Source organism: Microbacterium lacus (assembly GCF_002812805.1).
In the GTDB taxonomy this organism is placed as follows: domain Bacteria; phylum Actinomycetota; class Actinomycetes; order Actinomycetales; family Microbacteriaceae; genus Microbacterium; species Microbacterium lacus_A.
On record NZ_NMUM01000044.1, the window covers coordinates 1 to 56675 of the forward strand.

Sequence of the window (56675 nt, forward strand, 5' to 3'; positions counted from 1 at the left end):
ATCGAACGCGTCGCCGACGGACCCGATCGAGGGTGCGATGCCATCGAGCGCCAGCTTCTCGGTGTAGGCCAGCGAGACGTATTGAGACCCGGCGTCCGAATGTGCCCGCAGCTGCTCGGGCTGGACCGGGTGCCCATCACGCGCTCGTTCCCAGAGGGCCATGCGCAGCGGGATCATCACCAGCTCGACGTGCTTGGTGGTCTGTGCGTGCCAGGCCACGATGCGTTGCGAGTAGACATCGACGATGAAGGCGACGTAGACCCAGCCCGCCCAGGTGCGGCAATAGGTGAAGTCCATCACCCAGGTGTGATCCGGCCGGGGCGCGGTGAAGTCGCGGTTCAGCAGGTCGCCGGCACGGACCCCGTCCTTGGCGGGGATCGTAGTGCGGGTGCCCTTGTCGCGACGGATTCCCGACAGCCCGAGCGAGCGCATGGCCCGGTCGACCGCGCCTCGCGACGCGCCGGGGATCGACGTGCGGCGGATCAGCGCGGTCATCTTCCGCCGCCCGTAGAGGCCCTCGGGAGTCAGCACGCGACGCATCGTCCCGTTGCGTTCGACAATGGTCCATGCCGCGGCGCGGACAGCGTCCTGGACCTGCGCGTCCGTGATCGTCCGCACTGCGACGATGCCTTGCCGGTGGGCTCGGTAGGTGCGCGCGGCGATCTTCACGCCCTGCGCTTGCAGGACCCGGATGATCGACTCGACCGCGTGACCTTCGGCTCTCATCGTGTCAATGAAGCCCAGCATCAACGGTTGCGGGGGTCGAGTTCCCCCGCGAAGAAAGTCGTCGCAGCTCTCAGGATCGCGACATCCTCCCGCAGACGACTGTTCTCGGCCTTGAGCCGCTTGATCTCGGCATGCTCGACGCTGGTGATCCCGTCGCGGGTGCCGTCGTCGATATCGGCTTGCAGCACCCACCGGCGCACCGACTCGTGGCCCACGCCGACCTGGCGGGCAACGGCCGCTGACGCGGCCGTCAACGAGGGATACTCCGAACGATGCTCACGCACCAGCCGGACAGCGCGCTCACGCAGGGCAGGATCGATCTTCTTCGGCATGACATACATCCTTCCAACTCAAAAGGATGCGGCATCAAACCTGGGGCGCTTCAAGCGGGTTCGTCGATTCCCCGTCACGAGCCGCCAGTACGCCACCCACATAGACCCCGGTGAGATTGCGCAGGCCCATCGACAGCACGTAGCTGCGGACGGGGTGCCAGAGCGGCCCCACGTCGGGGCGGCGTGGGTCGACGACCACGAAGTCCGCGAACTTGCCGACCTCGAGGCTGCCGACGCGGTCGGCGACGCCCATGATCTCGGCGGCACCCAGCGTGTGCAGACGCAGCACGAGCTCGGGCATCATCGACAGCGGGTCCTTCGTGCGGGCACGCTGCATCGCGATACCCATGCGCATGTTCTGCCAGGGATCCGAGACATCCGTGCACGCCTGATCGTCCAGCCCCATGCCGACCTTCATGCCCATCGCGAGCATCTCGGGCACGAGCGCGGTACCCGAGGCGAGCCGTCCGTTCGACGCGGGCTGCCACGACATCGACGCCCCGCCCGCCGCGGCCTGCTCGATGATCTCGGGGGTGGTCTGGATGAAATGTCCGAACATCATGTCGGGACCCAGTGCTCCGGCGTCCCGGTACAGCGCGAACTTCGACTGCTGCAGCGGCACGGCCTCGGGGGATTCGAGGAAGTGGGCCTGGTTCGTCACGCCGAAGCGGCGCATCGCCTCGACCTCGAGTTCGGCGGCCTCCTGCCGGGGCGACCACTGCACCTGCCCCATGATCGAGGCGCCGAGCGCGAAGTCCGGGTCCATCCCGCGGGTGTGGGCGACGGATGCCTCGAAGCGCGCGAAGATCTCGTCGTCGGTACCGGCGGTCACATCCATGCCGATCGAGTCCACGAAGCGAAGCCCGGCGTCGAGGCATCCGTCGGCCTGACGCGTGTGGTAATCCGTGCCGCGGAGCGGGGCGTTGCCGACGCGCTTGCCGTCGACCATCGACTCCCACGCCTGCTGCGGGTCGGTGAAGTTGTACGCGGTTGTGACGCCGTTGCCGAGGAAGTCGAGGGCGCCGTGCAGCGTCGACCAGTAGATGTCGTCGGGGGTGGCGTGTGCGGTCAGGCCGAGCATCGAGTCGCACCAGCCGTAGAGGGTGTCGGCGACGCCGAGCCCGCGCAGGCCGCTCGTGAACAGGTGGCTGTGGCTCGAGACGAAACCGGGGGCGACGAACGCGCCGTCGACGTCGAGCACCTCGTCGGCCTTCGAGTCGGTCGGGTCGCCCGCACCGATCGCGGCGATCCGCCCGTCTTCGACGCGCATCCACCCGCGCTCGATGTAGCCCGGATCGTCGGATCCGGCGGGAATCGTGATGAGACGGGCGTTGATGACCAGGAGCGACATGGGGTTCCTTATCGTGACGGGATGTCCCAACTCTTCACCTCAAGGTCGTGGATGGGGTGAAGAGTTGGGACACCGGGCGAGGGGGCGGCAGGGGATCGAGTAGAGGGATGGGGAAGTCAGCGCGGCTCCGCCGCGAGGTGCAGAACCGACTCGGCGAGCGCGCGGATGCCGAGGGCCACATCTGCGGCCGACACCGCCTCGTCGGGGTGGTGGCTGATGCCGTCGGGGTTGCGCAGGAACAACATCCCGACGTCCGTGATCGCGCCGATCGACATGCCGTCGTGCCCGGCGGGGCTGAAGAGGGTTGCGGGATCGCCCGGAAGGTCGGGCAGGGCCCCGCGGATGCCCGCGCGGATGACGTCCTGCAGCAGCGGCGCGCACATGACCGCTGCGGCGTTGTGCACCTCGCGGGAACGCCACCGCAGACCTCGACGGCCCATGATCACGTCGAGTTCGCGCGACAGTGAATCCCACACCCGATCGCGCTCACCGTCGAACTCGCCCCGCAGGTCGAGGCTGAAGTGCGCCTCACCCGGCACGATGTTGACCGCGCCGGGGAATGCCTCGAGCTGCCCGACCGTGCCGATGACGTGATGCTCGCCGCGGCAGATCCGCTCGACTGCCAGGGCTGCCTCGCTCGCGCCGAGCAGCGCGTCGTGGCGCATGTCGTAGGGCGTGCCGCCCGCGTGCCGGGCCTCGCCCTCGACGACGAGCTGAAAGCGCCGCGCGCTCGCGATCGACGACACGACCGCGAGCGATTCGCCCCGCCGGTCGAGCTCGGGACCCTGCTCGATGTGCGCCTCGAGATAGCCGACGAGCTCATCGGGGCGACGCGCGGCCTCGCCGATGCGCCCGGGGTCGAGGCCGAATTCCAGCGCGGCCTGCCGCAGAGTGGTGCCGTCGGCATCCGTCAGCTGCCACCAGTCGTCGTTCCAGGTTCCGGCGACGGCGGATGACCCGAGCAGGGCCTTGCCGAAGCGGGTGCCCTCTTCGTCCGAGAACGCGACGACCTCGATCGCGAACGGCAGCGGTGAGACGCTGCCCTCGCCACTCGGGGACGGGACGCGCAGAAGCCGCACGACCTCGAGCGCCATCAACACCCCGACGATGCCGTCGAAGCGTCCGGCGTCGGGCACGGTGTCGAGGTGCGAGCCGATCATCAGGGCGGGCGCATCACGATCGGATGCGCGGTGCCCTGAGCCTGTCGAAGGGTGGAGTCGGCCGATCTGGTTGCCCGCGGCATCCTGGCGGGTCGACATTCCGACCTCGCGCATCCACTCCGCAGCGAGGCGGTTGACGCGAGCATGTTCGGTCGACAGGTACACACGTTCGATCTCACCGGGTGCGGCGGTGACCCTCGCAAGCTCGTCGCAGCGCGCCATGACGCGGCGGGCCGCGGCGGCGACGCGATCGGGCGTGAGGTCGGGCAGCAGGGTACGCGTCATCACGCCTCGGCGTGTCCGGTGTAGACATCGAGCGCGGCGTCGACCCCGCCGCCCACGGGAACCGTCGCGCCGAACCGCCGCAGCACCTGCTCGAGCGCGGCGAGGGTGGTCAGCACGGCGTCCTTGCGGGCGTTGTAGCCCATCGTGCCGATGCGCCAGACGCGCCCGTGCAGGGGTCCGAACGAGGTGCCGATCTCGATACCGAAGTCGTCGAGCATCGCCTGGCGTGCGGCATCCCCCGCCACCCCGTCGGGGATCTCGACGGCGACGACGTTCGACATCTTGTGCGCCACGTCGCCGAAGACGACCAGGCCGAGCCCGCGCACGCCCGCGAGCATCGCCGCGCCGTTGAGCTCGTGGCGGACCCTCACGGCCTCGCGACCCTCGCCGAGAAGCACGCGTGCGCACTCGCGCGCGCCGTAGAGCATCGAGGTCGCCTCGGTGTGGTGGTTGAGGCGCCGCGGGCCCCAGTAGTCGAGGATCATGCCGAGGTCGAAGTAGTTCGAGCGCACGAAGTCGGGCGCATCCTCGTCGCCGGCCTCGCGAATGCCGGCCTCGATCTTCTTCCGCGAACGGATGATTTCGACAGCGCGCTCCGACAGAGTGATCGGGGCGGAACCCGACGGTCCGCCCAGACATTTCTGCAGCCCTGCGGTCGCCGCATCCAGGCCCCAGGCATCCGCTTCGAACGGGTTGCCGCCGAGCGACGCCGTGGCGTCGGAGTAGAACAGCACGCCGTGCTTGGCGCAGATTGCGCCGATGTCTTCCAGCGGCTGCAGCATCGTGGTCGACGTGTCGCCCTGCACGAGGCCGAGCAGGTGCGGTTTGACCCGCACGATGGCCTCTTCGATCGCGGCGGGTGTGAAGACCTGCCCCCACGGGACCTCGATCGTGTGCACCTCGGCCATCGCGCGCTCGGCGATCTCGGCGAGCAGGTGACCGAAGCGCCCGAACACCGGTACGAGCACCCGATCGCCGGGACGGATGAGCGAGATCATCGCGGCCTCGATGCCGCCGCGTGAGGTGGAATCGACGAGGAACGTCGCGTCGTTCTCGGTCGCCCAGACCTGGCGGTAGAGCGCCTGCGTCTCGGTCATCGTGCTCGTCATGAACGGGTCGTACTGACCGACGAGCTGCGCCGACATCGCCGTGAGCACGCTCGGGTACGCCGAAATCGGGCCGGGCCCCATCAGCAGGCGGGCTGGCGGGTCGATCGGCAACGCGTTCATGCGAGGTCCTGTCTGTTCATGCTGGTGCTGGTGGCGGAGGCGCTCGTGGCGCCGAGTCCGCCGATTGTTGCCGAGAACGCCGGATGTTGACACGAAATACTCGGCGGACTCGGCAATACCCGGCGGTGTCGATGAACTGTCATGACGCCACCGCCCGGGCGAGGCGGCGCGCGAGGCGCACCAGCGCGATGTCGGTGCCGGGGCGCGAGATCAGGGACACACCCACGGGCGCTGCCCCCAGGTTCGACGGCACGGTCAAGAGGGGGATCGAGATGGAGGGCATGCCACCGATCGCGGCCGGCGTCGTCATGCGGAGCGTCGCGGCCCGCACGGCCTCGACCCGCTCGCCGCGGTGCGTGCGCATCGGCGCGGGACCGGGGACGGTCGGCATGATCAGCACGGTGTTGCTCGTCGCGTCGTGCAGTCGAGCCCGCAGTGCCTCGACCGTCGCGCGCGCCTCGGATTCGGTCTCGGCCGTCACCTCAGAGGCCACGCGGAACCGCTCGGCCACGGCAGGGGCGACCGCGCCCGGGTGCTCGCGCAGCCACGCGCCGTTGTTGCGCCACGCCTCCGCGCCCTGAACAGCCCGGAAGGCGCCCAGGTACTCGTCGAGATCGCCGACGGATGTCTCGGCCACCGCGGGCGCTTCGGCCACCTCCCCGAGGACGCCGAGCAGCGCCTCGAACGCGTCCCGTGTCTCGGGTTCGACGGACTCGAGCATCTCGGTCGGCACCGCGAAGCTCCACGGCAGGTCGCTCCCGGACTCGCCGAAGACGCTCTCGGTCGACTCCGATCCGTCGTAGCTCAGGCACCAGTCGACGATCTTCTGCATCGTGGCACCGTCGCGGGTCAGCCATCCGATCGTGTCGAACGTCTGCGCGAGGGGCAGCAGCCCTTGCCGAGGAACGAGTCCGTGGGTCGTGCGCAACCCCCATAGTCCCTGATACGACGCCGGCACCCGGATGGACCCGGCCGTGTCGGTGGCCAGGCCGATCTGTGCCTGGCCGGTTGCCACGGCCGAGGCCGGCCCGCTCGATGAACCGCCCGGCAGCGCCCCGGGCAGAGCTCCGTTCGGCGGCGTGCCATAGTGCGCGTTGTCGCCGGCGACGCTGTACGCGAACTCGTCGGTTCGCGCGATTCCGCGAAGGGATGCGCCGGCCCGCAGCAGATCCGAGACCGCGGCGGCCGTGGTCGGCTCGACCCGCGCAGAGTCGAGGTATGTCGGGTTGCCCGCGCCGATGCGGTAGCCCTTGATGGCGAAAAGGTCCTTGACGGCGACGGTGAGGCCCTCGAGCGGACCCTCCCACGCGCCCTGCCAGAGCGGGTCGCCGACGGTGCGCCAGACCGACCTGTCGAGCGCCTGCGCACGCGGCGTCACATGCGCGGCGGTGATCAACCAGCGGTCGTCGAATCGCTGCCACACCTGCGTCTGCAGCCCCGTGCCCCCGCCGACGTAGCGCGAGATCGAGACCAGCAACGCAACATCGGGCGCCAGTTCGCGGTACTCGATCCGCTCGATCGTGCGGGCCGGCACTCCCCCGCGCACGCCCCGGAACGCACTGATCGTGTCATGGCCCACGAGCAGGCCCGCGGCGTCGCCGCGCATCGTTTCATCACCCGGGGCGAAAGCCGCGTCGAGAGCGTCGAGGTCGTTGGCGATGATCGCCCGCTCGTACGCCTCGAACGCCTCGAGAAGGCCCGCCGGCACTGTGTCTACGCCGACCGCGTGGGCGCGGCCTTCTCCCGCATCCTGGGCCGAGACATCCGTCATGCCGTTTGCCCTTCGCCGGAAACAGGAGATTCGTCCGAGACAGGAGAATCCGGCGAGGTTTGTCCTGTTCTCGCCGGATCTCCTGTTTGCAGCGGTTCGGGAGCGGACGGATGCGGGGGCCGCTGCTCGGAGGCGAGGGGCACAGAGACATGCGGAACGGCCGCGAAGTCGGACTCGCGGATGCGGGCGTGCACGCCGCAGACGATGTCGACGACCTGCGAGATATCGAAGTCGGTCGCGGCGCTGAGGTAGGCGTAGGCGAGATGCTCGTCGAGGCCCCAGCGCGCCCGGATGAGCGCGATCGCGGATCGCACGCAGCGGCGCATCGCCTCGCCGAGGTCGGGGTCAAGGCCCGTGGGCACGAGATATTCGTCTGTCCGGACCAGCGGCCCGGTGAACTCGCCGAACTCGGCGAGTGCCTCTTCGCGCGGCACGATCTCGAAGCGCAGGGTCGCGCGGAGGGATGCCTCGAGCGCCGTCAGTGCAACCTCTCCGTCACCCTGTGCGAAGTGCGGATCGCCGACGTAGGCCAGCGCCCCCGCCACCTGCACCGGCAGATACAGGACGGTGCCCTCGACCAGCAGGTTGATGTCGATGTTGCCGCCGTGCTCACCGGGCGGCACGGAGTGCGGCCTCTGGTCACCCGCGACCGCCACGCCCATCGTGCCGAGGAACGGCGCGAGCGGAAACTCGACGAGCCCGGGCCCGCCCTCGACGACGGGCAGCACCCCCACCATCCGTCCATCCCGCTCTTCGACCGGCGTGAAGACGCTCACGTTGTGTTCGCCGCGCGGCAGCTCGCCGACGAGCGCACCCTTTCCGTGCCGGTTCGAGATCACGCCGTACGGCACCCGCGGCTGCAGCCGTACGACCGTGATCTTGAGCAGATCCCCGGGGCGCGCACCCTCGACCGCAATCGGCCCGGTCACGACGTGGGGCCCGTCGGCCATCGTGTCGCGTGCCATGTCGCGTGCGATCTCGATCGCATCGTCGAGGACGGATGCCTCGGGCACACCCTTGCCGGTGAAGTACGCCAGCGGGTCCTTGCCCTGGTCTTCGAGGATCCCCTCGTGGCTGACCGTGTCGATCGTCACCGTCTGCCCCGGCTGAACGGTCAGCACGGCCGCATCGCGCGCACACGGCAGGCGGCCCCACATCACGGTCGCGGGAGAGGCGGCCAGATAGTGCTCGCCCGGGATCTCGCCCGTGCCGGGCTGCAGGATGGTCGACGCGAGGGCCGTTGCCTCGAGAGCTGGGGTCACGGATGCATCTCCTCAACGCGGGCCATGGCAGCGCCCGAGATCGACGCATCCGCAGCGGGTGCAGGATGCGCAACCGTGCGCACGGTCAGGATCTCACGTCCTGCTCTGGCAGTTACGCCCGCCTCGGGGGTGTAGACGAGTGCGCCGGCGAGGTAAGTGCCCTCGACGACACCGAAAAGCTCACGCCCATCCCACGGCGACATCTTGTTGCGGTACTGCAGCTCGGCCGCTCGCACGGTCTGCGTCGCGTCGAGGTCGACGACGGCGAAGTGCGCCGGCGCTCCGACCGCGATCTGCCCCGCGACGCCGAGACCGGCGATCCGCGCGGGACCCGTCGTCATCAGCGGCAGGATCGTCTCGAGCGGGATGCCTCGCGCACGCGCCGCGGTCCAGATCGCCGAGAATCCGGTCTGCAGACCCGAAATTCCGCCCCAGGCGAGGGCGAAGTCGCCGCCACCCTGCTGCTTGAGTTCGAGCGTTGACGGCGAGTGGTCGCTGACGATCGCATCGATCGTGCCGTCGACGACACCCTGCCACAGGAGGTCCTGGTTGGCCGCGTCGCGGATCGGGGGGCAGCACTTGAACTGGCCCGCGGCATCCGGCACGTCCTCGGCCCGCAGGGTCAGGTAGTGCGGACAGGTTTCGATTGTGAGCCGCACGCCGTCCGCCTTGGCGGCACGGATGTCGTCCAGCGCACCGCCGTCGGACACGTGCACGATATGCGCGCGGGCGCCGGTGCGACGGGCCGTGTTGATCACGAGCCGAATCGCCGCGCGCTCGCTCTCGGGTGGGCGTGAGGCGAGGAATGCCTCGTAGTGGGGCCCGAGAGTCTGCGCGTCGTGCACGTGCGCGGGGTCTTCGGCGTGGACGATCAGCAGCCCATCGAACGCGGCGATCTCGGCGAGCGCGGCCTCGAGCTGTTCGGCGTCCAGGTGCCCGAACTCATCGATGCCGGAGGGCATCAGGAAGCACTTGAACCCGACCACCCCCGCCGCGGCGAGGTCGGCGAGCGATCCGAGGTTCTCGGGAACCGCACCGCCCCAGTACGCGATGTCGACGGCCAGCTTGCCGGACGTGGCGGCGCGCTTCTCGGCGAGCGCTTCGGGGGTCGTCGTCACGGGCACGCTGTTCAGCGGCATATCGACGATCGTGGTGACACCGCCCGCGGCAGCGGCGGCGGTCCCCGTCTCAAACCCTTCCCAGTCGGTGCGGCCCGGTTCGTCGAGGTGAACGTGCGAGTCGACCAGACCGGGCAAGAGGGTGAGGTGGTCGGGCAGAACGGTGACCGGCGTGTCGGAGACGTCGACGGATGCCGCGACCCCAGCATCCGGGTCGTACTCCTCGATCGCGGCGATACGCCCGCCCTCGAGGCGAACCAGAGCGGAACGGAACGCCCCGTCGATGAACACGCGACGCGCGGCGAGCGCGCGCGGGGCGTCGGGAAGAGCGGTCATGGGCCCCAACTTAAAGGCCCGGCGTTTCTCGGATGTTACTCAGAGCAACATCCGAGAAATGCGGTGAGGTTACGGTGGCCGGGTGCTCCTCTCCGAATTCAACGTCGCGGATGCGTCGACCGCGGCGTCCGTCGTCCGTGTGTGGGCCGACATCCCGACGTGGACGAACGCGCTCGTCGCCGAGCGGCCTTACGCATCGGTCACAGAGATCGAGGCCCTCGCCACCGCGCTTGCCGAACGCTGGAGCGTGGACGATCTCGAGGCCGCGCTCGCTCATCACCCACGCATCGGCGAACGACCGACCGCTGCGGGAGCGGAGGGTGACGCTTCGCGCCGCGAACAGGCCGCGATGACGACCGCCGCCGACGACGTGACCGCCCGGATCGCCGCGGGCAATGCGGCGTACGAGGAACGATTCGGGCGCGTGTTCCTCATCAGAGCCGCGGGGCGCACACCCGACGAGATCCTGGCGAACCTCGAGCGGCGGCTCACGAGCGACCCCGAGGCCGAGACGGTCGAGGCGACCCGGCAGCTCGCCGAGATCGCACTGCTGCGCCTGCGGGGCGCACTCACCGACGACAGGATGGGTGCATGACCCCGCACCTGACGACCCACGTTCTCGATTCCACGTCCGGCACTCCCGCGGTGAACGTCGCGGTATCACTCGCGAGGCATCTTGCCGGTGGTGGCACCGAAGCCGTCGCCGAGGGCCTCACCGACGCGGATGGTCGGCTCGGCCTCGGCCCCGAGCGCCTCGAGCCCGGCATGTACGCCATCACCTTCGGCACGGGCGCATGGTTCGCCGACCAGGGCATCCCCGCCTTTTATCCCCTTGTGACCGTCACCTTCACCGTCGAAGATTCGAACCGGCACTACCACGTGCCCCTGCTGCTCAGTCCGTTCGCCTATTCCACATACCGCGGCAGCTGAGCCGCACCGTTTCGGAGGATCACGTGAAGGTCATCGTCATCGGCGCCGGCATCGGCGGCACGAGCGCCGCGATCGCGCTGCAGCGCCTCGGGCATGACGTCGTCGTGTACGACCAGATGCGTGAGAACAAGCCCGTCGGGGCTGCGCTGTCGCTGTGGTCCAACGGCGTCAAGGTGCTCAACTGGTTGGGACTGGCCGACGAGGTCGCGGCCCTCGGCGGTCTGATGGACGACATGGCCTACTACGACGGGAAGACCGGCGAGACGCTCTGCCGCTTCAGTCTCGAACCCGTCACGACGCAGACCGGACAGCGGCCCTACCCGATCGCGCGAGCCGACCTGCAGGCGCTGTTGATGGACCGCGTCGGGATGGATCGCATCCACCTTTCGATGAAGCTCGTCGGCATCGACGACGACGGGTCGCAGGTCACCGCGACCTTCGCGGACGGATCGACCGACACGGCCGACATGCTGATCGGGGCGGATGGCGCACGCTCGATCACCCGCGACTACGTCACCGGGGCGCGGGGACTTCCGACGATCGAGCGCACGTACTCGGGATACACGAACTTCAACGGACTCGTCCCGGCGAACACCGACATCGGGCCTCTCGATCAGTGGACGACGTACGTGGCCGACGGCAAGCGCTGCGCCGTGATGCCGGTCGCGGGCGATCGGTTCTACTTCTTCGTCGATGTGCCGCAGCCTGCCGGCGTGCCGTACGACAAGGCCGAGGGCGCGGCACCGTTGCGCGAGGCCTTCGCGAGCTGGGCCCCCGGAGTGCAGGCCCTGCTCGACTCGATCGACCCCGCGGCCTCCCTCAATCGCGTCGAGATCTGGGACATCGACCCGTTCGATACGTGGGTACACGGTCGGGTCGCGATCCTCGGTGACGCGGCCCACAACACGGCGCCGGACATCGGTCAGGGTGCGTGCTCAGCGCTCGAGGACAGTTTTGCCCTCGGCATCCTGTTCGCGACGAACACCTTGGGTGTCGAAGACACCCTGCAGCGGTACCAGCAGGTGCGCGCCGAACGCGCGGGCGATCTCGTCATCCGGGCCCGCAAGCGCGCGTGGGAGACCCACGCTTTTGATGTCGCGGCGACTCAGGAGTGGTACGACCAGCTCCGCACCGAGGACGGCACGGGGGTTATCCGCGGCATCGTCGGCAACATCGTGGACTCCCCGGTCAACCTCGGCGGGGGCATCCGGGTCTGACGCGGCCGCTCTTCAGGCGTGGAAGACGGCGTGGATGTCGGATCCCGCGACGGCTCGACCTCCCAGGCCGTCGAGCTCGAGCAGCACGGCAGTGCCCGCGACGCTGCCCCCGAGCCGCTCGACCAGCGTCCGTGCCGCGGCGATCGTGCCGCCCGTCGCCAGCACGTCGTCGAGCAGCAGCACTCGTGAGCCGTGGGGCATGTCGTCGTGCGCCTCGATCTCGGCCGTTCCGTATTCGAGTGCGTACGAGACGGATGCCGCGGGCCGGGGCAGCTTGCCCGCCTTACGAATGGGGATCAGGCCGACACCCGCGGTCATCGCCGCTGCCCCAGCGAGCAGAAAGCCCCGCGCCTCGATCCCGGCGACGACGTCGTACGTCCCCGCGAAGGGCTCGATGAGGGCATCGATCGTGACCCGGAGCGCCGCGGCATCCGCGAGCAGCGGCATGATGTCGCGGAACAGGATCCCCGGCTGCGGGTAGTCCGGGATCACCGCGATGAGCGACTCGGCGCGGGCAAGGGCTGCGGGATCGGGCGTCTGCACGGGGTTCACCCTAACGTTTCGGTCACCCCCCTCCTCGATGTCCCAACTATTCACCGCACAGCTCCCCTTGCGGTGAAAAGTTGGGACATCAAGCCAATGAGCGATTGCGCAAGCGCTTGCACTAACGTGGTCGGATGACTTCTCCCGCAAGCTCAACGCAGCCCGAGACCCGCCTGCCCTCCGGCCCCGGTTCGGAGTGGTGGCGATCCGCCGTCATCTATCAGATCTACCCCCGTTCGTTCGCGGATGCCTCGAACGACGGCATCGGCGACCTGCCCGGCATCACGTCCAAGCTCGATGACCTGCAGGAACTCGGCATCGATGCCCTGTGGCTCTCGCCGTTCATGACCTCACCGCAGAAGGATGCCGGGTACGACGTCGCTGACTACTGCGACGTCGACCCCATTTTCGGCACCCTTGCCGACTTCGACGCCATGCTCGAGGGCGCCCATGCCCGCGGCATCCGTGTGATCGTCGATCTGGTCCCGAACCACTCCTCGGACCAGCACGTGTGGTTCCAGGCCGCCCTGGCGGCGGCGCCCGGCAGTCCCGAGCGCGCCCGCTACATGTTCCGCGACGGTGTCGGCGAGAACGGCGAGCTGCCGCCGAACAACTGGGAGTCGGTCTTCGGCGGGCCCGCCTGGACGCGGGTCGTCGAACCCGACGGAACACCAGGCCAGTGGTACCTGCACCTGTTCGACACCTCGCAGCCCGACTTCGACTGGTCAAACGACGAGGTGCGGGAGGGATTCCGCGGCGTGCTGCGCTTCTGGCTCGACCGCGGCGTCGACGGGTTCCGCGTGGACGTCGCTCACGGACTCGTGAAGAAGGACGGTCTGCCCGACTACACGCCCCCCGCAGACGCCGCGTCCATGGGCGGCGAAGAGGCCGACGTCCCGTACTGGGGTCAGCCGGGCGTCCACGAGATCTATCGGGATTGGCATGTGCTGCTCGCGGAATATGAGGGCGATCGTGCCCTTGCCGCAGAGGCCTGGCTCCCGTCGCCGGCCAAGACGGCACTCTGGGTACGTCCGGATGAGATGCACCAGGCGTTCAACTTCGAGTACCTCGAGACGCCGTGGAACGCACCGAAGCTCCGCGCTGTCGTTGCCGAATCGCTCGCGGCATATGGCGCGGTGGATGCACCGAGCACCTGGGTGCTGTCGAACCACGACGTGATTCGCCACGCCTCCCGGCTCGCGCTCACGGGCGATGTTCCGCAGGGAACCGGTATCGGCCCCCTGTCCGAGGTGCAGCCGATCCCCGAGCTGGGCCTGCGACGCGCACGCGCCGCGAGCACGATGATGCTCGCGCTCCCCGGCTCCGCATACCTCTACCAGGGCGAAGAACTCGGCCTTCCCGAGGCCGTCGACCTGCCCGACGATGCCCGGCAGGACCCGACGTGGTTCCGCACCCACGGCGAGCGCTACGGGCGGGACGGATGCCGCGTGCCGATCCCCTGGACCGCGGACGGGCCCTCCTATGGCTTCAACTCCTCCGGGGAATCCTGGCTCCCGCAGCCGACGCAGTGGGCCGAACTCGCCCGCGACGTGCAGCGGAATCAGCCCGACTCGACGCTCTCGCTCTACCGTCGCGCCCTGGCGGAGCGGCGCGCGCACGCGGTGGGCACCGGCGAACTCGAATGGCTTGACGGCTACGGGGACGACGTGCTCGCGTTCCGCAATGGCGACATCACGGTGATTGCGAACGTCGGCGCGACGCCGGTGCAGCTGCCCGCCGGCGCGACCGTTGTGCTGGCGAGCGCACCCCTCGAGGACGGCGCGATCGGTTCGGACACGACCGTCTGGCTCGAGGGCGGCCGCTAGGCACGACCGTGGTCGGCATCGACGAGGTTGCTCGTGCGGCCGGTGTCTCGACCGCGACCGTCTCGCGTGCGCTGAGCGGTCGCGGTCGGGTGTCGGCCGCAACACGGATGCGGGTGGAGCAGGCGGCTGATCGCCTGGGCTACGTCGTCCAGGCGTCGGCATCGAGTTTGGCGTCGGGCCGCACCCGCAGCATCGGCGTGCTGCTGCCCCTCCTCGATCCGTGGTTCTTCAGCACGGTATTGGGCGGTATCGCCGACAGCCTCGCGCAGCGCGGTTACGACATCACGCTGTATGTGCTGAGCCACGACCCGGCAGCGCGTGCCGCGATGTTCGGTACGTTCCTGCGCCGCCGCCGCGTGGATGCCGTGATCGCCGTCTCGATCGACCTCGCCGAAGCGGAATCCGAGGCGCTGGTCGGCGTGGGCGTGCCTGTTGTGCGGATCGGTGGCGCGCACCCGCATATGACGAGCTTGGCGGTCGATGACGAGGCGGTCGGAGCCCTCGCTTCGTCGCACCTCCTCCAGCTCGGGCACCGCATCATTGCGCACATCGGGGCGCTCCCCCAGTTCGACAGCGACTTCCGCGTGCCCTCCCAGCGGCGGCGGGGGTACGAACGGGCGCTGAGGGATGCCGGGGTGGCGCCCGAGAACGAGCTGTTCGAAGCATCCGATTTCACGATCGCGGGGGGCGCGGCGGCGGCTACCCGGCTGCTGACGGAGCGGACGGAGCGACCGACGGCGATCTTCGCGGCGAGCGACGAGATGGCGGTCGGCGCGATGCTGACGGCTCGCGAGCTCGGCATACGCGTACCGGAGGACCTCTCGGTCGTCGGCGTGGACGGGCACGAGCTCGGAGCCTCGTTTCGGTTGACGAGTATCGACCAGTTCCCGCGCGAGCAGGGTGTGCGGGCGGCCGAGACCGTGCTCGACCTGCTCGAGCCCCGTCCGACGACGGATGCTCCGCCGCCCCACACCGTTCTGCCCTTCGAACTCGTGGTGCGCGCATCGACCGCACCGCCGCCGTCCGCCCCGCCGACCCCACCAGATCCGCTCGCCTGGCAGTAGATGCGCGTTCCAGCCAGCCGAGGTCGCACGTACTGCCAGGCGAGCCGATCAAGCCAGGCGGGCGGGGCGGATCCGGGTACGGCATCGACGGCCCGCGTAGGCTCGGGCGCATGACGATCGATCTCGAGGCGCTCTACGTCGACCTGCACGAGCATCCGGAACTCTCGTTTCAGGAGCTTCGCACGGCGGCCATCGCGGCCGGCCACCTCCGCGATCTCGGGCTCGAGGTCACCGAGCGTGTGGGCGGCACGGGTGTTGTCGGCGTCCTCCGCAACGGTGAGGGTCCGACCGTCTGGCTCCGCGCCGACATGGACGGCCTTCCTGTGGAGGAGCAGACCCGGCTGCCGTATGCGAGCACCGCGCGCGGACTCAACCCGCAGGGCACCGAGGTTCCCGTCATGCACGCCTGCGGCCACGACATGCATGTCGCCGCGATGATCGGAGCGATCGAACAGCTCGCGAGCACGACAGGCGAGTGGTCGGGAACGATCGTCGTGCTGATCCAGCCCGCGGAAGAGTTCGGAGCCGGAGCCCAAGCGATGATCGCGGACGGCGTGCTCACGCGCTTCCCGCGCCCCGACATCGTGCTCGGCCAGCACGTCACACCTCTTCCGACCGGCATCGTCGGTGTCCGTCCGGGCACGCAGATGGCCGCGTCGGACGGCCTCACGATCACCCTTTACGGCCGGGGTGGGCACGGCTCACGCCCGCACGCGACCGTCGATCCGATCGTCATGGCCGCAGCCACCGTCATGCGCCTGCAGACCGTGGCATCACGCGAGATCGACCCGCGCGAGATGGCCGTCGTGACGGTCGGATCGATCCACGCGGGCCTGAAGCACAACATCATTCCGGCCGAGGCACGCCTCGAACTCAGCCTGCGCTACGCCGACGACAGCACCCGCGCGAAGGTGCTCGAGAAAGTGGAGCGGATCGTACGCGCTGAGGCCGAGGCATCCGGCGCTCCTGTGCCGCCCACGATCGAGACCGACCACACGCTGCCCCCGACGATCAACGATGCGGACGCGACGGCCCGGCTCTCAGCCGCGTTCGACCGCGAGATCGGCGCAGGGACGGTGCTCGACCCTGGGATGTTCACGGGGAGCGAGGATGTCTCGTGGTTCGCTCGCGAGGCGGGTGTGCCGCTGGTCTTCTGGTTCTGGGGCGGCGTCGACCCTGCCGTTTTCGCGAAGGCCCAGGCCGAGGGCACGATCGACCGCGACATCCCGACCAACCACTCGCCGTTCTTCGCCCCGCTTCTGCAGCCGACGCTCCGCAACGGCGTGCAGACGCTCACGGTCGCGGCGCGCGAGTTTCTGGACTGAGAGGGACGGCTCGGCGCCCGGCGGCTGCTTGACACCCCTTCATCCCGGATCGCCGCATTCGCTTGCACGCAACCCACCGCGGGCGTAGTGTCGCCGCTCGTGGCTAACGACAGTCGCGGCGAGGGTGCGAGCTCTCCAGCCGTCAAGCGCTGGATTCTCGGCGAACCTCTCCATACCGAACAGCTCGACGGGCAGCTGCTTCCGAAGCGACGCGCGTTGCCGATCTTCGCGTCCGACGCCCTGTCGTCCGTGGCCTACGCTCCCCAGGAACTTCTGATGATCCTGCTGACCGGCGGGCTCGCGTTCCTCGCCTTCAGCCCGGCCGTCGCGGCAGCGGTCGTGGTGCTGCTGATCGTGGTCGTCGTCAGCTACCGGCAGCTCATCAAGGCGTACCCGTCGGGCGGCGGCGACTACGAGGTCGCGTCGAAGAACCTGGGCGAACCCGCCGCGGTGGTCGTGGCATCCGCTCTCCTCGTCGACTACGTCTTGACGGTCGCCGTGTCGATCGCGTCCGGTGTCGACAACATCATCTCGGCCATCCCGGAGCTCAACCCGTGGCGGATCGAGTTCGCTGTCGGCTTCGTCGTGCTGATCATGGCCGTGAACCTGCGCGGGGTGCGCGAATCGAGCAAAGCGTTCGCGATCCCGACCTATGTCTTCATCGCTTCGGTTGCGGTCATGATCGTCGTCGGCCTTGCCCGCGTCGCGCTCGGCGACCCTCCCATCGCGTCGAGCGCCGAGTTCGCGGTGCAGGCCGAGGATCTCTCGCAGGCCGCCGTGATTCTGCTGGTGCTGCGCGCGTTTTCGAGCGGATGCTCGGCCCTCACGGGCGTCGAGGCCGTCTCGAACGGCGTTCCCGCCTTCCGGCAGCCGAAGGTGAAGAACGCACAGGCGACCCTCACGCTCATGGGTGGCATCGCCATCCTGCTGTTCGCCGGTCTGACGGCGCTCGCCCTCTTCGCGGGTGTGCACTACGCCGAGAACCCCTGCAACCTGATCGGCTTCGACTGCACGACCCCCCAGCCGAGCCTCATGGCCCAGGTCGCGAGCGCGACATTCGGGATGGGAAGCATCCCGTTCTTCATCATCCAGGCCGCCACGGCGTGCGTTCTGCTGCTCGCCGCCAACACCGCGTTCAACGGCTTCCCGCTGCTCGGAGCCGTGCTCGCCCGCGACGGTTACGCCCCCAAGTCGCTCAACACGCGCGGCGACCGGCTGGTCTTCTCGAACGGGATGATCGCGCTCGGTCTGGCCGCGATTGTCATCCTCGTGATCTACCAGGCGAGCCTCACGAGCCTGATCCAGCTGTACATCATCGGCGTTTTCGTGTCGTTCTCGCTCGGACAGATCGGCATGATCCGGCACTGGCGCCGGGCGATCCGCACGGGCGCGTCGGGTGCTGACCTTCGCGCCGCACGCATCGGTCTCGCGATCAACGGCGCCGGTGCGGCGCTGACCGTCTTCGTGCTGGTGATCGTCACGATCACCAAGTTCACGCACGGCGCGTGGATCGTCTTCCTGCTCATCCCGATCCTCGCGACCCTCATGATCGGCGTGAACCGCTACTACCGCGATGTCGAGCACGAGATCGAGATCGACGACACGACCCACTTCGGCTCACAGGGAGACGTGGCGATCGTGCTGGTCGGGCGCCTGCAGAAGCCGGTCGTCAAAGCGATCGATTACGCGCTTGCTGCCAAGCACGACAAGACCATGGCCGTGCACGTCTCGGTCGATCCCGAATCGACCGACCATCTGCAGGCCGAGTGGCAAGAACACCGGATGCCGGTGCCGCTCGTCATCGTCGACTCGCCGTATCGCACCTTCGCGCATCCCGTCCGCGAGTTCATCCAGGCCTATCGCAAGAAGAACGGGTCCGCGGTCATCACCGTGTATCTGCCGCAGTACATCGTCGGGCACTGGTGGGAGAGCTTCCTGCACAACCGGCGCGCGAGCCGGATCGCGCACGACCTGATGCTCGTGCACGGCGTCACCATCACGCTCGTGCCGTGGCTGCTGGATTCGACCGAGATCGTCTACGGTCGCCGCTCGCGCCCGCTGCCGGGCGGGGACCGATCCGGCCTGCCCCCCGAGACAACCTCGAGCCGGATGCCGCGGCGTAGCCTGGAGGAGTGAAACCCCTGGCCGTGCCCCGTGATGCGACGTCGTTCGACGTGCCTTTTGATATCGCGTCGGTCCGCACCGACTTCCCGATCCTCGGCGAACAGGTGAACGGCTCACCCCTGGTGTACCTGGATTCTGCGGCCACGAGCCAAAAGCCGCGCGCCGTGCTGGATGCCGAGGCATCCTTTCTCTCGCGCAGCAACGCGGCCGTGCATCGCGGCGCACACACGCTCGCGGCCGACGCGACCGATGCGTTTGAGGACGCGCGGGTAGCTGTTGCTGCCTTTGTCGGTGCCGATCCCGACAACCTCGTGTGGACCTCCGGCGCTACGGCGGGCATCAACCTCATCGCATACTCGATCGGGAATGCATCCCTCGGACGCGGCGGCGAGGCGGCGCAACGCTTTGCCCTGGATCCCGGTGACGAGATCGTCGTGACCGAGTCCGAGCATCACGCCAACCTGATTCCCTGGCAGGAGCTTGCCGCGCGCACGGGCGCGGTGCTGCGTCATATTCCCGTTCTGGATGACGGACGGCTCGACCTCGAGGCCGCCGCCGGGATCGTCGGGCCGCGCACACGGATCATCGCGTTCCCGCATGTGTCGAACGTGCTGGGCATCGTGAACCCCGTCGACGAACTCGTCTCACTGGCCCGTTCGGTCGGTGCCCTGACGGTGCTCGACGCCTGCCAGTCCGCCCCGCACCTCGCCCTCGATCTGCCGGGACTCGGCGTCGACCTGGCGGTGTTCTCGGGCCACAAGGTCTTCGCGCCCTATGGCGTCGGCGCGCTGTACGGGCGCTCGGAGGTGCTCGAGGCCCTGCCACCGTTCCTCACCGGCGGTTCGATGATCACGACCGTGACCCTCGAAGCGGCCGAGTACCTCCCGCCGCCGCAGCGCTTCGAGGCGGGGACACAACCCGTGTCCCAGGCGATCGGCCTCGCGGCAGCGGTGCGGTACCTCGGCGCGCTCGGGCACGATGCGATCGCAGTGCGCGAGGCATCCCTCGAACGTCGCCTGGTTGCGGGGCTGCGAGAGGTCGCGGGGGTCCGCATCCTCGGTGACGCCGCTGGGGTCGACCGGGTCGCCCTCGCCTCATTCGACGTCGACGGCGTGCACGCGCACGATGTGGGGCAGTTCCTCGACGCACGCGGTGTCGCCGTGCGCGTCGGACACCATTGCGCCCAGCCACTGCACCGCCGATTCGGGCTAACCGCCACCGTCCGGGCGAGCGCGGCTTTCTACAACACGGAGGACGAGATCGACACCTTCCTGGACGCCCTGTCGGGCGTGCGCCCATTCTTCGGAGCATCGGCATGAGCGGTCTCGAGTCGCTGTACCAAGAGTTGATCCTGGATCACTCGAAGCATCCGCATGGCACGCCGCTCGCACCCGACGAGGGCGCGAGTGCAGCGTCGTACCAACGGAACCCGATCTGCGGGGACGAACTAACGTTGCGGGTGCGCCTCGACGACGCGGGCGCGATCCGCGATGCGACGTGGGAGGGCGCGGGCTGCTCGATCTCGCAGGCTTCGGCCTCGATGCTGTCGGACTTGGTCGAAGGGATGCCCGGGGCCGAAGCATCCGTTCTCGTCGACGGATTCCGCGAGGCCATGCGCTCGCGCGGCAAGCTCGAGCTCGACGTCGAGGAGTACGGCGACGCGGCCGCTCTGTCGGGCGTCTCGAAGTACACCGCGCGTGTCAAGTGCGCGATGCTCGCGTGGGTTGCCCTCGAGGACGCACTGGCCCGGGCATAACGTCGCCTCCTCCCCAGCGCGGGGACGGACCGAGTTGTCCACCGACGCCACCGACCGCGCGGGTCGGGTCGAGACCCGCCGACAGGCTGGGCGTATGCCCACTGGACCCGCTGATACTCCACCGATGCGCGACGACGCTGCTCTCGAAGGCTGGCTGTTCGATCTGCTGATCGGCGCCACACATCCGCAGCTCTGGCTGTTCTTCCTCGACGAGGATGACCGCCCAACCGGCCCCGTCATGCCGTGCGATGAGCTTCCGGATCACCCGGACGAACTCACCGCGACAGACGACCTCGGCACCCTGCCCGTGGTCGAACTCTTCGCCCACCGCTTCGCGGACCTCATGCGCGAGTTCAACTTCGCGCAGGTCATCGTGGTGTGGGAACGGTGCGGTGGCGACCAGATCACCGAACTGGATCGCGCGTGGGCGCGGCTCGGCGACCACCTCGTCCGACAGGGCGTCCGTGTGCGGGCGCGATTCTTGCTCCATGAAGACGGCATGCGGATCTTCACGCCGGACGACCTGCCCGCCGCGGCGTGAGGTTCGGGATACTGACGCCGCGCCGCGGCGTGAGGTTCGGGATACTGACGCCGCGCTACCCCGCGATCATTCCCTCGAGCCGGGCGTAGCTCGTCTCCATCCCGTCGGTCATGCCCGTCGCAAGGACCATGTCACGGGTCTCCTTGTCGGGGTACTCGATCAACACCGTGATGAGCGTGGCGCCGTCCTCTTCCTGCAGCGACAGGTCATTGAGGGTCGACGGGAAGTCGGTGTCGGTCATGTGCTCGGTCGTCACCGAGCGGCGAGGCGCCTCCATCACGAGCGTCTCACCGTCGAAACCGAACGGCTCTCCCGCCACTCCCGCGTCGGGCGCCCACGCGTAGCGGTAGCGTCCGCCGACACGCGCGTCGACCTCGCACACCGTCATCTGCCACCCGTCCGGGCCAAGGAGCCACTTCCTCATCAGCTCAGGCTCATGGTGCGCGCGCCACACCAGGTCGCGCGGACCCTCGATCATGCGCGTGATGCTCACGTGGGTGTCGTCGAGCAGCTCGGTCTGCGTACCCTTGCCCTGCGCGTACGCGCGGAGCCCTTCGAGCACCCGGTCGAGCTGGCTCATCGCCATGGTCGAGCCTTCCACCATGCCCATTGCGACCATCTGTTCGAGCGCCTCGTGAGAGGCGAAGTGCGTCGTATTGATTACCCGCGTTCCCCCCGATGTCTCCTCGAAGGTCAGGACCATGCGCATCGACGGCATATCGGCGTCGATCTCACCGTCCTCACCGACGAAGCTGTCGATCACCTCGAGGCGCTTCGGGGCATCGATCGCGATGAACTCCCACGCGGCTCGGGGTGCGTCACCCTGCGGCCCCGTCATCCGGTACTGCGCGCGCCCGCCGACCTGCAGGTCGAACTCGGTGAACGTCGCGGGCCATCCCGGAGGGCCCCAGAAGAGTTCGAGCTGGCGGGGGTCGGTGAACGCCGTCCAGACGCGTTCGATCGGTGCGGCGAAGTCGGCGACGAGCGTCATCGTCAACGCTTCGGGGTCGGTGGTGACGTCGGTGACGGGCATGTCACGCTCCTTCTGTGGATGGGTCGATGGGTTCGGTCTGGGGTGTTGCGGCGAGCAACAGGTCGAGGCGGTCGATCCGTGCGCGCCAGAGTTCTTCGTAGCGCGCCAACAAGGCGCGGGCCCGGGCGATCATGGTCGGGTCCGCCCGCACCAGGCGCTCGCGTCCCTCGGCGCGCTTGATGATGAGGCCGGCCGCCTCGAGAACGCCGATGTGCTTCTGCACGGCCGCGAACGACATGTCGTAGTCCTGGGCGAGCGTCGAGATCGACTGCTCGTGCTCGATTGTTCGACGCAGGATGTCTCGGCGCGTCGCCGCGGCGAGCGCCTGAAACACGCGGTCGATCTCGTCATCGCTCAGCTCGCTCGCTTCTCCCTGCGCCAATTGTGCAACCATTTGGTTGTACGTTAGCGCCGTAGCCTGTTCCCGTCAACCCCGTTCGCCCGCATTCATCCGCTCCGCTGTCGCAAATCGACCTTCAAAGCGCCGATCAGCGTCGTTCTGTGACAGCGGAGCCGGCCCGAACCCCCGGCTAGACTGGGCCGGTCCGGCATCCCGCGATTTTTGGAGCTCAGCCGCGTGACGACAGCCACCCAGAATGCCCCCGCGACGCCCGTCGTCGACACCGTCGAAAACGCCGCGGCGACGCCCGAGCGCACCCAGCCTTTCGAGGCCCTCGGCCTCAAGCCCGACGAGTACGACCGCATCCGCGAGATCCTCGGCCGGCGGCCCACCAGCTCCGAGCTGGCGATGTACTCGGTCATGTGGTCGGAGCACTGCTCGTACAAGTCGAGCAAGATCTACCTGCGCGAGTTCGGCCGCCAAATGACCGACAAGATGCGCGAAAAGCTCATGGTCGGCATGGGCCAGAACGCCGGCGTCGTCGACGTGGGCGACGGATGGGCCGTGACCTTCAAGGTTGAGTCGCACAACCACCCGAGCTACATCGAGCCCTTCCAGGGCGCGGCAACCGGCGTCGGCGGCATCGTCCGCGACATCATCTCGATGGGCGCTCGCCCCGTCGCCGTCATGGACCAGCTGCGTTTCGGCGCGATCGACCACCCCGATACGGCGCGCGTGGTGCACGGCGTCGTCAGCGGCATCTCGTTCTACGGCAACTGCCTCGGCCTGCCCAACATCGGCGGCGAGACGTTCTTCGACTCGGTCTACCAGGGCAACCCGCTCGTCAACGCGCTCGCGGTCGGCGTCATGCGCCACGAAGACATCAAGCTCGCGAACGCGAGCGGCACCGGCAACAAGGTCGTGTTGTTCGGTGCCCGCACGGGCGGCGACGGCATCGGCGGAGCATCCATCCTCGCCTCCGACACGTTCGCCGACGGTGGCCCGACCAAGCGGCCCGCCGTACAGGTCGGCGACCCGTTCGCCGAGAAGGTGCTGATCGAGTGCTGCCTCGAGCTTTACCGCGACGAGCTGGTCGAGGCGATCCAGGACCTCGGCGCCGCCGGCATCTCGTGCGCCACGAGCGAGCTCGCTGCCAACGGCGGCAGCGGCATGAAGGTCGACCTCGAAGAGGTGCTGCTGCGCGACCCTCGGTTGACCCCCGAAGAGATCCTGATGTCCGAGTCGCAAGAGCGCATGATGGCGATCGTCGCTCCCGAAAAGCTCGAGGCGTTCCTCGCGGTGACGGGCAAGTGGGATGTCGAGACCAGCGTCCTGGGTGAGGTCACCGGCGACGGGCGCCTCGTCATCCACTGGCACGGTCACGAGATCGTCAACGTCGACCCCGCGACCGTCGCGGTCGACGGCCCCGTCTACGAACGCCCCGTCGCCTATCCCGCATGGATCGACGCGCTGCAGGAGGACTCGGCGAGCGCCCTGCCCCGCGCGACCGACGGCGAGACACTCCGGGCCCAGTTCGCCCAGCTGCTGTCGAGCCCGAACCTGGCCGACAAGTCGTGGGTGACGAACCAGTACGACTACTACGTCATGGGCAACACCGCCCTGGCCTTCCCCGACGACGCCGGCATGATCCGCGTCGACGAGGAGTCGGGCCTGGGCTTTGCGATCGCGACCGACTGCGACAGCCGCTTCTGCCAGCTCGACCCCTACGAGGGCGCGCGGCACGCGGTCGCCGAGGCGTACCGCAACGTCGCCGTCGCGGGCGCTGTCCCGACCGCTGTGACGGACTGCCTGAACTTCGGCAGCCCCGAGAACCCCGAGGTGATGTGGCAGTTCCAGCGCTCCGTCCAGGGCATCGCGGATGCGTGCCGTGAACTCGAGATCCCCGTTACGGGCGGAAACGTCAGCTTCTACAACCAGACCGGTGACCAGCCGATCTATCCGACCCCCGTCGTCGGAGTTCTGGGCGTCATCGACGACGTCGCGCGTCGCGTGCCGAGCGGCTGGCAGGATCAGGGCGAGAACATCTACCTTCTCGGCATCACGTCCACGGAGCTCAGCGGCTCCGAGTGGGCGGGCGTCGTCCACGATCACCTCGGCGGCCGACCCCCGCGCGTCAACCTCGGCGACGAGAAGACCCTTGCCGAGCTCCTGCGTGCGGCATCCCAGCAGGGTCTCATCTCGAGCGCCCACGATCTGTCGGGCGGTGGCCTGGCACAGGCTCTCGCCGAAAGCGTGATCCGCTTCGGCGTCGGCGCGCGCGTCTGGCTGCGCGAGATCATCGAGCGCGACGGTGTGGATGCCTCGGCGGCCCTCTTCTCGGAGTCCACCGGTCGTGTTCTGGTGAGCGTCCCCCGCGAGGACGACGTCAAGTTCCAGGGCCTGTGCGAGGGACGCGGTTACCCGGTGCTGCGCATCGGCGTGACGGACATCGCTCCGGCCCGCGGCGCCGAGCTCGAGATCCAGGATGTCTTCACAATGGGTATCGACGAGCTGAACCGGCTCTGGCGGGGCACGTTGCCCGCGGCCTTCGGCGCGACGATCGGCGAGTTCGAAGCCCCGACCACTCCCCCGATGGCCTAGGAGCGACATGTCAAACGACGAACTCGAAAGCTACGGCGAAAAGCGTCAGAAGCGTGTCCGGGTCGTGGCATGGGTCGTGATCATCGCTCTGCTCGTCACCGGCGGCGGCGCGACGGTTCTGGCGCTCATCTTCGGCTGAGGCCCGCGTGGGTCATTGTCTGCTCGGATGGGTCGTCCCGAGCAGTAATCTTGCGCGCTCGAGCGCGGCGGCGAGCGTGGAGCGCACCGATTCCGCGATAAGCGGCTCGGCGAGTCGCATCATCCCCGCGGGATGGCCCTCGATGGCGGCACGGACGCGGCATCCCCCCTCCACCGCGGTGAATGCGAATTCGACAGACGTCGGCATCGGGCCCTCGATGCTGTCCGTCGCCATCCGCAGTGGTGGGTCGAATCGGCTGACCCGCCACTCGAAGTCCATGCGACGCGAGAGCACACTCATCCGCGTTCGAATGGTGCTCCCCACTCCAACCGGTGGTGGGGATGTCAGTTCCTCCGAGACAACAGTCGTGTCCCATTCCGGGCGATGGCGGCCATCGGAGAAATAGGCGAACACATCCTCGGGCGAGCGGTTGATCGTGACGGCTTCGGTGATGGCGAACATGGCACTCCCAACAGACATGGTGCGCTCCAGACTCGCATGATCCGAAGGTATGGGGCCCCTTCTCGCCGCAACCCTGCCCGCACGCATATCCAGGAGCGCGGTTAGCATGGCGGGATGGACCCCTTCTTCGCGTTCGCCGCGGAGTTCTGGTGGCTGGGGCCCACCGTGATCGCGGGCGGTGCGGCGTCGTTCGCCGGGATTCGCTATGGCCGCCGCCAGCGCGCGCGGGCGCTCGAGTACGCCGGCGCGAAGCACGAACTGGCGGTTGCGCGGGTGCGCCTGTTCACCGCTCGGGCCCAGGCGAAGAGCGCGCAGGCGACGCTGCTGGTCGCGAAAAGCGCGCGCCAGAGCGGGCGCGGGTCGGTCGGCGAAATCGAGGCCGCGCGGCATGCGGTGGGAGAGGCTCAGCGCGAGCTGCGATCGGCGCAGACGGGACTGCGTGGGCGCCGCGTGCAGGTCAAGGCCGCAAAGGCACTGATGCGCCGGATGCCTCGCGGCGACGAAAACCTGCCGCTATCGCGGCTCGTGGCCGAACACGATGCGGTGCTGTCGAGCTGGATGGCGTACGAAACCGACCCGGCCAAAGCGATCGCTTTCCCCACGATGAGCGATGCGCGGGTGCCGGCGACGGCGGCGCTGCTGACCGCGATGGACGCCGCGCGCTGGCTCCGGCCGCGCCCGGGCAAACCCACGCTGACGCCCGAAGAGTTTGCGCGCTACCGCACCGCGGTGACCGAACTCGAGGCAGCGCTCCACACCGCCGAGGCGGCCGCATGGCGTGCGGCGGGGGCATCCGGTCGTCCGCCGGGGGCCGCATCCGATGGCGCACACGCACCGAGCGTCGGCTCGAATGTTCCGCCGCAATTGCGCGGCGCCTGGGATGACCTCGTCGAGAACGCGCGCGCGGCGGCCGTCACAGCAGCGGCGGCAGCGACCGAGTCCGCGCGCGACGCCATCTGGCGCGCTGCCAAACGGAATCCGCGAGCGGAGGATGTCCCGCCCACCCCGGACTCCTCACCCCCGCCCGCATCCGCACAGCCCGCACCGCCCGAGTCATCCGCGCCACCCGAGTCGTCCGTCCCCGGATCAACGCCGAACGACGACCCGCCCGCGGCCGATAAGCGGAAACCGATCTGGCCGATCCCGCGGCGCTCATCGGACTGAGGGGAATGGAGAACCCCTAATCTCACGCTGAAGCTGTAAGTGGATCCCCTGACGAGAGAAAGCAGTGCCGTGACCCTCGACTTCGATGCCCTCACAGAGGACGATCTGCGCAACGCCGGAAGCGTGAAGTGGACGAACTTTCCCGGCACGATCGGAGCGTGGGTCGCCGAGATGGATTTCGGCCTCGCGCCGCCCATCAAGGAAGCCCTGAAGACCGCACTCGACCGCGGTGTCACGGGATACCTCCCGATGCAACTTTCCGACGACCTCGCTCGCGCCACCTCGGATTGGTATGCCGACCGGTACGGATGGCAGGTTCCCCCGGAGCGCGTGCATCACGTGCCCGATGTCATCGCGGCGTTCGAGCTGACGATCAAGCACTTCACGATGCCGGACTCGGCGATCATCGTCCCCACCCCGGCCTACATGCCGTTCTTGATGGTTCCGCCGCTGCTCGGGCGTCGGGTGATCGAGGTCCCGAGCATCGAGATCGACGGTCGTTGGGTCATCGATCACGACGGGGTGCGCGCCGCCTTCGAAGACGGGGGCGAGTTGTTCGTGCTCTGCAACCCGCACAACCCGTTGGGCACCGTCTCGACGCGCGACGAGCTGATCCAAGTGGCGGAAACGGTAGCCGCCGCGGGTGGACGGGTCTTCTCGGATGAGATCCACGCTCCGATCGTCTACGGCTCGGCCCAGCACATCCCCTACGCCTCCGTTTCCGAAACGGCCGCTTCGCACACCATCACGGCGGCATCGGCCTCCAAGGCCTGGAACCTCGCCGGGCTGAAGTGCGCGCAGGTCATCCTGTCGAATGATCAGGATGCCGCGCTGTGGGAGACGTTCGGCATGTGGGCAGGCCACGGCACGGCCACGCTCGGCGTCCTCGCGAACACCGCGGCCTACTCGGCCGGGGGCCCCTGGCTTGAGAACGTCGTCGACTATCTTGATGGCAACCGTCAGCTTCTCGAGCACCTCGTCACCGAACACCTCCCCGGGGTGCGGCTGATCAAACCCGAAGGAAGCTACATCGCGATGCTGGACTTCCGTCAGACCGGACTCGTGGGTGACCTCGGAGAGTGGTTCCGAGAAGAAGCGGGCGTTGCGATGACGGACGGCGCGGCCTGCGGTGTGGCCGGCATCGGGTACACGAGATTCGTCTTCGCGATGCCCCGGCCCATCATGCGCGAGGCGATCATGCGGATCTCGCGGGCGTTGGAGCGTCGGGCCGCGAGCGCTGAGGCGGCGGCCGACGCGGCCTGAAGCCGCTCGGATGCTGTCGCGCGCGTAGCATGACGGGGTGGAACCTTGGCAGTTCTTCGGCTCCTACTGGTGGCTGATCTTCCCCCTGATGGGCGTGGCAGGGGGCGTCGGTCGAGCCTGGCAGAAGGCGCTTGAGCGTCGCCACAAACGGCGGCTCGAGATCATGCGGGCCAAGAGCGAATTGCGTGCGGCACAGGTCGCCGCGCGAGCGCAACCTGCGGTGACGGATGCTTCGGGGTCGCGCGCGAGCGACACCCCGGTTGCTCGTATGCAGCGTCTCTTCGACGCGCACGACGCGGTCACGTCCCGCTGGCTCGAGTATGAACTCGACGTGGCAAAGCTGATCGCTTTTCCCGCGATGAGCGATGGACGTCAGCCGCTGACGGCGGCGTTCCTCCGCGCCAAGCGGAAAGCGGACGGACTGCGACCGGACTCTCCCAAAGCGCGTGTCGGCAAAGACGAACTCGTGGAGTACCGCGACGCGGTGCACGAATACGAGGCGGCGTTCGATATCGCCGAGCGGGATGCCCGACGCCTGCGTGACGGCACCTTCACCGAGGTCGAGCGAAAGCGCCTCGATACGGCGAAGCAGCTCCTCAGCGTGGCGGTGGATCAAGCGGCAACCCCCGCCGAGCGCCAGCTCGCCTATCGACGCGTGCGTGAGGAACTCGACGGCCTGATCTCGGTGTCGGATGAGGCCATCGAAGTCCTCGAGAACCGCGTCGCCCTCGAGTTGACCGCGGGCGAGCCGCTGGCAGCGGAGTCCGGGGCAGTGAACACGACGGATGACCCGGGACCGCCGCCCCCTCCCCCCGAGCATCCCGCCGACACTGCCGAACCCGCGGTTGCCCCGGCATCCGCTCCCCCCACCGGTTCGTGGCCCGTTCCGTCGCGAGCCTCGACGCCGCCCCCCGGCCGCGTGACCCGGCCCCGCCCGCACGCATGACGGATGGGAGCGATCCCGACGTAGCGCTCCTCGGTGAAGTGCTTCGTCTGCTCACCCGGCTGGACCCGTACTCTCTCGAACCGGGCGGGCCGGACGGAGTCCCGGCCGATGAATACGCGTTCGAGGCGCGTTCGATCGCCGTCCTGCTCGCGCAGAACGGCGGCGTCACCGCCGATCAGGTAGACGCCGTATGGCATGAGTGGTTCAGCGAGCCCCTGAGCACCGCCGTCGGCGAGAAGCCCACTCACGAACTTGTGGCCGCTCTCAATGCCCTGATCGGAGGCCGGGAAGAGCGAACCGGTCTCGGCTAGATCAGCCCGTTTCGAGCGGCGATCGAGACCGCGGCGGCGCGCGTCGGCGCATCCAGCTTGGTCAGGATGTTCGCAACGTGCCGATGAACCGTGTGCTCACTGATCACCAGGGCTGACGCGACATCTCCCGTGGTCATTCCCGTCGCCACAAGTCGAAGTACCTCGCGCTCTCGCGGAGTGATCAGATCGCGACCACGGGGCGCGACGGCGGCCACACGTCCCTCATCGACCGGCTCCTGGGATGCCACGCTTCAGGATGACACCGCCAGCGCCGTTCGACTAGGCCGCGACGCCCGCGGCGAGCGCCTTCACATCCGACGTGGTGAGAGGGTTGCCGGCGATTCCCCAATCTCCGCTGTGCACCTCTTCGACGATGCACCACGTGACCGGACGCATGTTCTCGCCTTCGATGGCGACCATCGCGTCCGTGAGCTCGCGCACGATCCGCTGCTTCTGTTCCGCGGTGAAGACGTCTTCGATGAGCTTGACCTGAATGAGCGGCATGGCTTCCTCCTCGTGTCGGTTCCTCGCGTTCGAGGACATGCTCAGCCTCTCGCCAGCCCCTCCCGGCCACATCGCCGCGACGGGCCAACTTCGACGTTCCGGCGGCCCGGACGGGCCATGAGGAGCTGAACCGACGTGGGGCGCTCAGCGGGTGGTCTCCGCCAGCGGCCCCGACAGCCACGCCTCGACCTCGCGCGGCGAACGCAAGCGCACGATGCGCAGGTCGGGGCGGTCGAGCGCGAGTTGACCGACGAGCATCCGGTGTTTGTTCCACGTCGATATCGCCCACCGGACGATGTGCTCACGGTTCGTGAAGAAGGTGTGCAGCGGTGGTTCGATATTGCCGTTCCACAGAACCTCTCGGCGGAAGCGGCGGCGCAGGGTGCGGCGCACGACGCGCGGCAGCGTCACCGTGACGAACGGCGGATCGAGCCAGACAACGAGGTCCGCGTGCTCAGCCAGCAGGGGCCGTGCGGACGAATACTGCCACTCGGTGGTCCAGGCCTCCGCGCTCACGAGCTCTCGCACGTCCTCCATGAAGACGGGGCGCGGTGTCCAGTCCGGGCCATGAAACAGTCCGTCGATCTCGGTGTGCGGCGCCTCCACCATTGCTGCGATCCGGGCTGCGAGAGTCGTCTTGCCCGCTCCCGCGACGCCGGCGACGAGGATGCGCCGGGGCCGGGACTCCAAGCGGTCGGCGAATCCCAGCATGTTCAGCATCGTATCCACGCGCCGGCAAGCGGCTCGCGCTAGCGTGGGCGCATATTCGTTCCCCAGCCACGGCAGGAGCCTTCCCCATGCTCGTCACCACGATGAACGACGTCCCCGGTGCCACGATCACCTCCGTGATCGGCGAGGTCAGCGGCCTGACCGTGCGCGCCCGCAACATCGGTGCGCAGATCGGTGCCGGATTCAAGGCGCTCGGCGGCGGCGAGCTCAAAGGGCTCACCCTGCAGCTCGAGCAGACGCGTGCCGAAGCCGTACAGCGCTTGATTGAGCAGGCGCAGGCGCAGGGCGCGAACGCCGTCGTCGCCATGCGTTACGACTCGAACGAGCTCGACCAGAACTTCCAGGAGGTCGTCGCCTACGGCACGGCCGTGGTCATCTCGAGCTGAGCCGTCGGGCGTCGGGTCGGCCGTCGGGAGGATGATGGAACCATGCCCGCCGCCCATCGACCCGGTCTTCGGGTGAACGCAGCGCTCATCATCCCCGAGTCCGAACTGTCGTGGCGCTTCTCGCGGTCGTCGGGACCCGGGGGTCAGGGCGTCAACACGGCGGACTCGCGTGTGGAACTCGTGTGGGATGTCGCGAACTCAGCCATCCTGCCGACTCTGCAACGCGAGCGGCTCTTCGAGCGCCTGGGCGGTCGCCTGGTCGATGGTGTCCTGACGATCGCGGCATCCGAGCACCGCGCCCAGTTGCGGAATAGGGATGCGGCGCGCGAGCGGCTGGCCACCCTGGTGGCCGACGCGTTGCGCCCACCCGCACCGCCGCGACGCGCAACGAAGGTCAGCCGAGGCGCGAAGGAGCGCCGTCTCACGGCGAAGAAGCAGCGCACGGACGTCAAAAGGCTCCGCCGACCCCCTACCGACTGACCGTCACCACTCGGGTCGCCGAGAACAGGCGATCCGCCGAGAACAGGATGATTGCGGCCGAATCGTCCTGTTTTCGCCCGTTTTCCTGTCTCCGACAACGCGCACCAACACGAAAGCGGGCCCCGGCCGAAGCCGGGACCCGCTCATTCGACAACAGACCAGAACAGATCAGTCGGTGACGATCGTCGAGAATGCGTCAGGGTTGGCCTCGAGCCACGCCTCGATGGCCTCGGGCTCCTGGCCCTCTTCGTACTCGTTCACGACCATGTCCTCGAGCGAGGCGTACTGCTCGTCATCGAGCTGGATGCCGGCGATCAGCTCGGCCGCCTCGGGGAAGCGCTCCGAGAAGTCGCTCGTGCCGAGGAAGTGCAGGCCCTCGGTCTCGCCCATGGCGCCCAGGGGGTCTTCGAGGTCGCGCAGGTTGTAGGCGTCGTTGGCCCAGAAGGGGCGCCATGACGTCACGACGATGTTCTCTTCGGCGGCGATCGCGTTCTCGAGCTCGGTGAGCATCGCCGCGGTCGAAGAAGTGACGAGCTCGTACTCGTCGCCCAGCTCGTACGTGGGGATCATCGCGTCCTGCGTGACGCCGGTCAGGCCCGCGCCTGGCTCGATTCCGATGATCTGTCCGCCGAACATGTCGGCGTTGCCCTTGAGGTCTTCGATCGATTCGATGTCGACGTAGTCGGGAACCGCGATCGTCAGCACAGCACCCTCGTAGTAGGCGCCGATGTCTTCGATGCTGTCGCCGTACTCTTCCATGTACTCGGCGTGCGTGACCTCGGGCCAGGCAGACGGGTACATGTCGACGTCACCCTGCGCGAGGCCGGCGTAGAGAGGACCCGCCTCGGTGAGCTCCTGCATCTCGACCGTGTAGCCGATCTTCTCGAGCTGGTTCTCCAGCAGGTAGGCGGTGCTCAGTCCGTCGGTCCACGAGGGGAGGAACCCGAGCGTGATCGTGCCCATGTCCTCTTCGGTGCCCGTGGTTCCTTCGCCGTTGTCACCGGCGCTTCCCGAGCATCCGGCGAGCGTGAGTGTTGCGGCGGCTCCGAGAGCGAGGATTCCTGTCAGCTTGCGATTTCTCATGGTGCTTCCCTTCTTCGTCATGCGTAATTGCACTGGTTCCGTATGGGTTTTCAGTTGTGATTCTTCTGGCGGCGTGTCAAACGACGCCGCCACCGACGGGAGCGCGTCGCGGTGAGGCGACCTCCCGCTCCGCCTGCTCTGTTGCGGCAGTCGAGTCGCCGCCTACTTCGCGGCGAGAGTCGGTGGCCTGTGCCGTGCGGCGACGCCGCCAGACACCTCGCAGCGAGCGGGGGTAGTCGCCCGGGTTGCCGAGCGCTGCCGTCACGCGGTCGAGGAAGACCGCGAGGATGACGACACCGAGTCCTGCTTCGACGCCCTGCGAAAGGTTGACCGTCGACACCGACTGCACGACGATCTTGCCGAGGCCGTCCGCGCCGACGATGCCGGCGAGCACCGCCATCGACAGGGCCAGCATGATGACCTGGTTGACGCCGGCCATGATGGTGGGCGTGGCGAGGGGCAGCTGGATGCCGCGCAGGATCTGTCCCGGTGTGGCACCGAATGCGTGCCCCGCCTCGACGGTCTCGGAGTCAACGCCGCGGATACCGAGCTCGGTCAGGCGCACACCCGGGGGCAACGCGAAGATGACCGTTGCGACCAGACCCGGCACGACGCCGATGCTGAAGAACGTGATCGCGGGGATCAGGTACACGAAGGCGGGCATCGTCTGCATGAAGTCCAGCACCGGCTTGAGGATGGCCCGTACCGTGTCGTTGCGAGCCGACCAGATCCCCAGCGGGATTCCGATGGCCAGCGCCACGAGCGTCGCGACCAGCACGAGCGAGAGCGTCTGCATCGCGGGCTCCCAGAGGTCCATCGCGACGATCAGCGTGAAGGTCAGCGCGGTACCGAGCGCCATCTGCCACGAGCGGAAGAACCAGCCGAGCAGCGCAAAGAGGGCGATCGCGACGACGATCGGAATCGCGACGAGGCCGTCGGTGAGGCTGTCCACCAGAAAGCGAACGACCACGGTGATGATGTCGAAGAGCCACGCGAGGTTGTCGCGCAGCCAGTCCACGCCCGTATCGATCCAGTCTCCGAGTGGAATGCGGAAGCCATCCATCAGCGCACCGCCTCACTGTCGCCGGCCGACGCTTCGACCGCGGGCGCTCCGTCGGTCGAGCTCGCCAAGAGCGCATCGATCTCGGTGGAGGGCATGGGCTGCGGCAGGATTGTGATCTCCGAGGTCTCATTCATGCCGGGGCCGAGGGCCGCCAGCAGGGTGACGCGCGGGATGACGCCGACGAGGCGCCCCTCGTCATCCGTCACGGCGAGCGGCAGCTGCGACTCGACCGCGGGGACGAACAGGTTGATCAAGACCTCGTCTTGCGAGACACTCTGCGGCACGGGCGACATGACCGAGGTGAGCGAATTCTCACCTCGACGTACGAGCTTGACCGCGTCACGGTCGGTGACGATGCCGAGCAGGCGCCGATCGCGGCCGACGACATATGCGGCCGAGGAGTACGCATCCCGCATCTGACGCAGCGCGGTGCGCGGTCCGCCGCCGTCGCTGACCACGGGTCGCGGACGCTCCATGACGTTCGCGGCGGTGAGCACGCGGGCCCGATCGACATCCTGCACGAACTGCTCGACGTAGTCGTTTGCCGGGTCGGTGAGGATGTCTTCGGGCGTGCCGATCTGCACGATGCGGCCGTCGCGCATGACGGCGATCCGGTCGCCGAGGAACATCGCCTCGTTGAGGTCGTGCGTGATGAAGACGATCGTCTTCTGCAGCTTCTGCTGCAGCGACAGCAATTGCTCCTGCATTTCGCGGCGAATCAATGGGTCGAGCGCGCTGAACGCCTCGTCCATCAGCAGGATGTCGGTGTCGGCGGCGAGCGCGCGCGCGATACCCACGCGCTGCTGCATCCCGCCGGAGAGTGCGGAGGGAAGCTTGTCGCCCCACCCGCTCAAACCCACCATCGCGAGGATCTCTTCTGCCTTCGCGAGGCGCTCGGCCTTGGCGACGCCTCGGAGCTCGAGCGGGTAGGCGACGTTCGCGGCGACGGTGCGGTGCGGCATCAGTGCGAAGTGCTGGAAGACCATCGACATCCGATCGCGCCGGATGTCTCGCAACTTGCCGGCGGGAATGTCGGTCACCGCCTGGCCCTGCACGGTGATCGTGCCGGCCGTGGCGTCGTGCAGACCGTTGAGCATGCGGATGATGGTCGACTTGCCGGAGCCGGAGAGCCCCATGATCACGAAGATCTCGCCGCGCTCGACCGTGAAGCTCGCGTCGATCACGGCGGCGGTGCCGGCGTCCTCGACCTCGGTGCGGCTCTCGCCGGCGGCTAAACGCTTGACCGCCTGCTTGGGGTTGCGGCCGAAGACTTTGTAGAGACCTTGAGCCTCGATGGCATGCGCGGTTGACACGTGTTGCTACCTCGGCGTCCCAGCGCTCACGGGATCGCATCGGTCACGCCCGGGTGGGCGATCCTCGGCCTGCGGGCATCCCGTTCGGGACTCTCGCGACACCGGCGGTGGACATCGGGTCTACCGCCCAGATCGCCGACCGTACGCTTCGCTGACACACCCATCGGGTTGGGGTCTAACGAGCGCGGACTGGTCGTGAAGGCCACATGGCCTCTGGTTCCAGACCATCAGACATGGGCAAATGGGGCAAATCTGAGCGGGCGCAAAACGGTCGATTTCAGTCATATCTTGACAGATTCGGGGTCATATGGTTACTTACTCATGTAACTAACTAACCCACTGGCCGGAGGAATGTGTGATCGAAGAAGGCCGGGCCCTGTTCCTGCAGATCGCCGAGAGCATCGAGGACCAGATCGTCGACGGCAGTCTTGCAGAAGAATCCCAGGCCCCGTCGACAAACGAACTCGCGGCGTTTTACCGCATCAACCCCGCGACCGCGGCGAAAGGAGTTTCGATGCTCGTCGACCAGGGCGTGCTTTACAAGCGACGGGGCATCGGCATGTTCGTCGCCGCCGGCGCCCGCGAACGCGTCCTCGCCGTCAGGCGGGGAGCGTTCTCGGATCGTTACCTCGAACCCCTCCTCGCCGAAGCTCACCGACTGGGTCTCGGACCCGACGACCTCGTCGCGCTCATCCGCGAGCGCGCCGACGACAGCACTCCCGCGCCTTCCGAAAGGACCATGCCATGAACCCGGTGATCGAGGTGCAGAACCTGACTAAGCGATACCGAGACACCCTCGCGGTGGACGACGTGTCGTTCACGATCGAGAAGGACGTGATCTACGGATTGCTCGGCCGCAACGGCGCCGGCAAGACCACCGCCATGTCGATCCTCACCGCGCAGAACTTCGCCACAAGCGGGCAGATCCGCGTGTTCGGCGAGCACCCCTATGAGAACGCCCGGGTGCTGCGGCGGATGTGCTTCGTGCGCGAGAGCCAGAAGTACCCCGACGATGCTCTCCCCAAGCACGCATTCGGTGCGGCCCGACTCTTCTTCCCGAACTGGGACCAGGACCTCGCCGACCGCCTGATCGACGAGCTGCAGCTACCGCAGAAGAAGGCGATCAAGAAGCTCTCGCGCGGGCAGCTCTCGGCCGTCGGGGTCATCATCGGCCTGGCGTCGCGCGCCGAGATCACGTTCTTCGACGAGCCCTACCTCGGGCTCGACGCGGTCGCGCGGCAGATCTTCTACGACCGTCTGATCGAGGACTACACCGAGCATCCGCGCACCGTCATCCTGTCGTCGCACCTGATCGACGAGGTCTCGAACCTGCTCGAGCGCGTCCTCGTCATCGATCGTGGGCGCATCGTGATGGATGAAGAGACGGATGCCGTGCGCGACCGCGCCGCCAACATCGTGGGCGACTCGGCGGCGGTCGACGCATTCGTCGCGGGCCGCGAGGTCATCCATCGCGAGAGCCTCGGCCGGGTCAGCTCGGTGACCGTGCTCGGCGCGCTGACAGCGGAGGATCGTCAAAATCTTGCGGCGGCAGGGCTCGATGCCGCACCCGTCTCGCTGCAGCAGCTGATCGTCCGTATCACCCAGCACGCGGCGGAGTCCGCCGCCGCCCCGATCGATGAGGGAGCCCTGCGATGAGCCGCACACTGAACGTCGTCCGGATGCAGCTGATCAACCGCAACACGTACATCTGGATCCCGCTGCTCGTGCTCGCGGGAGCTTTCGTCCTCTCGCTGGCGGTATATGCGCTCATTCCTGGCGACGGGGTCAAGGTCGGCGGGGGTGCCCAGGCGCCACTGTGGTACTTCCTTGTCGTCGGCGTGCAATCGCTCACCCTCACCTTCCCGTTCTCGCAGGCGATGAGCGTGACCCGACGCGAGTTCTTCCTCGGCACGTACCTGACCGCGGCGATCACCGCGGCCATCCTCTCGGTCGTCTTCGTGATCGGTGGTCTGATCGAGCGGGCGACGGATGGCTGGGGCATGAACGGCTGGATGTTCTACGGCGTGGAGATCTGGCAGGGCGGGCCGCTGGCGGCGTTCGCGTTCTACTTCCTGCTCGCGATGACGTTCTTCTCGATCGGCTTCTGGTCGGCCACGCTCTACAAGCGGTTCGGGGCCTTCTGGCTGACCGCGACGCTGATCACGATCGGTGCGGTGCTGGTCGCCGCGATGTGGCTGATCGGGCGGACCGACTCGTGGGGTGCGATCTTCGGCTGGTTCGCCGGACAGACTGCGCTGAGCCTCGCCCTGTGGTCGATCCTCGTCATCGCGGTGCTCGCAGGAACGTCGTTCATCCCGCTGCGGCGCGCGGTTCCGTAGCGCGCGCCAGGGCCCGGCTCGTCAGCGCAGCGGCACCCGCACGTCACTGCCGCCCTCATGGGTCAGACGCTCGCCCATCTGCACCAGCGTCGGCGCGGTGACGAAACCGCCCGCGAACAGTGCCTGGCCTTGCGCGAAACCGGGCGAGCGTTCCAGCAGCGACTGCGGCGCGTAGCCGAATACCGCCGACAGATCGTCAAGATCCCGGGGCGAACTCATGCGCATCAGCGCCAGGTTGTCGCATTGCGAGAGTGCATTGGGGTGGACCTTCGTCGGACGCTGCGTCGAGAGAAGCAACCAGATACCGTACTTGCGTCCCTCGGCGGCGATCTGGACGATCCGTTCGGTGAGCAATCGCTCGACCGGCGTTGTCGGGTCTGGCGGGCACAGGTTGTGAGCCTCATCGATCACGACAAGGCGTCCGATGCGCTCCTCGCGGTGCTCCCACAGGTGATCCAGCACGGCAAGGGCCGCGGCCCGTGACTCCGCCTGCGTCGAGAACCCACCGAGATCGAGCACCGTCGCATCCGGACGCTCATCGATGTCGTCGGTGACGGCCCGCTTGCCCCACGCCCAGAGGTCCCAGTCGGCGACCCCGAGATTCTCGAGTCGCGTCGCGAGTCGGTGCCGTATCGCGCCCTCGCCCGAACGCAGATGACCGACGAGATCGCCGTTCTCAACCAAGGGCATCTCGGGCTCGAAGCGCAGCATCGCGTTGTACTCATCGAAGTCGGCCATCGGATCGATCTGCATGAGCGCGGCGCGCGAGCGCAAGGGCATGCCTAGAAAACGCGCGTGCAACGGATGGTCCGGGTGTCCGGGGCGGAAGACCCGGATGTCTCGGGTCGAGAGTTCGGCGGCCTGTTCGGCGGGAGCACCCTCGCGCACATCGCCCAGGCGAACGAAGTCGGAGTTGGGGTCGAGGATCACCAGCGGGAGGCGCGTATGCAGCAGCACCTGCTCGAGCAGGACGCCCAGGGCGTAGGTCTTGCCCGACCCGCTCTGTCCGCACCAGAACGTGTGTCGGTTCAGTCGGGTCGCGAGAACGTTCGCGGTCGTCGGTTCGGCCGTACCGATCAGGGTGCCGATGGGCAGATCGCTGGACATGACACGAATGCTAGACCGAGGCGGCCGACTCAGCGCCCGTTAGCCGCCTGCTCGTGGTGATGGATGACCTCGGCCACGACGAAGTTGAACCACTTCTCGGCGAAGGCGGGGTCGAGATCGGCGTCGAGGGCGAGACGCCGCAGACGAGCCACCTGTTCGATCTCGCGCGTGGGGTCGGAGGCCGGCATCTCGTGGGTCGCCTTCAGCACGCCGACCTGCTTGGTGCAGCGGAAGCGTTCGGCCAGCATGTAGACGAGCGCGGCGTCGATGTTGTCGATGCTGGCCCGCAGGCGCAGCAGCTCGTTTCGCGGATCGCTTTCGTGGGTCACGGGGCCCTCCTTCCCCATGAGGCTACCGGCCCCACCAGTCGTTCGCTGCGGCGATCCTGGCGTCCGACGACACCGCCCACCATCCCCTGACACCGCCCAGTATGGTGTGACCATGAGCGACGCCACGACCGATCCCGTGCCCCCGGCATCCGACACGCCCGCGTCGGGGATCCGATCGTTCTGGGCACGCATCGACCAGCCCTTCACGGTCGGGTTCACCTTGACGCTCGGTGGCCTCGCGGCCCTTCTGCTCGGCCTGGCGGTCAGCAACCTGGCGACCGTCATCATCTACATCGTGCTCGCCCTTTTCGCAGCCCTCGGTCTCGAGCCGGTCGTCGACTGGCTGATGCGTCGCGGGGTCAAGCGCGGCTGGGCGATCGCGATCGTGTTCCTCGGTATCGCGCTGCTGCTCGTGGGCATCCTGTGGCTCGTGATCCCGACGGTCGTGCAGCAGATCTCGCAGTTCGTGCGCGACATCCCGGGTCTGATCAGCACCGCCGAGCAATCCGACTGGTTCGCCTACCTGCAGGGCCAGTTCGGCGCGGCCGTGCCCGACCTGCTGAACAACCTCGAGTCGTTCATCACCGACCCCGGCAACATCGCCGCAATCGGTGGCGGCGCCGTTCAGGTCGGGATCAGCATCGTCTCGGGAATTTCGGGCGCGTTCATCACGCTCGTGCTGACCCTCTACTTCATCGCGTCGATGCCGGCGATCAAGGCCGCGTTCTACCGCCTGGCGCCTGCCCGCAACCGCCCGGGCCTGCGCGACCTCACCGAGCAGATCACCGGGTCGATCGGCGGCTACTTGATCGGCATGGTCGTGCTGGCGACGGCCAACGCCATCTTCGCCTTCATCCTGCATCTGATCCTCGGCCTGCCCTTCCCGGCGCTGATGGCCGTGATTGCGTTCCTGATCACCCTGATCCCGCTGATCGGTCCCGTTCTGTACTGGATCATCGCGAGCGTCATCGCCCTGTTCTCCGACCCGCTCACAGCACTGCTGTTCGCCGGGTTCTACCTGGCCTATATCCAGATCGAGGCCTACGTACTGACGCCCCGCGTCATGAACCGCACGATCGAGATCCCGGGCGCCCTCGTGGTGATCGGCGCGCTCGTCGGCGGCACGCTGCTCGGCCTGATCGGTGCCCTGGTCGCGATTCCGGTCTCGGCGTCGATCCTGCTGATCATCAAGCAGGTGTGGGTGCCGCGCCAGGACGCCAAGCTCTAGCCGCTCTCGCTCTACCCCGGCGAAACACCCATTCTGCCCCGGAACACCCCGCGACACAGGGTGTTTCGGGGCAAATCGGGTGTTTCGGCGTGTGGGGCGGGCTGGCCCGGGCGGGTTGGCGGGGCGGACGGGCGCGGGGCCTCAGTCGCGGACGCGCAGGATGCGGGTCGGTGACGGAACGCTCGCCCGCTGCCGCACCTTGCTGGGCACACCAGTGCGGATGTCGAGCGAGAGCGACACGACATCGTCCGAGCGCTGCCCCGCGACGAGCAACGTGTCTCGCACGACCAGGTGATGCCGGGGCCAGGTGACCCCCGACTCGGCGAGCGCAACGGGCTCGAGGCTGCTGCCGTCGCCCACGACCCGCAGCACCGCGATCGTGTCGCTCCCCCGCAGCCCGGCATACAAGAACGCACGATCATGGGATGCCGCGAGTTCAGCACCCGCGTCATCCGGAAGCGTGAGCGCCGCGGCCGGGACGCTGCCGCGCACGCTCCACCGTCCTGCCCGGTCGGCGCCCAGCACGAACACCTCGGCCGAGTGCTCCGTCAGCACATAGGCGAAGCCGCTCGGGTGCACGACCAGGTGCCGCGGGCCCGACCCGCGCGGCAGGGTGACGTCGTGATCGGCCACCAAGCGACCCGCGGCTGTCCGCCACACCCGCACCAGGTCGAAACCGAGGTCGGTCGTGAGTGCTCGACCGTCGGGGAGGAATGCCGCCGCGTGCGCACGGGAGGTTCGTGCGGGCTGATCCGCGTCGACCGCGCGGGTCAGCAGTGTGCCACCATGCACATCGGGCTCGGTCGGTCGGTCGTGATCAGGGATCAGGTGGGCGAACTCGGCGCCGGCAGCCGCCCGTAAGGCCGCCGCGGCGTCGGCGAGTCCGATCGCGGCCTGGCGCCGGTCGGCATCCCGGTCGGCCGGCACCCCCGACATCCGCTCCTCGCGTCGTTCCGCCGCCACCCGCGGGTCTTGGGGTTCGTCGTCGACATCCTCGCGAGGCAGATCGCGCGGGTCAGCGCCCACGACGCCGTACGGATCGCGCGCCGCCTGCGCAACCGCGCGTCCGGTCGGGCGTCCGCTGCCATCGAGAGCGATCCGCACCACCCGGCCATCGCCCCAGCAGCTCGCGAGCAAGTACTCGCCCCCAGGGCTGACCGCGATGTGGCACACCGCCTCGCCCGCCTCGACAGACGGACCGAGGCCGGTGAACGACGTGTCCCCGGTTCGCGCCAGCGCGGCCACCCGCCCCTCACCCTCGAGCGCCGCATAAACGACGTCCAGGCGGGGGTGGGCCGCGATCCACGACGGCGACGCGAGCGCCGGACGCACCGCACCGCGAAACGAGAGCGGGCCGGATGCGAAGGGGGAGCCATCCTCGCCCGCGGTCAGCAGGCCGATGCCCTCGGCAGTGCCTTCCATGTCGGAGGAGTACCCCCCGACCCAGAACCGCATGTCAGTCCACGAGGTCGTGTCGCACGATGACCTGGTCGCGCGCGGGGCCGACACCGATCACCGAGATGCGCGTGCCGCTCATGCCCTCGAGCGCCAGCACGTAATCCTGCGCCGCAACCGGAAGGTCCTCGAACGTGCGCGCCTTCGAGATGTCTTCCGACCAACCCGGGAAGTACTCGAGGATCGGCGTCGCGTGGTGGAAGTCCGACTGGTTGACCGGAACCTCGTCGAATCGCTCGCCATCGACGTCGTACGCGACACAAACGGGAACCTGCTCGAGACCGGTGAGGATGTCGAGCTTGGTCAGCACCAGGTCGGTGATGCCGTTGATCCGCGTCGCGTATCGCGTGATGGGGGCGTCGTACCAGCCAACGCGGCGCGGGCGACCCGTGGTCGTGCCGAACTCGAAGCCGCGCGAGCGCAGCCAGTCGCCCTCGTCGCCGAACAGCTCGGTGGTGAAGGGTCCGGAGCCGACGCGGGTCGTGTATGCCTTGACGATTCCGACGATGCGATCGAGTCGGTTGGGGCCCACGCCGGAGCCCGTGGCGGCGCCGCCGGCGGTGGCGGACGACGACGTGACGAACGGGTACGTGCCGTGGTCGACGTCGAGCATCGTGGCCTGGCCGCCCTCGAAGACGACGACATCGCCCGCGTCGAGCGCGTCGTTCAACAGCAGTCCGGTGTCGGCGACCATGGGCCGCAGGCGGTCGGCGTACGACAGCATGTCCTCGACGACCTCGTCGACCGAGATCGCGCGACGGTTGAACACCTTCACCAGGAGGTGGTTCTTCTGATCGAGCGCTCCCTCGACCTTCTGCCGCAGGATGTTCTCGTCGAAGATGTCCTGCACGCGGATGCCCACGCGATTGATCTTGTCGGCATACGCCGGACCGATTCCGCGTCCCGTGGTGCCGATCTGGCGCTTGCCGAGGAAGCGCTCGGTGACCTTGTCGAGCGTGCGGTGGTACTGCGTGATGATGTGCGCGTTGGCGCTGACCCGGAGCTTCGACGTGTCGACGCCGCGGGCGGCGAGCGCGCCGAGCTCGGCGAAGAGCACCTCGAGATCGACGACGACACCGTTGCCGATCACCGGGATGACGCCGGGCGAGAGGATGCCCGAGGGCAGCAGATGCAGCGCGTACTTCTCGTCGCCGATGACAACGGTGTGGCCGGCGTTGTTGCCGCCATTGAACTTCACGACCCAGTCGGTGCGCTCGCCCAGCAGGTCCGTGGCTTTGCCCTTGCCTTCGTCGCCCCACTGCACGCCGACGATCACGATTCCTGGCATGGTGGGCCCCCGGCTTTCTTGTCAGGACGGGTGAGACACCATCCTACCGGCGTCGTCGTTCCGGGACTTCTGGTCGCTAGGGTGATCGCATGCTTCGATCCCCCGCCTGGGCCCACTTCTGGGCCGTCGTGCGCATTCTCACCGCCGTCGCGGGTGTCGCCGCGATCATCGCCCAGCTCGTCCGCACCGTCTCGAACGCCGAGGCGGCGGACCAGCCCGTCGGCACGGTCGTCGTCAACTTCCTCAGCTTCTTCACCATCCAGTCCAACGTCGCGGCGGCCGTGACCCTGACAATCGGTGCGTTGCTGTTCTGGACGCAGGGACGACGTACGGATGTCGAGCCGCGCTGGTTCGCCATCCTGCTGGTCTGCGTCACCACCTACATGGTGATCACCGGCATCGTCTACAACCTGTTGCTGCGCGGCATCCAGCTGCCGCAGGGCGAGACGGTGGCGTGGTCGAACGAGGTCATGCACGTTGTGATTCCGATCGTGCTGCTGCTCGATCTCTTCCTCGCCCACCGGCGACGGGCGCTGCCGTGGCGTGCGGTCTGGATCATCGTGATCTATCCGATCGTGTGGGTGATCTACACGCTCGTGCGCGGGCCGCTCGTCACGTCGCCCGGCAACGGCGAGCCCTATTGGTACCCCTACCCCTTCCTGAACCCGAACAACCCCGCACTGCAGCCGCCCGGATACGCCGGCGTAGCGGTCTACGTCGTCGTGATCGCCGTCGGGATCATCGTCGTCGGGGCGCTCGCGGTAGCGGTCGGGCGCTGGCGTGCGTCGCAGGCGCGTGGGTCTGAGGCCGACCACACCGCTCAGTAGACTCGAAGGATGTCGAAGGTCCTTCAGTCCCTGCCCGTCGGCGAGCGCGTCGGCATCGCTTTCTCCGGTGGCTTGGACACCTCGGTCGCCGTCGCGTGGATGCGCGACAAGGGCGCGATCCCCTGCACCTATACCGGCGACCTCGGTCAGCCGGACGAACCCGACGTCGAGGCGATTCCGGGCCGTGCCCTCGAGTACGGCGCCGAGGTCTCACGCCTCGTCGACGCGAAGGCCGCCCTCGTCGAAGAGGGCTTCAGCGCTCTCGCCTGTGGCGCGTTCCACATCCGCTCGGGCGGACGCACCTACTTCAACACCACGCCGCTCGGCCGCGCGGTCACGGGCACGCTGCTCGTCCGCGCCATGAAGGAAGACGGCGTCGACATCTGGGGCGACGGCTCGACCTATAAGGGCAACGACATCGAGCGGTTCTACCGCTACGGCCTGCTCGCAAACCCCCGTCTGCGCATATACAAGCCGTGGCTGGACGCCGATTTCGTCACCGAGCTCGGCGGCCGCAAAGAAATGAGCGAGTGGCTCGTTGCACACGGCTTCCCGTACCGCGACTCCGCCGAGAAGGCGTACTCGACCGACGCCAACATCTGGGGTGCGACGCACGAGGCCAAGACCCTCGAGCACCTCGACGTCTCGCTCGAGACCGTCGAGCCCATCATGGGTGTGCGGTTCTGGGACGAATCCGTCGCGATCGCCACGGAGGATGTCACGATCACGTTCGAGGCCGGCCGTCCCGTCGCCATCAACGGCCGCGAGTTCGGTGAACCGGTCGAACTCGTCCGCGAGGCGAACGCGATCGGTGGACGCCACGGGCTCGGCATGAGCGATCAGATCGAGAACCGGATCATCGAGGCCAAGAGCCGCGGAATCTACGAAGCCCCCGGCATGGCCCTGCTCTTCACCGCGTACGAGCGACTCGTCAACGCGATCGTCAACGAGGACACCCTCGCGACGTACCACGAGCAGGGTCGCCGCCTCGGCCGCCTGATGTACGAGGGTCGCTGGCTCGAGCCGCAGTCGCTCATGCTGCGCGAGTCGATCCAGAAGTGGGTCGGTTCGACCATCACCGGAACTGTCACCCTGCGGTTGCGCCGCGGCGAGGACTACACGATCCTCGACACGACCGGCCCCGTGATGTCCTACGGACCCGAGAAGCTGTCGATGGAACGTGTCGGCGACGCCGCCTTCGGTCCGACCGACCGTATCGGCCAGCTCACGATGCGCAACCTCGACATCGCCGACTCGCGCACGCGTCTCGAGCAGTACGCGGCGATGGGAATGATCGGTGGCGCAACGGCCGCGCTCGTCGGCAACCTCAAGGCGGGCGAGTCCGCCGAGATCACCGAGCACGCGGCTCCGTTCGACCCCGACCGCGAGCGTCTCGCGGATGCGGTGGATGAGGCATCCGAAGCCGCCGCTTTCGACTCCGGCACCGACTGACGTTCAGCCTCCGGCTGCCTGACCGGGGCGGCGGATTTAGCCGCCGGCTGCCTGACCGGGGCGGCGGATTTAGCCGCCGGCTGCGGGGGGCGTCTCGCGAGACTCACGCAGTTCGTCGACGACGAGTGCGCCCTCGTCGAACGTGCCGTTGCGATAGGCGGCCCGACCCACCATGTGCGCCGACAAGGGCGCCGTGGCGAGCTGGATCAGGAACACCGGCGCGACGAACGCCGCGACGGGCCACGCTCGCAGCGACAGCGCGATGGCGATGCAGATCAACAGCAGACCCAGCACCTGCGGCTTGGTGGCGGCGTGCAGGCGCGTCGGCACATCCCGAAACCGCAGCAGACCGATGGATGCGGTGAGGCACAGCAGAGCACCGATCAGCACCAGCACGAGTGCCGTGGTGTCGGCGATTGCAAACCAGTCGAGGGCGATCATCGGGGGTTGTCCCTCCTCGCGACGAAGCGGGCGACTGAGATCGATCCGAACACACCGACGGCCGCGATGATGAGCAGCACGGGCAGCGAACGGGTGTGCTGATTGATCACCATGTCGGCCCCGAGGATGCACATGATCTCGGTCAGCAGCACGTCACTCGCGACGACGCGGTCGAGGATCGACGGCCCGATCACGATGCGAATGAGCGCGAGCAGAGCCGCGATCGCGAAGACGACCAGGATGACGACAACAAGCACGTTCATACGGTCGCCCCGCCCTGTCTCGGCGTGTCAATCACGGCATCCCGGATGACCTGCAGTTGCTCGCGCGAGCCGACGGCCCGAACGATCCGGGCCTCCCAGCCGAGCACGGCACGGCGTTGGTGTTCGACCTCGGCCTCGTTCCGCACACCGATCACGTGCAGATAGAGGATTCTGCGGTCGCGATCGGCCTCGATGATGATCGATCCCGGAATCAACGATGCTGTGACGGCGGTGTGGCTCATGATCAGGTCGTCGTCGGTGCGGAGCGGTACGGCGATGACCGCGACACCCGGTTGACGCCGCAGATCGAGTACCTGCCACGCGACGAGAAGAGAACCGCGCACGAGGGCCGCGAGGAACGTCGAGACGAAGACCAGCCCGAACCAGGGATTCAAGCGGCCAGACAGATCGACGGGCGGCAAACGGAAGATCCGCGTGACGACGAGAGCGACGATCAGGCCGGTGACGAAGGCCAACACCGTGAACTGACCCCAGAGCAACATCCACAGGGCGATCAGCCAACCGAAGAACGGGAGCTGCGCCCAGACGTGACGCGCGTGCGAGGCACGGGAGTCGGGACTCATGGCGCCTCCTCATCGATCTGAGTGATCGTGACCGGCTGGGTCAGCAGCTCTCCCGCGCGCATGCAGATCTCGAGCAGCGGGCCGGCGAAGATCGTCAGGGCGAGAGTGACCGCAACCATCCCTCCGGTCGCAGCCGTCATGATGCGGGGGATGACGCGTCGCTCGGTCTCGACCGCGGCGCCCGTCGACCGGCCGAGGTACGCGATGCGCGCCTCCGTCTCGGAAGAATCCTCTTCCTCGCGCCAGAACGACAGGTTCCAGGCGCGCATGAGCGCGTAGAGGGTCAGCAACGAGGTCACGATTCCGCCGACGATGAGCACCATAACGACCGGCGTACCGACCTGAGCACCGGCGTCGAACAGGGCGAACTTCCCGATGAATCCTGAGAAGGGTGGCAACCCGCCGAGGTTGACCGCGGGGATGAAGTAGAGCACGGCGATCACCGGTGCCGCCCGCATCAGACCCTTGACCCGCAAGATCGACGTGCTGCCCGCCCGGCGCTCGATCAGCCCCACGGCGAGGAACAGGGTCGTCTGCACGATGATGTGGTGGACGATGTAGTAGATCGTCGCTCCGTACGCGGCCGCGGTGCCGATCGCCAATCCGAAGATCATGTATCCGACGTGGCTGACGAGCGTGAACGACAGGATGCGTTTGAGCTCCGCCTGCGCGACAGCACCCAGCACCCCGACGATCATCGTGGCGAGCGCGATCACCATCAGAAGCAGGTTGATGTCGTTGTTCGGGAAGATCTGCGTCTCGGTGCGGATGATCGCGTAGACGCCGACCTTCGTCAGCAACCCGGCGAACACCGCGGTGACGGGGGCAGGCGCGGTCGGATACGAGTCAGGTAGCCAGAACGAGAGCGGGAACACCGCCGCCTTGATGCTGAACGCGACGAGCAGCAGCATATGGAGCACGAGCTGGACGTCCTGCGGCAACTCGCCCATGCGCGCGGCGATCTGCGCCATGTTCACGGTGCCGAGAGAGGCATAGATCGCGGCGATCGCCGAAAGGAACAGGATCGACGAGACGAGCGAGACGACGATGTAGACGACACCCGTGCGGATGCGGGACTCGGTACTGCCGAGGGTGATGAGCACATACGAGGCAACGAGCAGGATCTCGAACCCGACGTACAGGTTGAACAGGTCGCCGGCGATGAAGGCGTTGAAGATTCCGGCCGCGAGGATCAGGTACGAGGGATAGAAGATCGAGACCGGTGTTTCTTCGTCACCGTCCGCGGCACCCTGGCCGATGGAGAACAGCAGAACCGCGATCAGGACGATGCTCGACACGAGCACGAGCAGCGCGGCGAGGGGGTCGACGTAGAGCACGATTCCGAGGGGGATCGGCCATCCGCCCACCGACACCGCGATGGGCTCACCTTGGTCGACAGCCACCAGCAGAATCGCCGCGATGACGAGAACAGCGGCGAGGGTGACGACCGAGATCGCGACCTGGAAGCGGCGACGGCGCCCGAAGATCAGGGTGAGGGCGGCACCGATGAGCGGCAGCGCGACGAGCAAGGGCACGAGCGAGCTCACGAGTCCTCACCCCCGTTCGGCCGGCGACGAGTCGCGGGTTTGTCGGTCGGCGCATCGTCCACGAGACCCGGGAAGTCCCGGCTGTGCAGCACGGTGATGGGCGCGGTCTCGACACCGACGAAGTCGGTCGGGGCCTCGGCATCCGCTGAGCCCTCGTCATCCATCGCGTCCTCGGACTGGACGCCGCGCTCACGCAGGGCGACGTCTTCCTCGTCGTCCATGACGGTGTCGGCCTGTCCGAGCTGCCACGACCGATAGATCAGAGCGAGCATGAACGCCGAGATGGCGAATGTGATCACGATCGCCGTGAGCGTGAGGGCTTGCGGCAGCGGATCGGACATGTCGGATGTCTCGCCCGAACCGTAGAACGGGGCGATGCCGGGCTGGCCCATGACGATCAACAGCAACAGGTTCGCCGCATTGCCGAGCAGGAGGAATCCGATCAACACGCGCGTGAGACTGCGCTCGAGCATGGCGTAGACGCCGCATGCGAAGAGCGCGCCCATCACGATGATGAGGGTCAGGGAGGCGTTCATCAGCTGACCACCTCTCCCACGCGAACGGGCTGGCTCTGCCGATCGACCTCGGCGCCGAGGCTGCGCAGCACATCGAGCACGAGGCCCACCACGACGAGGTAGACGCCGATGTCGAAGATCGTCGTCGTGACGAATTCGACGTGGCCCAAAACGGGCAGCTCGGCCTCGATGAACGCGCTCGTGAGCGGCGGAGCACCGAAGAAGAGGGGGACGACGGCGCAGGCGACGGCGATCGCCATGCCCGCCCCGAGCAGGCGGCCCGCATCCGTCGGGGCGGCCGCTCCCAGCTCGTACCGTCCACCGGCCACGTAGCGCATGACGAGCGCCATGCCCGCGACGAGCCCGCCCGCGAACCCGCCACCCGGCAGGTTGTGGCCGGCGAAGAGCAGGTAGATCGAGACGACGATGATCGTGTGGAACAGCACGCGCACGATGACCTCGAGGATGATCGAGCGATTTTCGGGGCGCATCCGCTGGCCACCGACAAGCCACGTCTGCGGGCTGCCCGCGTTAGCCGCGGACTGCGGGCGCGGGCCGGCGAGCGTCTCGACCAGCGGACGACGCCGGCGGCGAGCGGGCATCGTGGGCACGCCCGAGGTCAGCCGCTGCAGATTGTCGGCGCGATCGGTGACGAAGACGAGGGATGCGACTCCCGTTGCCGCGAGCACGAGCACCGAGAGCTCGCCCATCGTGTCCCACCCACGGATGTCCACCAGAGCCACGTTCACGACATTGCGCCCGTGTCCCAGCTCGTAGGCGAGCGGCGGCCACGATTCCGATATCGGTGCCTCGATGCGCGCGCCGGTCGCGATCGCGGCGACCATGGCCATCGTCACGCCGACACCGATAGCCAGGATGGCTCGCGGAACCCGGGCGACGGAGGCGTTGTGATCGCCCATCTGCGCGGGGAGGCGGCGCAGCACCAGGGCGAAGGCGACGAGCGTAACGGTCTCGATGAGGATCTGCGTGAGGGCGAGGTCGGGCGCCCCGCTCGTGGCGAACAGCAGCACCATGCCGAGCCCCGTCACCGACACGAGCACAACACCGGTGTACCGCTTGCGGGCGAGCACCGCGGCGATACCCGCGGCGATCATGAGGGGCGCGGCGACGAGCTGGATGGGCGACTGCCACGCATCGAGCTGCGCGCGCCACGTCGGTGAGGCGAGCATCACGGTCGTCTCGGCGGCGACGAGCACCACGAAGATCGTGCCGACATAGATCGGGAGCGAACCGCGCTGCGTGAGGGTCGTCGTGGCGACCGAGAGGCGGTCGACCTGACGAACGACCTCGTAATAGACATCCGACGCCGTGAATCGCACGAGTCTCCGACGGGTATCCCACCGCGTCGCCTGCGCGAGAGCGAAGACCAGCGCACCGCCGACCAGCGTCGCGAGCGAGAGGAACAGAGCGGGCTCGAGCCCGTGCCAGAGCGCCAGGTGGTAGGCGTACTCGGGGGCCGCGACTCCGGGCGTCGAAGCCGGCGCGGTGTCGGCGTAACCCTGCAGCGCGACATCCAGCCACGGTGCGGCAAAACCACCGACGATCGACAGACCCGAGAGGACGATGGGAGCCGCGAGGAAGCCGATCGGCGGGTCGGGCCACTCGGTCACCGGCACGTCCCGCTTACGGAAGAACGCGCCCCACAGGAATCGGATGCCGTAGGCGACCGTGAACACGGATCCGATCAGGATGCCGATCAGAGCAACGAGGCCCCAGGCCGAGCCGCCCTGAGCCTCATCGAGAAGGGCCGTGAGCACGCCCTCTTTCGCGACGAAGCCGAGCGTAGGAATCACCCCGGCCATCGATCCGATCGCGATGAACGCGAAGGTCGCCATCACGGGAGCCTGACGGCCGAGGCCCGACAACTCCGAGATATCGCGCGTGGAGAGCTGGCGGTCGATGACACCGACGATCAGGAACAGGCTGGACTTGAACAGCGCGTGCGCGAGCAGCAGCGCAAGGCCGGCGAGCGCCGCGTCGCGCGTTCCGAAGCCGAGGACAACGGTGAGGAACCCGAGCTGGCTCACGGTACCGAAGGCGAGGATGCGCTTCAGGTCACGTTCGCGCAACGCCTGGATGCCTCCGATCAGCATCGTCAGCACGCCCAGCGAGATGACGATCGGCCGCCACGGCGGGGCATCCGCGAACACGGGCGAGAGGCGGGCAAGCAGGTAGATCCCGGCCTTCACCATCGCGGCGGCGTGCAGATACGCGCTCACCGGGGTCGGGGCGGCCATCGCGCCCGGCAGCCAGAAGTGGAAGGGGAAGATCGCCGACTTGCTGAGTGCGCCGACGAGGAGCAGCACGAGCGCGGCATCGACCACCGGCCCGCTCGGCGCGATCTCGAGGATGCCGGACAGGCTCGACGTACCCGTGTCGACGACCAGCAGCACGACCCCGATCAACATCACGAGTCCGCCGAGGGTCGTGACCAGGAGGGCTTGGAGGGCGGCGCGGCGACTCCAGGCCCGGCGGTGGTAGTACCCGATCAGCAGGTACGACAGGATGCTCGTGATCTCCCAGAACATCACCAGCACGACGATGTCGTCCGTCAGCACCAAGCCGTACATCGTTCCGGCAAATGCGAGCAGCACCGCCGCGAACTGTCCGAGGCCCTCCGGCTTGTCGCGGAAATACCAGCGGCAATAGAGCAGCACGAGCGCGCCCACGCCGGTGACAACGAGGGTCATGACCCACGCGAGCGTGTCCATGCGCATCGACAGCGAAATGCCGAGCGCGGGAATCCACTCGAACGACTCGAAGGGCGTCCGATCCGCGATGACGTCGGGCGTCCTCAGAACCGCCTCGACGAACGCCACCGCCGCCATCGCTGCGGCGATGTAGAACGCCCGCGATCCGAGGGTCCGAACGAGCCACGGCATTGCCAACGAGATGACGGCGAACGCAGCGAGGATCAGCAGCACGGGCGTCTCCTCGGTCATGTCGGCCGGGGTGGCTCAGGGAATGGACAGTGGTCCTATCTTACGGTGCTACGACGCGCGGACCTCGAACAAGTCCTCGGGAATCCCTCAGCCCGGCGGAGGACCCGTCGTGTTGCCCTGCCGGAACGTGCAGGTGAAACTGATCGACGCGGCATCCAAACCCTCGATCATCCGCGTGACGATCGTGCCCGCGGCACGTCCCTTCTCCGCCGCGGGTTGCACCAGCGTGGTGAGTTCGTACGGGGCGAATCCGTCGACGGTGATGCCGTCGAATCCCGTCACGCTGACATCTGCCGGCACCGACAGACCGAGTTCTTCCGCGGCGCGGACGACGCCCGCCGCGAGCAGGTCGCTCTGCGCGATGACAGCGGTGGGACGATTGTGCGCGTCGGACAGGATGCTTCGGCCGGCCGCGAGCCCTTCGTCGATCAGGCTGCCGCCCGCCGCGTAGACGCGAGCCGCGGGGAAGACGTCTCGGGCACCGGCGAGTCGTTCGCGCGTGACATCCACGACGGGGACGCGGGAGTCATCCGGAGCGACCCATCCCCGCCAGCGTCGCGCGTCGAAGGGCAGGGTCAGCAGCACGACGTTCTCGTGACCGAGCGAGCGCAGGTGGCGCGCGGCGTGGCGCTGGGCCTCACGATTGTCCAACTCGACGCGCGGAATACCGGGGCCGGCATCACCTTCGATGACGACGACGGGGATTCCCCGGCCGCGAACGGCCGCGAGCGAGTCTGCGAGACGTCCGCTGCATCCGACCAGCACGACGGCGTCGACGGGGGCAGAGCGCAGACTCGGCGCCGACTGTCGGGGGTGCGCGGCGCCCGCGCCCGACCCATCGACGTCCGGAGAGATTCCGGCATCATCGCGAAGCAGCAGCAACCCGGCTCCGAGCGGCGAGACCCCCTCGGCGAGCCCGTCCATCATGACCGCCTTGATCGGATCACGAAAGGCTGCGCCGAGGTGTTCTTCGAAGACCACGCCGACGATGCCGCTACTCCCGCGACGGAGCGACGCGGCTCGAGGGTCCGGGCCCGTGTACCCGAGCGACGCCGCGGCCTCGAGAACACGGGCGCGGGTCGCATCCGTCACCGAGGCTTTGCCGCTGAAGACCACGGACGCGGTCGACGGCGACACCTGAGCAACACGCGCGACATCGGCGATCGTGGGCCTTCCGGCAGCCATCGCTCCTCCGGGTTCGGGATTGGTCCACCGATGGTACCCCGTACGGGCCGGGCAGCGTCGAATCGATTCGATAGACTCTGCCCATGTCCGAACTCGCCGCACCCCTCGACCACCGCGCCCTGTTGCGCTGGCGCACGGCGGTCTTCGCCATCTTCACGGCGAGCGGACTCTCGATCGCCACGTGGGCGTCGCGGGTTCCGGCCATCAAAGAAGCCCTCCAGATCGACAACATCCAGATCGGCTTCGTCCTGCTCATGGCGGGAATTGCCTCGATCGTCGGGCTGTCGCTCAGCTCGATCGTGCTCGCGCGTTTCGGGGCACGCCGCGGCATGTTCGTCGCGATGATCGTCATCGCGATCGGCGTCGCGATCATCGGAATCGGCACGGATGCCCTGGGCTCCTATGGGGCCGTCGTACTCGGCCTCGCCCTCTTCGGCCTCGGCAACGGATCGCTCGACGTCATGATGAACGTCGACGGCGCCGTGATCGAGAAGCAACTCGGCAAGACACTCCTCCCGCTCTTCCACGCCTTCTTCAGCTTCGGAACCGTGCTGGGCGCGGGCATCGGTGTGCTCGCCGTGACGTGGGGATTGAACGTCCTGGTCCACACCGCGGCCATGGCCGGGGTGATCCTCGTCATCGCATTCGTCAGCATCGCCAACGTGCCCGCCCGGATCGTGGCCATGGACCCGACGCCGTCGGGTGAACCGCGCCGCGACTGGCGTGCACGCCTGCACGAGTCCCTGTCGGCGTGGCGCGAACCGCGCACCTACACGCTCGGCATCGTGATGCTCGGCATGGCCTTCGCCGAGGGCGGCGCGAACGACTGGCTCGCGCTGACCGTGGTCGAGGGCCACGGCGCCGACCAAGCCCTTGGTGCGGCGGGGCTCGCGGTGTTCTCGGTGAGCATGACCGTCGTGCGCATCGCGGGCGGGCCGCTGGTCGATCGGTTCGGGCGCGTCGCGACGCTGCGCGTTCTCGCGGCCGCGGCAACGGTCGGTCTCTTGCTCTTCATCCTTGCGCCGTCGATCCCCCTCGTCTTCGTCGGTGCGGCGCTCTGGGGTGCGGGCGTTTCGCTGGGCTTCCCGCTGGGGATGTCGGCAGCGGCCGACGACCCCGCCCGGGCCGCGGCCCGCGTCAGCGCCGCCGCGACGATCGGCTACATCGCGTTCCTGTGTGGGCCGCCGCTGCTCGGGTTCGTCAGCGAGCACATCGGTCTACTCAACACCCTCTACATCCTGGTCGCGCTCATCGTTGCATCCGGCTTCGCGTCCGGAGCCACCCGCCCACTTCCGGGAGCGCACGTCGGCGAGGGTCGGCGCCACGAAAGCCCGGCGGCATCCGACGACCCGTCCACGCTGTAGCGACTCTCACGAGATCGCGAGAGCACCCACCCGATAGCCCGCACCCTTGTGCTCGGAGGGCAAGCGATCGCCGTTGCCGTGCAGCTTGTGGCGCAGCGTTCCCTCGACGTAGGAGGTCGGGTACGCACCGCGGGCGCGCAACTCGGGGATCACGTACGTCACGATGTCCTCGAAGGTGCCCGGCGTGATCGCGTAAGCGAGGTTGAACCCGTCCACATCCGTTTCGGCGACCCACTCCTGAAGCTGATCCGCGATCTCTGTGCCGGACCCCACGAGCGTGGGGCCGAGCCCACCGATGGCGCTGATGCGAGCGATATCCCGCACGGTGAATGTCTCGCCATTCTCCGCCGACTCCTGGTAGTTCGCGATGACGGACTGGATGGCGTTGCTCTTGACGTTGCCCACCGGCTCGTCGAGCTCGTACTGCGACAGGTCGATGCCCATCCATCCGGACATGAAGACGAGGGCGCCCTCGTGGTTCGCGTACTGCAGGAAGTCCTCGTGCTTGGCCTGTGCTTTTTCGGGAGTCTCGTCGGTGATGATCGTCAGCAGCGTGTAGATCCGAGCCGAGTATCGATCGCGACCAGCGGCCTCGAGGGCGTCGCGGATCTTGCTTACGGTGTTTTTCAGAACGGCCTTGGTGGGGGCGGCGACGAAAATCGCCTCGGCATTGCCCGCGGCGAACTCGATGCCGCGTGAGGAGGCACCGGCCTGGTAGATCACGGGCGTGCGCTGCGGCGACGGCTCGGAGATATGGATCCCCGGGACGGTGAAGTACTTGCCCTCGTGGCCGATCTCGTGGACCTTCTGCGGGTCGGTGAAGACACCTGACTCGCGGTCGCGAATGACCGCGTCGTCTTCCCAGGACCCCTCCCACAGTTTGTAGAGGACCTCGAGGTACTCGTCCGCGTGCTCGTAACGCTCATCGTGCTCGAGCTGATCGTCGTTGCCCATGTTGCGAGCAGCGGATGGCAGGTAACCGGTCACGACGTTCCATCCGACGCGACCCTTCGTCAGGTGATCGAGCGTCGACATCCGGCGAGCGAATGGATAGGGGTGCTCGTACGCGGTGCCGGCCGTGACGCCGAATCCAAGATGCTCGGTCACCGCGGCCATGGCCGAGATGAGAAGAACCGGGTCGCCCACGGGCACCTGGGCACCATGCCGGATCGCGGCTTCGTTCGTGCCGCCGTACACGTCGTAGGTGCCGAGGACATCGGCGATGAAGATGCCGTCGAAGTTTCCGCTCTCGAGCAGCTGGGCAAGCTCCGTCCAGTAGCTCAGATCTTTGTAGTTCGCTGAGCGATCGTCCGGATGGCGCCACATGCCCGAGGACTGGTGGGCTACACAGTTCATGTCGAAGGCATTGAAACGGATCTGTCGAGTCATCGGGCAATCGTCGGGCACGCCGGCAGCTCACGCCAGCGCAGACAACACAAAACGTCACACGGCTACGCACTGCGTCACATGGTTACCTACGGCGTCGTTTCGGCTGTCCCGACGTTGCGTGGCGCCCTTACGGTCGGCGGCATGCCTCCTATCGACCGACCAGGGCCGGCGACGCGATGATTCGTCTCGAGCAGCTCACCAAGACCTTCGGGACCGCGACCGTGCTCGACCGCCTCGACTTCGCCGTCGCGTCCGGCGAGATCTTCGCGGTCGTCGGCCCGAGCGGCGCGGGCAAGAGCACCCTCGCCCAGTGCGCGACCCTGCTCGAGGCGCCGACCTCGGGGGCCGTGATCGTCAATGGCGACAATCTCTCCCACCTGAACGCCAAGCAACTGCGCGTCGCCCGTCGCAGGATCGGCACGATCTTCCAGCACGACGGTCTTTTCAGCCGTCGCACCGCCGCCCAGAATGTCGCGCTGCCTCTGGAGTATCTGGGCGTCACCCCTGTCGAGTCGAAGCGCCGAGTGGCCGAGCTGCTCGATCGCGTCGGTCTCGCCGCCAAAGCGGGCAGCTACCCGCACGAGCTGTCGGGCGGCCAGCGCCAACGGGTCGGCATCGCACGTGCCCTCGCGCTCCGCCCCCGTGTGCTGATCTCGGACGAGGCGACGAGCGGGTTGGACCCCGAGGCGACGGCGTCCGTGGTCGAGCTCATCAAAGAGCTCCGCGACGACCTAGACCTGGCGATCATCTTCATCACGCACGAGATGGACACTGTTCGCAGCATCGCCGACTCCGTTGCGCGTCTCGATCACGGACGTATCGTCGAATCCGGGCGCCTCGTCGAACTCCTGCACGACGCCGACTCAGAACTCGGGCGCGCGCTCCAACCCCGCCGCACACACGCGGTCGCCGGAGAGTCCGAATCGACGTGGGTCGTGTCGTATCGCTCGGCGCGCGTCCCGACGGACTGGATGTCGCGGCTCGGCGAGACTCTGGGCGTTCCCGTGTCGCTGCTCGGCGCATCCGTCGAGGTGCTTCATCAATCGACCGTGGGTTCTGCGGTGATCGGTGTCGCCCACTCCGACGGCGAGCGTGTGCGGCAAGCACTGGAGGACCTCGGCCTGGATGCTCGACCGGAAGAACCGGTCCGCGCGGGTGTCCCCTCCGGGGCGGTTGCCCCCGAGGCGGTGTCGTCATGAGGCGTATCGATAACGTCCCCCTCGCGGACATTCCCGCCCTCATCTTCCCGGCGCTTCTCGACACACTGATCATGGTCGGGATCGTCATGGCCATCGTGGTCCTCGTCGGAATTCCGCTCGGCGCGCTCGTGCACAATCTCGCGCCACACGGCCTCTTCCCGCGGCCGCGGCTGCACGCCGTCCTGAGCGGAATCGTCAGCATCGGTCGCTCGCTGCCGTTCCTGATTCTGATGGCCGCGATCGTTCCGTTCACGCGATTCGTCACGGGCACCAACATCGGAATCGCCGCCGCGGTCGTCCCGATGTCGATCGCTGGCATCGCCTTCTTCACCCGCATCGTCGAGAACTCGCTGCGGGGCGTCCCGACCAACCTGGCGCGCGTCGCGACGGCGAGCGGCGCATCCCCCCTCCAGATCATCCGCACCGCGCAGCTGTCCGAGGCCGTTCCGAGCATCATCGGCGGCATCACGATCAACACGATCGCGAT

The 56675-nt window shown here is 67.9% G+C and carries 55 protein-coding genes and 1 pseudogene (1 of these 56 running past the window's edge); 27 read left to right on the forward strand and 29 right to left on the reverse strand.

Annotated elements, in window-relative coordinates:
• The 7 genes and pseudogenes from CGU34_RS14825 to allB all read right to left on the reverse strand — a co-directional run.
• Nucleotides 1-1058: pseudogene (locus CGU34_RS14825) on the reverse strand (IS3 family transposase); the annotation flags it as partial.
• A 34-nt stretch (nucleotides 1059-1092) separates the two neighbouring features.
• Complete coding sequence (locus CGU34_RS14830; RefSeq protein ID WP_100814548.1) at nucleotides 1093-2409, reverse strand: amidohydrolase family protein; 1317 nt, start codon at nucleotides 2407-2409, stop codon at nucleotides 1093-1095.
• 116 nt (nucleotides 2410-2525) lie between these two features.
• The gene (locus CGU34_RS14835; protein WP_100814549.1) at nucleotides 2526-3854 is read right to left on the reverse strand and encodes an allantoate amidohydrolase; all 1329 of its coding nucleotides are present in this window, start codon (nucleotides 3852-3854) and stop codon (nucleotides 2526-2528) included.
• Entirely contained in the window at nucleotides 3854-5083 is a 1230-nt protein-coding gene (locus tag CGU34_RS14840; protein ID WP_100814550.1) for a pyridoxal-phosphate-dependent aminotransferase family protein, read from the reverse strand. Before CGU34_RS14840 ends, CGU34_RS14835 begins: the two co-directional genes overlap by 1 nt.
• 139 nt (nucleotides 5084-5222) lie before the next feature.
• Nucleotides 5223-6854 carry an AtzH-like domain-containing protein gene (locus tag CGU34_RS14845; protein WP_100814551.1) on the reverse strand — a complete coding sequence of 544 codons (1632 nt, stop codon included), beginning with the start codon at nucleotides 6852-6854 and terminating at the stop codon, nucleotides 5223-5225.
• Nucleotides 6851-8116, reverse strand: a complete 1266-nt coding sequence (locus tag CGU34_RS14850) for an acetamidase/formamidase family protein (RefSeq protein ID WP_198517847.1) — start codon at nucleotides 8114-8116, stop codon at nucleotides 6851-6853. The genes CGU34_RS14845 and CGU34_RS14850 overlap by 4 nt, the downstream gene beginning before the upstream one ends.
• Nucleotides 8113-9570, reverse strand: a complete 1458-nt coding sequence (allB, locus tag CGU34_RS14855) for an allantoinase AllB (RefSeq protein WP_081766296.1) — start codon at nucleotides 9568-9570, stop codon at nucleotides 8113-8115. Before allB ends, CGU34_RS14850 begins: the two co-directional genes overlap by 4 nt.
• An 82-nt stretch (nucleotides 9571-9652) precedes the next feature.
• On the opposite strand from allB, the gene uraD reads away from it, so the two are divergent.
• Genes uraD through hpxO form a run of 3 tightly spaced genes read left to right on the forward strand, consistent with a single transcriptional unit; the run spans nucleotide 9653 to nucleotide 11717 of the window.
• Nucleotides 9653-10165, forward strand: a complete 513-nt coding sequence (gene uraD, locus CGU34_RS14860; protein ID WP_100814552.1) for a 2-oxo-4-hydroxy-4-carboxy-5-ureidoimidazoline decarboxylase — start codon at nucleotides 9653-9655, stop codon at nucleotides 10163-10165.
• Complete coding sequence (uraH, locus tag CGU34_RS14865; RefSeq protein ID WP_100814553.1) at nucleotides 10162-10500, forward strand: hydroxyisourate hydrolase; 339 nt, start codon at nucleotides 10162-10164, stop codon at nucleotides 10498-10500. The genes uraD and uraH overlap by 4 nt, the downstream gene beginning before the upstream one ends.
• A gap of 23 nt (nucleotides 10501-10523) precedes the next feature.
• A complete protein-coding gene (hpxO, locus tag CGU34_RS14870) occupies nucleotides 10524-11717 on the forward strand; it encodes an FAD-dependent urate hydroxylase HpxO (RefSeq protein WP_100814554.1) in 1194 nt (397 codons plus the stop codon).
• A 12-nt stretch (nucleotides 11718-11729) separates the two neighbouring features.
• Here hpxO and CGU34_RS14875 read toward each other — a convergent pair whose 3' ends face one another.
• Nucleotides 11730-12260, reverse strand: a complete 531-nt coding sequence (locus tag CGU34_RS14875) for an adenine phosphoribosyltransferase (RefSeq protein WP_036298336.1) — start codon at nucleotides 12258-12260, stop codon at nucleotides 11730-11732.
• A 134-nt stretch (nucleotides 12261-12394) separates the two neighbouring features.
• Here CGU34_RS14875 and CGU34_RS14880 point away from each other — a divergent pair, with 134 nt between their 5' ends.
• The 7 genes from CGU34_RS14880 to CGU34_RS14910 all read left to right on the forward strand — a co-directional run bounded on the left by CGU34_RS14880 (nucleotide 12395) and on the right by CGU34_RS14910 (nucleotide 20896).
• Nucleotides 12395-14086 carry a glycoside hydrolase family 13 protein gene (locus CGU34_RS14880; protein WP_036298328.1) on the forward strand — a complete coding sequence of 564 codons (1692 nt, stop codon included), beginning with the start codon at nucleotides 12395-12397 and terminating at the stop codon, nucleotides 14084-14086.
• 8 nt (nucleotides 14087-14094) lie between these two features.
• Nucleotides 14095-15150 (forward strand): LacI family DNA-binding transcriptional regulator, encoded by a 1056-nt coding sequence (locus CGU34_RS14885; RefSeq protein ID WP_100814555.1) that lies wholly within the window; start codon nucleotides 14095-14097, stop codon nucleotides 15148-15150.
• 110 nt (nucleotides 15151-15260) lie between these two features.
• Nucleotides 15261-16475, forward strand: coding sequence for an amidohydrolase (locus CGU34_RS14890; RefSeq protein ID WP_100814556.1), 1215 nt, complete (start codon nucleotides 15261-15263; stop codon nucleotides 16473-16475).
• Between the two features lie 99 nt (nucleotides 16476-16574).
• Complete coding sequence (locus CGU34_RS14895; RefSeq protein ID WP_232711700.1) at nucleotides 16575-18611, forward strand: APC family permease; 2037 nt, start codon at nucleotides 16575-16577, stop codon at nucleotides 18609-18611.
• 5 nt (nucleotides 18612-18616) lie between these two features.
• Nucleotides 18617-19918 (forward strand): SufS family cysteine desulfurase, encoded by a 1302-nt coding sequence (locus CGU34_RS14900; RefSeq protein WP_232711723.1) that lies wholly within the window; start codon nucleotides 18617-18619, stop codon nucleotides 19916-19918.
• Complete coding sequence (gene sufU, locus CGU34_RS14905) at nucleotides 19915-20355, forward strand: Fe-S cluster assembly sulfur transfer protein SufU (RefSeq protein ID WP_036294978.1); 441 nt, start codon at nucleotides 19915-19917, stop codon at nucleotides 20353-20355. Before CGU34_RS14900 ends, sufU begins: the two co-directional genes overlap by 4 nt.
• A 124-nt stretch (nucleotides 20356-20479) precedes the next feature.
• Nucleotides 20480-20896 (forward strand): hypothetical protein, encoded by a 417-nt coding sequence (locus tag CGU34_RS14910; protein WP_100814557.1) that lies wholly within the window; start codon nucleotides 20480-20482, stop codon nucleotides 20894-20896.
• 55 nt (nucleotides 20897-20951) lie between these two features.
• On the opposite strand, the gene CGU34_RS14915 is transcribed toward CGU34_RS14910, so the two are convergent.
• Both CGU34_RS14915 and CGU34_RS14920 read right to left on the reverse strand, forming a co-directional pair.
• Nucleotides 20952-21929 carry an SRPBCC family protein gene (locus tag CGU34_RS14915; protein WP_100814558.1) on the reverse strand — a complete coding sequence of 326 codons (978 nt, stop codon included), beginning with the start codon at nucleotides 21927-21929 and terminating at the stop codon, nucleotides 20952-20954.
• 1 nt (nucleotide 21930) lies between these two features.
• Nucleotides 21931-22323, reverse strand: a complete 393-nt coding sequence (locus CGU34_RS14920) for an ArsR/SmtB family transcription factor (RefSeq protein WP_100814559.1) — start codon at nucleotides 22321-22323, stop codon at nucleotides 21931-21933.
• A 183-nt stretch (nucleotides 22324-22506) separates the two neighbouring features.
• On the opposite strand from CGU34_RS14920, the gene purL reads away from it, so the two are divergent.
• Together purL and CGU34_RS17595 are read left to right on the forward strand one after the other, a co-directional pair.
• Nucleotides 22507-24870, forward strand: a complete 2364-nt coding sequence (gene purL, locus CGU34_RS14925; protein ID WP_100814560.1) for a phosphoribosylformylglycinamidine synthase subunit PurL — start codon at nucleotides 22507-22509, stop codon at nucleotides 24868-24870.
• Between the two features lie 7 nt (nucleotides 24871-24877).
• Nucleotides 24878-25009 (forward strand): hypothetical protein, encoded by a 132-nt coding sequence (locus tag CGU34_RS17595; protein ID WP_269800311.1) that lies wholly within the window; start codon nucleotides 24878-24880, stop codon nucleotides 25007-25009.
• 12 nt (nucleotides 25010-25021) lie between these two features.
• Here the strand turns inward: CGU34_RS17595 and CGU34_RS14930 are convergent, their stop codons facing one another.
• Entirely contained in the window at nucleotides 25022-25471 is a 450-nt protein-coding gene (locus tag CGU34_RS14930) for an SRPBCC family protein (RefSeq protein WP_100814561.1), read from the reverse strand.
• 114 nt (nucleotides 25472-25585) lie between these two features.
• Between CGU34_RS14930 and CGU34_RS14935 the strand changes: the two genes are divergently transcribed.
• From CGU34_RS14935 to CGU34_RS14950, 4 genes are all read left to right on the forward strand, one after another.
• Nucleotides 25586-26635, forward strand: coding sequence for a hypothetical protein (locus tag CGU34_RS14935; RefSeq protein ID WP_100814562.1), 1050 nt, complete (start codon nucleotides 25586-25588; stop codon nucleotides 26633-26635).
• A 69-nt stretch (nucleotides 26636-26704) separates the two neighbouring features.
• On the forward strand, nucleotides 26705-27898 hold the full coding sequence (locus tag CGU34_RS14940; protein ID WP_232711701.1) for a MalY/PatB family protein: 1194 nt from the start codon (nucleotides 26705-26707) through the stop codon (nucleotides 27896-27898).
• A gap of 37 nt (nucleotides 27899-27935) precedes the next feature.
• Nucleotides 27936-28844: a hypothetical protein gene (locus CGU34_RS14945; protein WP_198517849.1), complete on the forward strand. Its 909-nt coding sequence runs from the start codon at nucleotides 27936-27938 to the stop codon at nucleotides 28842-28844.
• Complete coding sequence (locus tag CGU34_RS14950; protein WP_157811346.1) at nucleotides 28841-29155, forward strand: hypothetical protein; 315 nt, start codon at nucleotides 28841-28843, stop codon at nucleotides 29153-29155. Before CGU34_RS14945 ends, CGU34_RS14950 begins: the two co-directional genes overlap by 4 nt.
• Here the strand turns inward: CGU34_RS14950 and CGU34_RS14955 are convergent.
• The 3 genes from CGU34_RS14955 to CGU34_RS14965 form a co-directional block, all read right to left on the reverse strand.
• Complete coding sequence (locus tag CGU34_RS14955; RefSeq protein ID WP_100814564.1) at nucleotides 29152-29403, reverse strand: response regulator transcription factor; 252 nt, start codon at nucleotides 29401-29403, stop codon at nucleotides 29152-29154. The two genes, CGU34_RS14950 and CGU34_RS14955, sit on opposite strands and share 4 nt — an antisense overlap.
• Nucleotides 29404-29434: 31 nt before the next feature.
• Nucleotides 29435-29659: a tautomerase family protein gene (locus CGU34_RS14960; RefSeq protein WP_036296598.1), complete on the reverse strand. Its 225-nt coding sequence runs from the start codon at nucleotides 29657-29659 to the stop codon at nucleotides 29435-29437.
• A gap of 144 nt (nucleotides 29660-29803) precedes the next feature.
• Nucleotides 29804-30370: an AAA family ATPase gene (locus CGU34_RS14965; RefSeq protein WP_198517851.1), complete on the reverse strand. Its 567-nt coding sequence runs from the start codon at nucleotides 30368-30370 to the stop codon at nucleotides 29804-29806.
• 86 nt (nucleotides 30371-30456) lie between these two features.
• Here CGU34_RS14965 and CGU34_RS14970 point away from each other — a divergent pair, with 86 nt between their 5' ends.
• Both CGU34_RS14970 and arfB read left to right on the forward strand, forming a co-directional pair.
• Nucleotides 30457-30774 (forward strand): YbjQ family protein, encoded by a 318-nt coding sequence (locus CGU34_RS14970; protein ID WP_100814565.1) that lies wholly within the window; start codon nucleotides 30457-30459, stop codon nucleotides 30772-30774.
• Between the two features lie 42 nt (nucleotides 30775-30816).
• The gene (gene arfB / locus CGU34_RS14975; protein ID WP_100814566.1) at nucleotides 30817-31254 is read left to right on the forward strand and encodes an alternative ribosome rescue aminoacyl-tRNA hydrolase ArfB; all 438 of its coding nucleotides are present in this window, start codon (nucleotides 30817-30819) and stop codon (nucleotides 31252-31254) included.
• 168 nt (nucleotides 31255-31422) lie between these two features.
• On the opposite strand, the gene CGU34_RS14980 is transcribed toward arfB, so the two are convergent.
• The 3 genes from CGU34_RS14980 to CGU34_RS14990 all read right to left on the reverse strand — a co-directional run bounded on the left by CGU34_RS14980 (nucleotide 31423) and on the right by CGU34_RS14990 (nucleotide 34713).
• Nucleotides 31423-32337 (reverse strand): glycine betaine ABC transporter substrate-binding protein, encoded by a 915-nt coding sequence (locus tag CGU34_RS14980; protein ID WP_100814756.1) that lies wholly within the window; start codon nucleotides 32335-32337, stop codon nucleotides 31423-31425.
• A gap of 76 nt (nucleotides 32338-32413) precedes the next feature.
• The gene (locus tag CGU34_RS14985) at nucleotides 32414-33400 is read right to left on the reverse strand and encodes an ABC transporter permease (RefSeq protein ID WP_100814567.1); all 987 of its coding nucleotides are present in this window, start codon (nucleotides 33398-33400) and stop codon (nucleotides 32414-32416) included.
• Nucleotides 33400-34713 (reverse strand): quaternary amine ABC transporter ATP-binding protein, encoded by a 1314-nt coding sequence (locus CGU34_RS14990; protein ID WP_100814568.1) that lies wholly within the window; start codon nucleotides 34711-34713, stop codon nucleotides 33400-33402. The genes CGU34_RS14985 and CGU34_RS14990 overlap by 1 nt, the downstream gene beginning before the upstream one ends.
• Nucleotides 34714-35068: 355 nt before the next feature.
• On the opposite strand from CGU34_RS14990, the gene CGU34_RS14995 reads away from it, so the two are divergent.
• The 3 genes from CGU34_RS14995 to CGU34_RS15005 are packed head-to-tail and all read left to right on the forward strand — an operon-like array spanning nucleotide 35069 to nucleotide 37052.
• Nucleotides 35069-35461, forward strand: coding sequence for a GntR family transcriptional regulator (locus CGU34_RS14995; RefSeq protein ID WP_036296609.1), 393 nt, complete (start codon nucleotides 35069-35071; stop codon nucleotides 35459-35461).
• Nucleotides 35458-36369, forward strand: coding sequence for an ABC transporter ATP-binding protein (locus tag CGU34_RS15000; protein WP_036296611.1), 912 nt, complete (start codon nucleotides 35458-35460; stop codon nucleotides 36367-36369). The genes CGU34_RS14995 and CGU34_RS15000 overlap by 4 nt, the downstream gene beginning before the upstream one ends.
• A complete protein-coding gene (locus CGU34_RS15005) occupies nucleotides 36366-37052 on the forward strand; it encodes a hypothetical protein (protein ID WP_036296614.1) in 687 nt (228 codons plus the stop codon). Before CGU34_RS15000 ends, CGU34_RS15005 begins: the two co-directional genes overlap by 4 nt.
• A gap of 21 nt (nucleotides 37053-37073) precedes the next feature.
• Here the strand turns inward: CGU34_RS15005 and CGU34_RS15010 are convergent, their stop codons facing one another.
• Nucleotides 37074-38159: an ATP-binding protein gene (locus tag CGU34_RS15010; protein ID WP_036296617.1), complete on the reverse strand. Its 1086-nt coding sequence runs from the start codon at nucleotides 38157-38159 to the stop codon at nucleotides 37074-37076.
• 29 nt (nucleotides 38160-38188) lie between these two features.
• Nucleotides 38189-38488 carry a chorismate mutase gene (locus CGU34_RS15015; protein WP_036296758.1) on the reverse strand — a complete coding sequence of 100 codons (300 nt, stop codon included), beginning with the start codon at nucleotides 38486-38488 and terminating at the stop codon, nucleotides 38189-38191.
• A 112-nt stretch (nucleotides 38489-38600) separates the two neighbouring features.
• On the opposite strand from CGU34_RS15015, the gene CGU34_RS15020 reads away from it, so the two are divergent.
• Complete coding sequence (locus tag CGU34_RS15020; RefSeq protein ID WP_051513143.1) at nucleotides 38601-39716, forward strand: AI-2E family transporter; 1116 nt, start codon at nucleotides 38601-38603, stop codon at nucleotides 39714-39716.
• A 141-nt stretch (nucleotides 39717-39857) separates the two neighbouring features.
• Here the strand turns inward: CGU34_RS15020 and CGU34_RS15025 are convergent, their stop codons facing one another.
• Complete coding sequence (locus CGU34_RS15025; RefSeq protein ID WP_036296619.1) at nucleotides 39858-41171, reverse strand: lactonase family protein; 1314 nt, start codon at nucleotides 41169-41171, stop codon at nucleotides 39858-39860.
• 1 nt (nucleotide 41172) lies between these two features.
• Nucleotides 41173-42459, reverse strand: coding sequence for an adenylosuccinate synthase (locus tag CGU34_RS15030; protein ID WP_036296622.1), 1287 nt, complete (start codon nucleotides 42457-42459; stop codon nucleotides 41173-41175).
• A gap of 89 nt (nucleotides 42460-42548) precedes the next feature.
• Here CGU34_RS15030 and CGU34_RS15035 point away from each other — a divergent pair, with 89 nt between their 5' ends.
• Both CGU34_RS15035 and argG read left to right on the forward strand, forming a co-directional pair.
• Nucleotides 42549-43286, forward strand: a complete 738-nt coding sequence (locus tag CGU34_RS15035) for a Pr6Pr family membrane protein (RefSeq protein ID WP_198517853.1) — start codon at nucleotides 42549-42551, stop codon at nucleotides 43284-43286.
• Between the two features lie 9 nt (nucleotides 43287-43295).
• Nucleotides 43296-44738 (forward strand): argininosuccinate synthase, encoded by a 1443-nt coding sequence (gene argG, locus CGU34_RS15040; protein WP_100814569.1) that lies wholly within the window; start codon nucleotides 43296-43298, stop codon nucleotides 44736-44738.
• A gap of 69 nt (nucleotides 44739-44807) precedes the next feature.
• Here argG and mnhG read toward each other — a convergent pair whose 3' ends face one another.
• The 7 genes from mnhG to CGU34_RS15075 all read right to left on the reverse strand — a co-directional run bounded on the left by mnhG (nucleotide 44808) and on the right by CGU34_RS15075 (nucleotide 52236).
• Nucleotides 44808-45179 (reverse strand): monovalent cation/H(+) antiporter subunit G, encoded by a 372-nt coding sequence (mnhG, locus tag CGU34_RS15045; RefSeq protein WP_100814570.1) that lies wholly within the window; start codon nucleotides 45177-45179, stop codon nucleotides 44808-44810.
• A complete protein-coding gene (locus CGU34_RS15050; RefSeq protein WP_100814571.1) occupies nucleotides 45176-45442 on the reverse strand; it encodes a monovalent cation/H+ antiporter complex subunit F in 267 nt (88 codons plus the stop codon). The genes mnhG and CGU34_RS15050 overlap by 4 nt, the downstream gene beginning before the upstream one ends.
• Nucleotides 45439-46026: a Na+/H+ antiporter subunit E gene (locus CGU34_RS15055; RefSeq protein WP_100814572.1), complete on the reverse strand. Its 588-nt coding sequence runs from the start codon at nucleotides 46024-46026 to the stop codon at nucleotides 45439-45441. The genes CGU34_RS15050 and CGU34_RS15055 overlap by 4 nt, the downstream gene beginning before the upstream one ends.
• Nucleotides 46023-47573 carry a Na+/H+ antiporter subunit D gene (locus CGU34_RS15060; RefSeq protein WP_100814573.1) on the reverse strand — a complete coding sequence of 517 codons (1551 nt, stop codon included), beginning with the start codon at nucleotides 47571-47573 and terminating at the stop codon, nucleotides 46023-46025. The genes CGU34_RS15055 and CGU34_RS15060 overlap by 4 nt, the downstream gene beginning before the upstream one ends.
• Nucleotides 47570-48109, reverse strand: a complete 540-nt coding sequence (locus tag CGU34_RS15065) for a Na(+)/H(+) antiporter subunit C (RefSeq protein ID WP_100814574.1) — start codon at nucleotides 48107-48109, stop codon at nucleotides 47570-47572. The genes CGU34_RS15060 and CGU34_RS15065 overlap by 4 nt, the downstream gene beginning before the upstream one ends.
• Nucleotides 48109-51033, reverse strand: coding sequence for a Na+/H+ antiporter subunit A (locus CGU34_RS15070; RefSeq protein WP_100814758.1), 2925 nt, complete (start codon nucleotides 51031-51033; stop codon nucleotides 48109-48111). Before CGU34_RS15070 ends, CGU34_RS15065 begins: the two co-directional genes overlap by 1 nt.
• Nucleotides 51034-51138: 105 nt before the next feature.
• A complete protein-coding gene (locus tag CGU34_RS15075; RefSeq protein ID WP_100814575.1) occupies nucleotides 51139-52236 on the reverse strand; it encodes a LacI family DNA-binding transcriptional regulator in 1098 nt (365 codons plus the stop codon).
• Between the two features lie 83 nt (nucleotides 52237-52319).
• Between CGU34_RS15075 and CGU34_RS15080 the strand changes: the two genes are divergently transcribed.
• Nucleotides 52320-53600 carry an MFS transporter gene (locus tag CGU34_RS15080; RefSeq protein WP_100814576.1) on the forward strand — a complete coding sequence of 427 codons (1281 nt, stop codon included), beginning with the start codon at nucleotides 52320-52322 and terminating at the stop codon, nucleotides 53598-53600.
• Between the two features lie 6 nt (nucleotides 53601-53606).
• On the opposite strand, the gene CGU34_RS15085 is transcribed toward CGU34_RS15080, so the two are convergent.
• Nucleotides 53607-54989, reverse strand: a complete 1383-nt coding sequence (locus CGU34_RS15085) for an LLM class flavin-dependent oxidoreductase (protein WP_036296640.1) — start codon at nucleotides 54987-54989, stop codon at nucleotides 53607-53609.
• Nucleotides 54990-55165: 176 nt separating this feature from the next.
• Here CGU34_RS15085 and CGU34_RS15090 point away from each other — a divergent pair, with 176 nt between their 5' ends.
• Together CGU34_RS15090 and CGU34_RS15095 are read left to right on the forward strand one after the other, a co-directional pair.
• Nucleotides 55166-56188, forward strand: a complete 1023-nt coding sequence (locus CGU34_RS15090) for a methionine ABC transporter ATP-binding protein (RefSeq protein ID WP_100814577.1) — start codon at nucleotides 55166-55168, stop codon at nucleotides 56186-56188.
• Nucleotides 56185-56675 carry the 5' portion of a methionine ABC transporter permease gene (locus CGU34_RS15095; RefSeq protein WP_036296643.1) on the forward strand. The gene runs 232 nt beyond the window's last position, so the window shows 491 of its 723 coding nt (coding positions 1-491); its start codon is at nucleotides 56185-56187; its stop codon lies off the right edge, out of view. Before CGU34_RS15090 ends, CGU34_RS15095 begins: the two co-directional genes overlap by 4 nt.

Coding starts and splice junctions, on each gene's coding strand:
- CGU34_RS14830 (WP_100814548.1), bottom strand. CDS start 2,409: ATGTCGCTCCTGGTCATCAACGCCCGTCTCATCACGATTCCCGCCGGA.
- CGU34_RS14835 (WP_100814549.1), bottom strand. CDS start 3,854: ATGACGCGTACCCTGCTGCCCGACCTCACGCCCGATCGCGTCGCCGCC.
- CGU34_RS14840 (WP_100814550.1), bottom strand. CDS start 5,083: ATGAACGCGTTGCCGATCGACCCGCCAGCCCGCCTGCTGATGGGGCCC.
- CGU34_RS14845 (WP_100814551.1), bottom strand. CDS start 6,854: ATGACGGATGTCTCGGCCCAGGATGCGGGAGAAGGCCGCGCCCACGCG.
- allB (WP_081766296.1), bottom strand. CDS start 9,570: ATGACCGCTCTTCCCGACGCCCCGCGCGCGCTCGCCGCGCGTCGCGTG.
- uraH (WP_100814553.1), top strand. CDS start 10,162: ATGACCCCGCACCTGACGACCCACGTTCTCGATTCCACGTCCGGCACT.
- CGU34_RS14880 (WP_036298328.1), top strand. CDS start 12,395: ATGACTTCTCCCGCAAGCTCAACGCAGCCCGAGACCCGCCTGCCCTCC.
- CGU34_RS14890 (WP_100814556.1), top strand. CDS start 15,261: ATGACGATCGATCTCGAGGCGCTCTACGTCGACCTGCACGAGCATCCG.
- sufU (WP_036294978.1), top strand. CDS start 19,915: ATGAGCGGTCTCGAGTCGCTGTACCAAGAGTTGATCCTGGATCACTCG.
- CGU34_RS14910 (WP_100814557.1), top strand. CDS start 20,480: ATGCGCGACGACGCTGCTCTCGAAGGCTGGCTGTTCGATCTGCTGATC.
- CGU34_RS14915 (WP_100814558.1), bottom strand. CDS start 21,929: ATGCCCGTCACCGACGTCACCACCGACCCCGAAGCGTTGACGATGACG.
- CGU34_RS14920 (WP_100814559.1), bottom strand. CDS start 22,323: ATGGTTGCACAATTGGCGCAGGGAGAAGCGAGCGAGCTGAGCGATGAC.
- CGU34_RS17595 (WP_269800311.1), top strand. CDS start 24,878: ATGTCAAACGACGAACTCGAAAGCTACGGCGAAAAGCGTCAGAAGCGT.
- CGU34_RS14930 (WP_100814561.1), bottom strand. CDS start 25,471: ATGTTCGCCATCACCGAAGCCGTCACGATCAACCGCTCGCCCGAGGAT.
- CGU34_RS14935 (WP_100814562.1), top strand. CDS start 25,586: ATGGACCCCTTCTTCGCGTTCGCCGCGGAGTTCTGGTGGCTGGGGCCC.
- CGU34_RS14950 (WP_157811346.1), top strand. CDS start 28,841: ATGACGGATGGGAGCGATCCCGACGTAGCGCTCCTCGGTGAAGTGCTT.
- CGU34_RS14960 (WP_036296598.1), bottom strand. CDS start 29,659: ATGCCGCTCATTCAGGTCAAGCTCATCGAAGACGTCTTCACCGCGGAA.
- CGU34_RS14965 (WP_198517851.1), bottom strand. CDS start 30,370: ATGCTGGGATTCGCCGACCGCTTGGAGTCCCGGCCCCGGCGCATCCTC.
- CGU34_RS14970 (WP_100814565.1), top strand. CDS start 30,457: ATGCTCGTCACCACGATGAACGACGTCCCCGGTGCCACGATCACCTCC.
- arfB (WP_100814566.1), top strand. CDS start 30,817: ATGCCCGCCGCCCATCGACCCGGTCTTCGGGTGAACGCAGCGCTCATC.
- CGU34_RS14980 (WP_100814756.1), bottom strand. CDS start 32,337: ATGAGAAATCGCAAGCTGACAGGAATCCTCGCTCTCGGAGCCGCCGCA.
- CGU34_RS14985 (WP_100814567.1), bottom strand. CDS start 33,400: ATGGATGGCTTCCGCATTCCACTCGGAGACTGGATCGATACGGGCGTG.
- CGU34_RS15000 (WP_036296611.1), top strand. CDS start 35,458: ATGAACCCGGTGATCGAGGTGCAGAACCTGACTAAGCGATACCGAGAC.
- CGU34_RS15005 (WP_036296614.1), top strand. CDS start 36,366: ATGAGCCGCACACTGAACGTCGTCCGGATGCAGCTGATCAACCGCAAC.
- CGU34_RS15010 (WP_036296617.1), bottom strand. CDS start 38,159: ATGTCCAGCGATCTGCCCATCGGCACCCTGATCGGTACGGCCGAACCG.
- CGU34_RS15020 (WP_051513143.1), top strand. CDS start 38,601: ATGAGCGACGCCACGACCGATCCCGTGCCCCCGGCATCCGACACGCCC.
- CGU34_RS15025 (WP_036296619.1), bottom strand. CDS start 41,171: ATGCGGTTCTGGGTCGGGGGGTACTCCTCCGACATGGAAGGCACTGCC.
- CGU34_RS15030 (WP_036296622.1), bottom strand. CDS start 42,459: ATGCCAGGAATCGTGATCGTCGGCGTGCAGTGGGGCGACGAAGGCAAG.
- CGU34_RS15035 (WP_198517853.1), top strand. CDS start 42,549: ATGCTTCGATCCCCCGCCTGGGCCCACTTCTGGGCCGTCGTGCGCATT.
- argG (WP_100814569.1), top strand. CDS start 43,296: ATGTCGAAGGTCCTTCAGTCCCTGCCCGTCGGCGAGCGCGTCGGCATC.
- mnhG (WP_100814570.1), bottom strand. CDS start 45,179: ATGATCGCCCTCGACTGGTTTGCAATCGCCGACACCACGGCACTCGTG.
- CGU34_RS15050 (WP_100814571.1), bottom strand. CDS start 45,442: ATGAACGTGCTTGTTGTCGTCATCCTGGTCGTCTTCGCGATCGCGGCT.
- CGU34_RS15055 (WP_100814572.1), bottom strand. CDS start 46,026: ATGAGTCCCGACTCCCGTGCCTCGCACGCGCGTCACGTCTGGGCGCAG.
- CGU34_RS15065 (WP_100814574.1), bottom strand. CDS start 48,109: ATGAACGCCTCCCTGACCCTCATCATCGTGATGGGCGCGCTCTTCGCA.
- CGU34_RS15075 (WP_100814575.1), bottom strand. CDS start 52,236: ATGGCTGCCGGAAGGCCCACGATCGCCGATGTCGCGCGTGTTGCTCAG.
- CGU34_RS15080 (WP_100814576.1), top strand. CDS start 52,320: ATGTCCGAACTCGCCGCACCCCTCGACCACCGCGCCCTGTTGCGCTGG.
- CGU34_RS15085 (WP_036296640.1), bottom strand. CDS start 54,989: ATGACTCGACAGATCCGTTTCAATGCCTTCGACATGAACTGTGTAGCC.
- CGU34_RS15090 (WP_100814577.1), top strand. CDS start 55,166: ATGATTCGTCTCGAGCAGCTCACCAAGACCTTCGGGACCGCGACCGTG.